Consider the following 57,671-nt stretch of genomic DNA (forward strand, 5'->3'; position numbering starts at 1 on the left):
GGCGTGTCGAATTGAAGAACGGCAAGTTCGCTGAGGCCGAACAAAACTTAAGAGCTGCGATCGAGATCATGACCACTTATCATCCCAACCCGGCATCGGGCGAGGCGCATTATTTCTGTGGATTAGCTTGCTCATTGCAAGGACGTAAAGACGAAGCTTACGGCTTGTTCTACAAATCAACCTGGAATTTTGAGTGGCGTGCAGCTGCCTATTATCAGCTAGCAACGTTGGATTGCCAGAAGGGTGACTACGAAACAGCATTAGAGCATTTGGAAGCTTCGTTGGATACCAATCGTCAGAACAATAAGACGTCTATTTTGAAAGCTGTTGTTCTGAAGCACCAGGGAAATAAAGAAGCTGCACAAGACGTGTTGACTGAGCTTTTCAAAACAGATGCGCTGGATCAATGGGCGAAATTTGAATTGGCCAATTTGTCGGGCAATTTCGATGACTTCATTCAATCATCCCGAAATGATGCCCAGACAATCCTGGATATTGCTTTTGACTATGCGGAAACAGGATTTTACGATGAAGCGATCGCCGTTATCGAATTGCATCACAAAAATGAAATTCCGGCATGTGCGGTGCCAAACCCAATGGCAGCGTCAATCATGACCGAGTTTGCCCTGGCTTGGTTGTACCAAATGAGTGGCGATCAAACCAAAGCTGCTGAATTGCTGAAATCGACAAAAACAGCTTCCTGCGACTATGTTTTCCCATCGCGCATCTACGAACAACTTGTGTTGGAATGGGCATTGCAGGTCGATCATGAAAATACGGTTGCCGCCTTCGGATTGGGTAACTATTACTTCAACCTGAAACGCCACAAAGATGCCATTCGCGTATGGGAATTGGCAGCAAATGCCGACAGCAGCTATGGAACATTGTACCGGAACTTAGGTATCGCTTACTGGAATACTTTTGAGGATGGAGACAAAGCCAGACAGGCTTTCCAAAAAGCTGTTGAATTGGTTCCGGATGATATGCGTGTTCGTTACGAATTTGACCAGTTACGCAAAAAATTGAACGATGATCCGAAAGATCGACTGGAAAGTTTACTGCCGATTTTGGATCAGATTACAAGCCGTGATGACTTTTCTGTTGAATTGGCAGCTCTATACAATTTCGAAGGAGAATATGAAAAAGCCTTGAACCTGATGGAGAACCGGAACTTCCATCCTTGGGAAGGTGGCGAAGGGCAGGTTTTGCGACAATACACCTATGCATGTTTGAAATTGGGCCAGATGGCGTTGAAAGCCGGGGATGCTAAGGTTGCTTTCGCATATTTCGAGAAGTCGATGAATACACCGGATAACCTGGGCGAAAAGTACCATCCATTGCAGGCAGTGGCACATATCAACTACTGGAAAGGAATGGCCTTGAAAGCCCTGGGCAAAATAGACGAAGCCAATACGCACTTCATTGCCAGCACCAACGAGGAGGGCGACTTTATTGATATGGCCGTTAGTGCTTACTCGGAGCTCTCGTACTATAAGGCACTTTCGTTGAAGGAACTGGGCAAAGCTAACGAGGCCGAAGACTTGCTGCAGAAGATAAAAGCTTTCGCTGAAGCCAAGTTGAAGGAGAAAGTTCAGATTGACTACTTTGCAACTTCATTGCCGCTGTTGCTGGTGTTCGAGGATAACATTCAGATGCGAAATACGGTCGACGCTAAATTCCTGATCGCACTTGCAGAAGTTGGGCTCGGTAACGGCAATGTGTCGGCAGAATTGGCCAAAGAAATATTGGAGCTTAATTCAATGCATGTTGGTATATCTGATCTAGTAAAAGAACTTGAATGCGTTTAACGAAATGTTTTAGGTCTATAAAAAGTTAAAACGCAATTTAACAAAGGGGAGATGGATTTGAACAATTCATCTCACCCTTACTAACTAACCTTTATTACCCGAAAAAAATAAGAATTTAATTATGAAAGTAATTGTGGCTGGAGGTCTGGTATTTATTGGTTATAATATAGTTGTGGAACTTTGGGATAGTGGTTTTGAACCAGTTATTGTAGATAATATAAGTAATTCAAATGAAAATGTGCTTTCTCAGTTGAATGAGCTAACAGTCTGGGGGAGGATATGAAATGATACTTGTTTAACGTCAAACCAATCGGGACATATCTCCATCACAATTTAATGAGTACTTTTTAATTACCAAATTGAATTTAAGAGACTTTTTTGTTTAGTCGTCTTCTGTGATTTAGAGTACTAATTTTTATTCGCTTTCGCTCTTTTAAAATCTGTGAACCGTAGTTGCGATACACTGATTCCGGCGTTAGATTCGATAATGATTCATGATACCGGTCATTGTTGTAATAATCTACAAAACCGTCGATTTCGTGCTGCAATGCTGACGGTAAATAGTAATGTTGCAGCTTAATCACGTTCTTCATAGATCTGTGCCAACGTTCGATCTTTCCCTGTGTTTGTGGATGCAATGGTTTCCCCCGAATATGGTCAACACCTAGATTCGATAAGTATTCATCCAACCCATTGGCGATATAGCAAGGACCATTATCCGAAAGCAACTTGGGGGCGTTCTGTTTGCTGATTCCTTCTTTTTGAAGCGCATGCTGAACGACTCGTTCCACATCACCTTTCTGCATCGTCTTACACAGCTCCCAATGAACAACATACCGGGAGTAATCATCCAGTATTGTTGCCAAATAATACCAGCCCCAGCCTTGCACTTTGAGGTACGTAAAATCAGTTTGCCACATTTGATTTGGCCGGCTTGTTTTATGCTTGTACTCATCCGAAGCCTGCATAACAATCCAGGCTGGGCTCGTAATCAATCCATGGCTTTTAAGTATTCTGTAAACGCTGCTTTCACTGATGTAGCGTTTCTTTTCATCAGTATACTTGAAGGCTAATTCCCGTGGTGAAAGATCTTCGTAATCCAGGGAATACTCCAGGATCTCTTGTCTTTCTTTTTCCGGTATTCTGTTCCAGTACTGGTTCCTGGTACTCTTTTGCGGGAGTAACCCATCGTAGCCGTATTCTTTGTAGGCAGCATACCAACGGTAAAAGTTACTGCGCGGTATTCCTAGTTCCTGCAGAGTCCGTTTCACGCCAATTTCGGAACGTTCCACCAGGTCAATGATGGTCTTCTTTTCATGTGCACTTCGTCTCATATAGGCCTTGTTTACGCTAGTCCAGTCAGATTTTTTTTGCCATCCAAAGATCGAGTGCCTGCTCCGCTAACAGCTGTTTTAAATCCCGGTTCTGTTGACGCAGATCCGCAACTTCACTACTATTTGCCTCTCTCTTAAAATCGCCGGATAAGCGTTTTTTACCCGCTTCCAGGAAATCCTTACTCCAGGTATAGTAAAGGTTGCTGTTGATGCCTTCTCGTCGGCATAGCTCAGCTATGGTGTCTTCTCCTCGCAAGCCTTCCAATACAATACGGATCTTTTCTTCCGCTGAATAAAGTTTCCGGGTACGACGCTTAATTTCTCTGATTGTTTGTTCGGCTGATAGAGCCCTTTTTTGATCGCTCATAACAATTTATTTCTTTAAAGTTAATGAATTATGCACTCATTAATTTCGAAGATAAATTGTCCCAATTCAGTTGAAGATGTACACTGAATTCGTATCTGATGTAATAGCACAGGTTGAAGCGGGGAATGACCTGATGATGCCGGGAACCGAAGAGCAAAAAAAAGTGCTGACACAAGCCATTGTTGATGGAAAGATTGATCCGGAAGCTGTAAATAGCAGTCTTCGTCGTATCCTTGAATACATTGCAGCTACCTCCACTGTTCAAAAATATGAATACAGTAATAAGCCTGATTTAAAAGGTCATGCTGAAGTCACCCGAAGTGCCGCAACCGAAGGGATGGTCTTGTTGAAAAATGATGCTGCAGTTTTGCCCTATAAAACAAAGACAGGCTCTGTTGCTGTATTTGGAGGTACTTCATACAGTTTTATTGCCGGAGGAACAGGCAGTGGTGACGTAAATGAAGCATATACTGTTTCGTTGATTGAAGGCTTGGAAAACGCCGGCTACAAGATCGATAAGGAGCTTCAGGGTAAGTATGTGCCTTTTGTGAAAGAGGCAGAAGCAAAAGAGATGCAGCGTCGTAAAGAGCATGGTGGCCTTTTGTCAGATGTTCAACGTCTTCCAGAAATGCCTTTAAGCCAGGATTTAGTCGCTAAAAAAGCAGAATCTTCTGATGTTGCTATCATTACTATTGGCCGAAATGCTGGAGAACAGCACGATAGAAAAATCAATAACGATTTCTATTTAGGGCTGGATGAAGTGAAAATGATCAACACCGTTTCGGATGCTTTTCATGCTGTCGGTAAAAGAGTCATCGTTATTCTGAATATTGGAGGAGTTATCGAAACTGCAAGCTGGAAAGATAAGGTTGATGCGATCCTGGTCGCATGGCAACCGGGGCAGGAAGGTGGAAACTCAGTAGCGGATGTGTTCTCAGGTAAAGCGAATCCTTCAGGTAAATTAACAATGACATTTCCTGTAGACTATAACAATATTCCTTCTGCAGCCGATTTTCCGGGAGTTCCTGCGAACGATCCCAAAGAAGTGTTCTATAAAGAAGGAATTTACATTGGTTATCGCTACTTCAACACCTTCAAAGTTCAACCATCATATGAATTTGGATACGGTAGCTCCTATACTACCTTCGACTATTCAGATCTGAAACTGAGTACAACCAATTTTAAAGATGAACTGGAAGTTTCAGTAACAGTAACTAACACAGGTAAAGTCGCAGGTAAAGAAGTGGTTCAATTATACGTTTCAGCTCCAGCCAAGATAGTCGATAAGCCATCTGAAGAGCTAAAAGCATTTGCAAAAACTAAAGTGTTGGATCCTGGTCAATCTCAAACATTGAAGTTTACATTGAATGCTTCAGATTTAGCATCGTTCATTGATGACGAAAGTGCTTGGATTGCTGAAAAAGGAGCTTATAAAGTTAAGGTTGGTGCTTCTTCATTAGATATTAAATTGAAGGAAGACTTCTCACTTGACAAAGATATCACTACTGAAAAGGTTCATAACACTTTTGATTTAGATGTGGACATGGACGATGTCCTAGAGAATAATTAGTTTGTTGTGATTTGTAAATTATTGTGATTCAGGCTTGATGTTGTATTCTATAATTTACTGTTGAAAGTGGGGAAGCGGTACCGTGTTTTACAGGCATATCACTTCTCCGCTTATTTTGTTGAAATAAACAAATGTTGAGCAACATTAAGCGTAGACTAAATACAAGTTCTATTTTTTAGTTCTGTACACTTTTATATGTTTGTATAATTACAAACCAATAAAATGAGGGAAGCGTTTAACCAGGAAAGAATAATTGTAGCATTGGCTGGCGATAGTCAGGCAGCCCTCGAAGAATTATTCAATTACTATTATCCCCGCCTTTTTAACTATTCGAAAGCTTTTTTGAAATTTGAAGATGGTGTTGACGATATACTGCAAGAGGTTTTCCTGAAAATCTGGAGAACCAGAAAGAATATAAAGGATAGTAGCACTTTTAACGCATACATTTATACCATTACTCACAATTTGCTGCTGAATGAGCTGCGAAGCCGGCTGAACAATCAAAAAATGAAGGACCGTTTAGCAAAAGCTTCGATTGCTCAGGAGTACTTCCTGTCTGAGAGTTATGAGTTCAACGAGTTGAAAGCCCGGATTGACCGGGCGGTAGAGGCGCTCCCCGAAAAGCAAAGAGAAATTTTCAGAAAAAGCCGTATCGAAGGATTATCGCATAAAGAAATTGCTGAAGAATTAAAAGTTTCTGTAAAAACGGTTGAATATCACATTGGCCAGTCAATCAAACTGATAAAAGGGAATTTGGGCAAAGAAGGCGAGCTAAGTTTGCTTTATTTTTACCTTTTTCTGTAATTTTTTCAGTTTTCGTTTAGGGATACTTCCGTTTGCTGTGTATAACAAGTGTAATTAAGACACAGCATGAAGACTATACTCAAAAAATATTTCAATTCAGTTTTATCACCGGACGAGTTCGAGCGATTCTGTGAATTTGTGAAGTCCACTAAAAATTCCAAACCACTATCGGAAATGATGAAATTGGAATGGAATTACTTCTACAATGATCAGGATGCTGACAAAAGCAATCCGGCACTTCTTGAAAGAATCAAACAACGCATATTGGTTGAAGATCGACAAAAATTAGCCAAGGTGCTAAGAATGTACTCCGTGGGAATTCGGGTCGCTGCCGTATTGGTCGTTGGCCTGATTATCACTTCTATTTGGCTATTCCAGAATCCTCGGCTGTCGACGCAGGCTGAGTTGATGCAGACAGTGGAAATTCCGTTGGGAGCCAGAACCCAAATGCAACTGCCCGACGGGTCTCAAGTTTGGCTAAACTCAGGTTCAACCTTGAGTTTTTCTAACGACTTTGCCAGAAGCCGGGAGGTTGATCTTGAGGGAGAAGCTTTTTTCGACGTTGTTAAGTCGAAAGTTCCTTTTGAAATTCATACGGATTACGGGGATGTAAAAGTGCTGGGAACAGCTTTCAACGTGGATGCTTATCCGGACGAGGAGTTTTCTACTACTTTGGAACGCGGAAAAATCGAGTTTTCAAGTAATACGGAAGAAAAGAAGATTTTAGAGCCTGGTGAGCAGGTGAGGATTGTAGGAGATAAAATTGTCTTGGAGAACGTGGATACGCAGATATTTACTTCCTGGAGGCAAGGACGTTTAATTTTCAAACGGGAACCTTTCCCTTCGATGATCAAAAAGTTGGAACGCTGGTATAATGTGCAAATCCAATATTCGGCGAGTGATTTCGACGGGCTTTGGTTTTCAGGAACGGTTGAGGGAGAATCAATATCCGAAGTGATGGAGATGGTTTGTAAATCAGCACCAGTAAAATACAACTACAATAGTCGTACTCGAACGATTCAAATCAAATAAATCTAACTTAAAACTTAACAAGAAACCAATTAAAAACTTAATCATTATGAAGAGCTAACCAAAAAAAGAAGCAAGAACTGACTCTTCCTGCTTCTTCTGAAAATTGATTTATTAAAACTAGTACTAAACCAATCATTGCAAAATTATGGAAATAAAACGAGGTTTTTATGGCCACAGGTCATCTATTTACCTAAACTTACTGAAAATGAAACTAACCTTCCTCATTGTACTGATTTCAGTTATGAGCTCCCTGGCTTCGCAAAGCTATTCGCAATCAACCCGGATTACGATGGAAGTCCGAGATACTCGAATTGAAGATTTTCTGCGGGATATTGAGAATCAAACCGAGTATCGCTTTTTTTACAGCGCAAAAATAGATGTGGATCAAAAAGTCTCAGGCGACTTCAAAGATCTGTCCATCCAAATGGTTTTGGATGAAATTCTCCAAAAGACCGGCATTGGATATGAGATCAACGGTCGGCAAATCATTCTATCGAATGCAACAACCGGAGCGAATGCACAGCAAGTAAAGTCTGTATCGGGAGAGATAACCGACACGGCAGGTAACTCATTACCGGGTGTTACGGTGGTTGTGAAAGGAACAACTAACGGAACAATTACGGATTACGAAGGTCGCTATACGATTTCGAATCTTCCGGCAGATGCCATCCTGGTATTCTCTTTCGTGGGAATGCGGTCACAAGAGATTACAGTAGGTACACAGTCTTTGTTAAATGTGACTTTAGAGGATGAAACGATCGGTTTAGAGGAAGTTGTTGCTGTAGGTTACGGTACACAGTCGAAGAGAACAGTAACCGGTTCTATTCAATCTGTTGATACCGACGAACTGTCAGATATGCCAGTGACAACAACAGCCCAAAAACTCCAGGGAAAGTTGTCAGGTGTGCAAATTAACCAAACAACCGGTAGGCCCGGAGAAGGCATGAAAATTCGTATTCGTGGTCAGGCTTCGTTGACCGCAGGTAACGATCCGCTATATGTTGTTGATGGCTTCCCAATTACCGGTGATATAAGCTCGTTGAACCCGAATGAGATTGAAAGTATCTCGGTATTGAAAGATGCGTCTTCTGCTGCATTGTACGGTTCCCGGGCTGCAAACGGTGTAATCCTGGTAACCACAAAACGAGGAAAGATTGGAAAGACTTCCATTTCAATTGCTTCAAATTACGGGTGGCAAACAGTACCTCAAAAAGGTCGTCCTGATGCAATGAATGCGACTGAATATGCCCAGTTCAAAAAAGAATCGCTGGAAGATTTGGGGCTGCCAGTTCCCGAGATGTGGCAAAACCCGTCGCAATATGGCGCAGGAACTAATTTTTATGACGAGCTGTTGCAGGTTGCCCCAATGCAGGATCACAGTATCAGCTTTAGTAGCAGCAATAACAACTTTGCAACAACTGCAGTGATTGGTTACACAGGACAAGATGGTGTAATCGAGAACTCGGATTACAAGCGGTATTCCATGCGCATCAACACGGATTACAACGTGTCTGAAAAAATCAAAACCGGTTTTAGCGTTGCGCCTACTTATTCAATAGCCAACTCGCCGAATACCGATGGGATCCTTTGGGGTGGCGGTTTGATCAACAACGCACTGACCATCTGGCCGATCTTCGACCCGATGAATGAAGACGGCACAATGGCTCAAAATTTCTTTGACCCTGTAAGTGGCAGTCGTTTCGAAAATGTTTTGTGGTCAGCTCAGGCGATCTCGAATGAAACCAAAAACATGCGCCTGCTCACCAACGCATTTGCGCAGTACGAACCAATTAGCGGATTGGTTATTAAGACAACCTTCAATTTTGAGTATTTCAATAGTAAATATAAAAATGTAACACCTTCGACTGTTGGTGCTGCAACACCTTCAGTAGCATCGGGACGCCTGATGAACAGAGGATACAATACCTGGTTGAATGAAAATACAATCACCTATAAAAAGTCTGTTGGCGATCACAACTTTGATTTGTTAGGTGGTATAACGATCCAAAGGTACCGGGAAGATATGACTAGGATTAGCTACAACGGCTTTGCCGACGACCGGGTTCCAACAATCGCTGCAGCACAGAATGTTGACCGTTCTCCTTATTGGTTAACCGGAGAGTTGGGAACATACAACGACATCCAGGAGTGGAGCATGATGTCTTACCTGGCCCGCATTAACTATAACTACAAAAATCGCTATTTGCTTTCGTTTGCGATTCGCGCCGACGGTTCTTCCCGTTTTGGCTCAGATAACCGCTGGGGGAGTTTCCCATCAGCATCAGCTGGCTGGATTGCTTCGGACGAAGAGTTTATGAAGGGATTTGAAAAGCTTTCTTTATTGAAATTGCGTGCGTCCTTTGGTGTTGTTGGTAACAACAATATTGGTAACTATACGCAATACGCGACAGTAAGCACGGGGTCAGCATCGAATAATGCTATTTTCGGATCTTCTGTTCACAGCGGAAGCGTAATGACTTCGTTACCAAACTCGGAATTAACCTGGGAAAAAACACAGGAGTATGACTTCGGATTTGATGCGGGATTCTTTAACAACCGGATCAACCTGAGTTACGATTATTACAACAGAAAGACGACCAGCTTGCTATATAGCGTCAACGTAGCTCAAGAGTCAGGTTTTAGCTCATTCATGTCAAACATTGGTGAGTTGAAATTTTGGGGTCATGAGATCATGTTGAATACGAAAAACCTTGTTGGTGAATTCAGTTGGGAAACTTCGTTCAACATTTCTTTTACAGACAATGAGGTTCTTTCTCTTGCAGGTGATATTGACCGTATTTACAGTGGTTTGTTCGATTCGAACATCACGAAAGTCGGCGACAAAATCGGTTTGTTATACGGTATGGTCTGGGATGGCGTTTATGACAACCAGGAAGAATTCGACAACAGCCCTAAAGCGGTTGCATCGGAAGTGGGAACAATTAAGTTCAAAGATGTAGGTGGTGGCGCAGATGGAGGTCCGGATGGTATAATTACCCACGGCGGCGATAATGATGACCGTACGGTTATCGGCGACCCGACACCCCAATTCACATATGGTATTACGAACACTTTTGCATACAAAAACTTTGATTTGTCAGTTGTGATGGCCGGTTCGTATGGTAACGACATTATTACCTGGATGGACCAGTCGTTAGCGAATCTCGATGGTAACTTCAATGTTTATAAAGATTTGAAAGACAGATGGCGTTCCGAAAGCAATCCGGGCGCTGGAAGATACGGTAAAACAACATCGGGTACTTCGAACGAACGCGACTGGGTAAGTTCCCGCTTTGTAAGCGATGGTAGCTACCTGACAATCAAAAATGTCACTCTAGGTTATACGGTACCAACCAAGAAGTTGAGTAACTTGCGGGTATTCATGAGTATCCAGCAGTTGTACACATTCACAAAGTACAGAGGTGCAAACCCGGAATCCAGTAACTCTTTCTATTCTGGTAACTCAACCAGTGCTCTTACACTTGGTAGTGATTTCGCAAGTTTCCCGGTTCCCAGAACAGTATCCTTTGGGATAAATATTGGTCTGTAAGAATCCATTGAATCATGATTATCAAACCGAAAAAAAAACAATTGTATGAGACATAAAATCATTTTATTAGGAATAGTTGGTGCGTTGTTGATGTCCTGTGCTGACGATTTTCTGACAATTCCTTCAGAAACAGCCTTGACAGATGACATTTACTATAAAACTCAGGCCGACATGGAGGCAGCCGTTAATGCAGTATATGCACCTTTTAGAGAATTATACTCCGGTAGTACAGCAACGAGCAACGGCGCCAATGCGGCTTATATTATGGGTGAAATGCATTCGGACAATGCACGCTACATTCTTAACCCTCAGTTCCGGGCTACTGAAAACCAGGAGCAGGTTGCAGACTTCATTCACCTGGCATCGAACAGCGTATCTACCTTTAAATACCAGCGTAACTACAGCGTAATTTCGGCCGCCAATAAAGTATTGGCCACAGCAGATGGTGCTGAGTTCGACGACGAATCTGCCAGAACGAACATCAAAGGACAGGCACTTTGTTTGAGAGCATTTTCATATTTCGATTTGGTACAGTATTTCGGTTCTGTTCCCTTGCACCTGGAGCCGGTGACTACTTTCGAGGGTACAGCACTTCCACTATCTACGGTTGAAGAAGTGTACGCACAGATTATCGCGGATTTGACCAGTGCGATTGAAATGCTTCCTGTAAAAAGTGGCCAGGCCGATTTGGGAAGAGTTACAAAAGGAACTGCGCAAACGATTCTGGCCAATGTTTACATGGTTCAGAAAAATTATGCAACAGCTGAAACTGTGCTCAAAGAGATCGTATCGTCAGGCCAGTACGCATTGATGGCAAATTACTCCGCCGTTTTTGATCCTGCCAATAAAAATAATTCGGAGTCAATTTTCGAAATTCAGTATCGTCAGGGCACAGATGGTTACAGCAGTACTTTCTGCTATGGTATGTTCCCGTACCCAATGGCTCAGGAGACTGTCGCTGAGTTGACAGGTGTAAGTGATCCAATGCCCTTGGTACAGGGGGAGGCTTTCAATGCTCCGTCACCGGATTTGATGGCCGTTTACGAGACAGGCGATTTGCGCTTTGATGCATGCATTGGCTACACGACAGATGCTCATGGTGAAGAATTTCCATTCTGTAGGAAATTCCTTCATCCGCACTTACAGCTTAACAATAGTGATGACAACTGGCCGGTTTATCGTTATGCGGAAGTATTGTTATTCCTGGCTGAAGCGATTAATGAGCAGGGCAAACCCGTTAGTGAAGCGTTATCCTACATTAATACAGCTGTCGGCAATAGTCCTGTAAGCATTCGCGAACGGGCAGGTTTGGGACCGATTACAGCGACTACCCAAGATCAGGTTCGCGAGGCAATTGCCCAGGAACGCCGTATTGAGTTAGCTTTTGAAAGCAAGCGCTGGCTCGACTTGGTTCGTACAGGTAAAGCAGTTGAGGTAATAACAGCTTATGGCGCACGCGTTAAAGCAGACCCGACAGCCTATTATTTCCCAACGGGATATCATGCTCCAGATGCGGCTTTCGGATCAATCGACTTGGTTTGGCCGTTGCCTGCTGCTGAAGCATTGTACAATCCTAATTTCTGATTTGACAGAAATATTTCTGGAAACTCATTCTAACTAAATAATGAAAAGACTGTTCCGAAATCCTCACAGTAAGGTCAGTAGGAACAGTCTATTCCAAAACAGCCGGAGCAGTTCCTGGCTATTGGTAACTTTCAATAAGCAACTGGAAGATTTTCAGTTGACTCTTGTCGCAATCATGATGTAACGAAAGAACGTACATAAAAATTCGAAATACTTCTGTAGATCATTCAGAAAGAGAAGACAATGTAATATTGCGAAGATTGATAGCAGCACGGAAGTTTCGGATATAATCACCCTTTTAATATGTTCTGAAATGAAACTGAAAACAGCCAAAATTAGATCAAAATATTCCCTCGTTTTACTCGTCGCAGCAGGTTTAATTTGGTCCTGCAGTAACCAACAGGCTGAAAAGGCCGGAATTGATGGTGCGCAACTTGAATCCGGTTTTGTAACACCACCGGATAGCGCGAAACCCCGCGTTTGGTGGCACTGGATGAACGGCAATATTACCAAGGAAGGTATTCGTGCCGATCTGGAATGGATGCATCGCGCCGGGATTGGGGGCTTCCAAAATTTCGATGCCGGCCTGAGCTCACCCCAGGTGGTTGATCAGCGACTAATTTATATGACTCCGGAATGGAAAGATGCCTTTGCATTCACCACAAGCCTGGCCGATTCGCTGGGGCTGGAAATGGCGATTGCAGGCTCACCGGGATGGAGCGAAAGTGGCGGTCCTTGGGTAAAACCGGAAGAGGCCATGAAAAAATATGTGTGGAGCCAGGTTCGACTGGAAGGCGGAAAAGCCTTCAACGGAAAACTACCACAACCTCCTTCAGTTGCCGGCCCGTTTCAAAACATTGGCATGGAACCCAGTCCGATGGGTCACGGGCCAGAACCATCGCCCGACTATTATGCCGATGCAGCCGTTATTGCGTATCGTTTGCCGGAAACCGATTTGGCAATGGCAGAGCTCAGTCCAACGGTTACTTCCAGCGGAGGTCAATTTTCATTAGCCGAATTGACAGATGGTGACTTGGCCACATCCAGCTTTTTGCCAGCAGGAAAAGAAGGACAAGCGTCCTGGATTCAATTTGAATTTGACGAGCCGGTAAGCATGCAGGCCTTGACCATCGTAGGGGGAGGAATGAACCGAATGTTTGGCCCACCGGAAGAAACCCGAGCACTGGAAAGCAGCATGGGTGGTCGTACCTTCGAAAAAGTGCTGGACATTCCGGCCAGCGGATTGAAAGAATTAAGCGTTTCGTTTCCTGCAACTACTGCTAAATATTTTCGTTTTGCATGGACAAAATTACCCAACCAGGGGCCACCGGCCATACCGGGTTTACCCATGATGAATCGTGGTCCGCAAGGGCCAGCCGGAACTCAGGTAGCCGAGCTTGTTTTGTCATCGGCGGGGCGGGTGCATCGTTTTGAGGATAAAGCTGCCTTTGAAGCTGCAACTGATTTGTACCAGGCTTTCACGCCTACTGTTGATGCAGCAACCGTAGTTCCGAAAACAGATGTAATTGATTTAACGGATAAAATGGAGGCTGACGGAAGCCTGAACTGGACGCCACCAGCCGGGAAGTGGATGGTGGTTCGCCTGGGATACTCGCTAACCGGCCACAAAAATGGCCCGGCATCGCCCGAGGCTACCGGCCTCGAAGTGGATAAACTTTCAGCCAAACATGTTAACGCTTATTTTACCAATTACCTGGACCAATACAAAGATGCTACGGGCGGTTTAATGGGGCAGCACGGACTTCAATTTGTGATAACCGACAGTTGGGAGGCTGGTACTCAAAACTGGACCGACGATATGATCTCTGAATTTAAGAAGCGCAGAGGTTACGATATGTTGCCCTGGTTTCCGGTTCTTACTGGTCAAATTGTGGAAAGTGCCGAGGCGAGTGATCGCTTTTTATGGGATTTCCGGAAAACACTGGCAGATTTGGTGACCGAAAACCACTACGATCAGCTGACTAAACTATTGGCCGAACGTGGCATGGGCCGCTATTCCGAGTCGCATGAGGCGCGCCGCGCTTTTATTGGCGACGGCATGGAGGCCAAACGCTCGGCAACGGTTCCAATGGGCGCCGGCTGGACACCTGGTGGTTTCGGTGGAAATGAAGGGGGCGTTGCTTCTTTCTACCAGGCCGATATTCGCGAGTCCGCGTCGGTGGCTCACTTGTACGGACAGGATTTTGTTGCCGCCGAATCTCTGACAGCGATGGGCTCGGACTATGCCTGGTCGCCGGAGCGCCTCAAGCCAATTGCCGATCATTTGATGGCCTGTGGCTTAAACCGCTTTGTGATTCACACATCGGTGCATCAGCCTTTGTTGGATCGCGTGCCGGGAATGAGCCTTGGCCCATTTGGCCAGTGGTTTACGCGCAACGAAACCTGGGCTGAGCAGGCAATTGCCTGGACGACTTATCTGTCGCGAAGCTGTTTCATGTTGCAGCAGGGCGAATTTGTTGCCGACATTGCTTATTACTATGGCGAGGACAATAACATTACAACGCTATTTAGCCGCTTGCGTGGTGGCGATCTGCCTACCATTCCCGAGGGCTACAACTACGATTTTATCAATGCTGATGCACTGGTGAATTTGTTGATGCTTGAAAATGGTTTGTTGACTACGCCAAGCGGAATGAGCTATCGGGTATTGGCATTGGATCCGAACAGCCAGTACATGACATTGACCGTGTTGCGGAAAGTAAAAGCCTTGGTTGAAGCCGGGGCCGTTGTTGCCGGTCCGAAGCCAATGATGACACCAAGCCTTTCGGACGACCCTGCCGAGTTTGAAGCCATCACTTCGCAATTATGGGCTAATGAAAGTGGAGTGAATGTTGTTGGAAAAGGCCGCGTTTATCCTGAATTGGCCTTGGCCGAAACGATGACAGCTGAGAATATCCAGCCCGACTTTGCTTACACCAAACCGGAAGAAGATTCAAATTTGTTTTACCTGCACCGAAAAGCGGGCGAAAACGATATTTATTGGGTGAATAATCGCAGCTCTCATGCGGAAGACTTGGAAGCTACCTTCCGGGTTTCTGGCAAAGAAGCTGAAATCTGGCATCCGGAGACAGGTAAAATTGAAAAAGTATCGTTCCAAATGGCCGGCGAGGCAACCACCGTTCCGTTGAAGCTGGAGCCGGAAGATGCTTATTTTGTGGTGTTCCGCACGACTACAACGGCGAAAGAATACAAGAAACCAGAGGTGACCGAAAACCAACTGGCAATGCTTGAAGGCCCCTGGACGGTGAATTTCCAGGCTGATCGTGGAGCTCCTTCCGAAGTAACTTTTGAGGCTTTATCCGATTGGACTGACAACGTGGACATGGGCATCAAATATTTCTCGGGTACGGCAAGCTATCACCAAACAATTTCGGTTCCGGCAGAGTGGCTAGTCGATGGCGCACAGCTTTGGATCGATTTGGGTCAGGTGAAAAACCTGGCGGAAGTTGTGGTGAATGGCGAATCGCAGGGAATTGTGTGGAAAACACCGTTCCGGCTCGAACTCAGCAAGGCCTTGAAAGAAGGGGAGAATCAACTCGAAATAAAAGTCACTAACCTTTGGGTAAACCGCCTGATTGGCGACCAGCAGCCGGGGGTAACCGAACCGGTTACCTGGAGCTCGAACCCATTCTACAAAGCCGATTCGCCTTTGTTCTCATCAGGCCTGCTTGGTCCGGTGTCGCTCATCAGTCGAAACTGACGCGCAAATCATTTCAACACCAATAGAACTAAATTGAAACTTCAAATTCAAACAATATGAAAAATATACTTCTTACGGCATTGCTGTTTCTTGGCATTGTATTCGGAAAACAGACGAGTGCCCAGCAATTAACGAATTCGAATATTGACGAGATTGTCAAAACCATGACACTGGAGGAAAAAGCCAAATTGTTGGTTGGTTTCCGTAACCAGGCGTTCGGTGGCGGAAGTGCCACGGTTGGCCATACCGAGGATTTGGTGCCCGGTGCAGCCGGCACAACGCAGGGCATCGAGCGCTTGGGAGTCACGCAGGCGGTGCTCACCGATGGTCCTGCGGGGGTGCGCATCAGCCCAACACGAGCAAATGACGAAGCCACTTACTATTGCACCGGTTTTCCGGTTGGTACCTGTTTGGCATCCAGCTGGAACACCGAGCTGGTGGAGCAAGTGGGAGAGGCCATCGGGAACGAAGTGTTGGAATATGGGGCCGATGTGTTGCTCGCACCGGGAATGAATATTCACCGCAATCCGCTTTGCGGGCGCAACTTTGAGTATTACTCGGAGGATCCTGTTTTAACCGGTAAAATTGCTGCGGCTTACGTCAATGGCGTGCAAAGCAACGGCGTTGGCACATCGGTAAAACACTATGCGGCCAACAACCAGGAAACAAACCGCACCGAAAATGACTCGCAGGTTTCTCAGCGGGCACTGCGTGAAATTTACCTGAAAGGATTTGAAATTGCGATCAAGGAATCCAATCCCTGGACGGTGATGTCATCCTACAATAAAATTAACGGCGAATATACGCAGCAGAGCTATGATTTGCTGACGACGATTCTTCGCGACGAATGGGGTTTTGATGGTATTGTGATGACCGACTGGACACGTCCTCGCGACATTACAGCGCAGATTAAAGCGGGTAACGACCTGATGGAACCCGGCATGCCGGAACAATCAGAAGACATTATTGCCAAAGTGAAAAGCGGTGAACTGGCCGAAGCAGCTGTTGATATTTGCGTGAAGCGTATGCTGGAGTTTGTGGTCAAAACGCCACGTTTCAAAGGCTATGATTATTCCAATAAACCGGATCTGAAAGCGCACGCAGCCGTAACACGCCAGTCGGCAACTGAAGGAATGGTGTTGCTGAAAAACGATAACGAAGCGTTGCCATTGGCTGAAAACGTGAAAAATATTGCGCTGTTCGGTGTTACCTCTTACGATTTCATTGCCGGCGGAACAGGATCGGGCGATGTCAACAAAGCCTACGTGGTTGATCTCATGCAGGGATTGAGCAGCGTAGGTTATACGGTGCAGGAAGATCTGAAAGATTTGTACGAAAAATACAAAGCCTATCAACGGGCAAAAATTGATAGCGAAACCGAATTTCACAGCTGGTTTAAAGGAAAACCCGTGCTGCCTGAGATGCCGGTTTCGAAGTTGTTTATTGGTAAGCGCGCCGAAGATTCGGACATTGCCGTGGTAACTATTGGCCGCAATGCCGGTGAAGGTGGTGACCGCAAAATTCCGAATGATTTTAACATCACAGTGGAGGAACGCGCGCTTCTGAATGATGTTTGCGATGCCTTCCACACAGCAGGCAAAAAAGTAGTGGTGATTTTGAACATTGGCGGAGTGATTGAAACCGCTTCGTGGAAAAATTTGCCTGATGCGATATTACTGTCTTGGCAACCAGGACAAGAAGGTGGAAATTCTGTGGCCGATGTGTTGAAAGGTGCTGCCAATCCATCCGGAAAATTAACTATGACCTTCCCGGTTGCAACCATGGATCATCCTTCGTCTAAAAACTTCCCTTACGACTATGAGGCTCCGCGTGTTGACTTGTTTTTTGGCAATTCATCCGCCGAAAAAAATGTGGCCTACACGGTTTACGAAGAGGGCATTTATGTGGGGTATCGCTATTTCACAACGGCTGAAAAGGCTGTTTCCTATCCCTTTGGTTATGGCTTGAGTTATACCACATTTGAATACAGTGATGCTGAGATTTCCAAAACAAGCAATGGATTCACTGCCACGGTAGCCGTCAAAAATACAGGTAAAGTGGCCGGCAAAGAAGTGGTGCAGCTTTACGTATCAGCTCCTGAAGGAAAACTGGAGAAACCTGTTCGAGAGTTGAAGGCTTTTGTAAAAACAAAAGAGCTGAAGCCAGGAGAAAGTCAGAAAGTGACGATGAAATTTACAAACTATGATCTAGCCTCATACGACGAGAAAAGCCAGTCATGGATAACAGAGGGAGGCCAGTATGTTGGCGGGTTTGGCGTTTCTGTGGATGATCTGTTCAGTCAGGTCTCGTTTTCTGCCGATGGCGCCATTTACAAAGCACACGACGCTTTGAAACCGGCTAAAGCAATTGAAGAGTTGTCCTTGAGAAAATAGCAAGCTTCAATTTTTAGCAAACTAGCCTAGCCAACTAAACCAATCTTAAAAAAGGAAACCTGCAGATGAAAATGAGAAGTTTAATTTTAATACTCGTGATAGGCTTGGGTACTTTTCAATGGGGTTTTGCCCAAGCACAAAAAGCCTCTCCCTTTCAGGTGGGAGCCGCAAAAATCGATATTACGCCAAACGAAAATGAATTGCCGGAAGGCTACTACAGTATCCGCGATCATTTGTTTTGCCGGGCCGTTGTTGTTCAAAATGAATCCACGTCGGCAGCTTTAATTGCTGTTGATCAGGGGATGGTGAACAGCGATTTATACACCAAGATCGCAGCACAAATTGAAGCTGAAACCGGAATTCCGGCACCGAATGTTTTTGTGTCGCCCTCGCATACACACAGCGCTCCATGGGGAATGGAGGCTGCCGTTGAAAAAGGGGTGTTGGCCGCGGTAAAGGAGGCTAAAGCGAATCTGCAGGATGCGACACTCAGCTATAAAACGGGCTTGTCGTATCTGAACATCAATCGCGATGTGATTGACGAACAAACGCGGCTTTGGAAGCAGGGACCAAACTACGACGGCCCATCGGACAAAACGGTTGCGGTGATCACCTTCCGCTCAACGGCTGGCGATCCGATTGCGGTGTATTACAACTACGCCATGCATGCCAACATGATGTTTATGGGCGGAACCATTAGTGCCGACTTTCCGGGTGAAACTTCAAAATACATTGAAGACTATTATGGCGATGGCGTGGTTGCTTTGTTCTCGAGCGGCGCAGCGGGCGACCAAAATCCGGTATCGGTGGAGCCGATGGTGGAGGTTGGCCACAAAAAAGTAGATGCTCTTTTAGCCAGTGGCAAAGCAAAAGATTTAGCCGAAGCAATTATGATGGCTGGATTTGGAGGCGGAGCCGAAGTGGAGCTGGAGCCGAAAGCGCTGGAGCGCCAGTCGCAAATGATTAGCTCGCTGGGCCAGATTTTAGGCGAAGAAGTGTTGCGGGTAACCCATTTGCCCCAAGCTTCCGATTCGCTGATTGCAATCTCCGGTTCCAAAGAAATCTTAACCTGCCCGGGGCGAACCCGAACCAATACGGGACGCGAAGGTGCTCCCGGCACTTACGAAGATGGTGAGCCGGTCAATATCCAGCTTAGCCTTCTGCGCCTGGGCGATATTGCCATTGCGGCTGTAAATGCGGAAGTGTACAATATCATCGCTCAGCGTTTAAAAGAGGAATCTCCCCTGACCAGAACGATATTTTCATCCATTACCAACGGGGCAGCCAATTCGGGCTATATCCCCAATGATGATGCCTTTCAGCGTTACACCTTCCAGGTGCTTAGTTCGCGATTGCAGCCCAATCATGCGGAGCGCGGCATAATCGATGGTTTGGTAGGGATGATCAAAGCGTCGGAACTATAGGGACCGATCAGAAACAAACAATTTAAAACACAACAAAATGAGCAATATTAGCAGAAGAAAGTTTGTATCGTGGATGGGCCTGTCGGCAGTTGCAACGGTTGCTCTGCCTCGCTTAGGCTACGGTATGTCCCAGCTTGGCGCAGAGCAGCTAAAATCGGGAAGCTATGTGGAAGCGGAAACCGTTTACGGAAAAATTAAGGGTGTTCGCTTCGATGGTGTCAATGTTTTCAAAGGCGTGCCTTATGGCGGGCGTATTTCGGGTGATCGGCGTTTTCGTCGTCCTGCTCCGCTTGAGCCCTGGGCAGGTGTGAGAGATGCGCTCGAATTGGGTGCTCCCGCGATTCAGAACCCAAGACGTGGAGAACCGGACCCGGCTGAAGATTGCTTGTTTTTGAATGTGTGGACGCCTGCGAATGACGGCAAAAAGCGGCCGGTCATGTTTTACAGCCATGGTGGTGGTTTTGTGGGCGGCTCTGGTGGTGCCGGCGGACAGGATGGCGCTAACCTGGCGCGTAATTTCGATGTGGTGGTGGTGGAAACCAACCACCGGTTGGGCCTCCTGGGCTTTCTTTACCTGGACGAACTAGCCGGATCGGACTACGCCGGATCGGGCAACATGGGCATTGCAGATATTGCGACCGGCCTGAAATGGGTGAACGATAACATTGCGCAGTTCGGCGGCGATCCCGACAATGTGATGATCTTTGGTGAATCGGGTGGTGGTGCCAAAACATCGTGCTTGTACGCTATGCCCGAGGCGGCACCGTTTTTCAACAAGGCGTCGATTGAAAGTGGTCCCGGTGTTCGGATGATGACCACCGATATGGCCGCCCAAACAACGGAGATGATCCTGAAGGAATTGAATATTTCGCCGCGCAACTGGAAAAAGATACTCGATGTGCCGGCAGCCGACTTGCTCGCTGTTCAGGCAAAAATTCCGTTTACCCCACCATTTCAACGGATAAAAGGCGGTATAACCGAACCATTTGCCGGAGGTCTGGGCCCGGTTGTGGATGGCGTTGTTTTACCCAATCACCCTTTTGATCCAACAGCACCGGAAATTTCGAAAAACAAACCCTTGATCACGGGCTGGAACGAGGATGAGTACACCTTTTTCGCCTGGGAACGGCACGATGCCGATTCGTTTAAAATTGGTTTCGACGAGTTGCCGGCAAAACTGGAACCCCAGTTCGGCAGCGACACTCCCAAAATTATCGAAGCCTACCGCACCGCGCGACCCCATGCTTCGGCTCCGGATATTTATGTGGCTGTGAACTCGATCACGCTGATGGGGCTTGGATCTATTGAAATTGCGGAGAAGAAGGCGAAGCAAAATGGAGCGCCGGTTTATCTGTACAATTTCGGTTACAAGTCCAACATGAAAATCCCCGGAACCGATTACGAAATGGGAACTCCGCATGCCATGGACATCACCTTCAAGTTTAATAACGAAGTACCTCCGAAAGAAGGCGAAGGGCCTCGCTGGAGCTTTGCCGGTGATAAGCCGGATCGTTATGTGGCTTCGCATAAAATGGCCGAGTTGTGGTCTACTTTTGCGCGAACCGGCAAACCCGCCGCCAAAGATGTGCCCGAATGGCCGGCTTACAACCTGAAGGACAGACCAACCATGCGTATTGATACCAATTGCGAGGTGATTAACGATCGCTTCAAAATTGAATTGGATATGTGGCGATCAATTGGTCGCTTATAAAACGAAACTGTTAAAACTGAATTTCAAAAAATACAAACCATGATACTAACCAAACAAACTCAATTATTCCTAACGGCGATTTTATTGCTTGGCCTGAATGCCTGCCAATCGGGTTCTGCCAACTCAACCGCTGCCGTTGAAGTGCGTGGTTCGCACCCGATGGTGGCCAATGCGGAGACCGCCCAAACAAGCACCGAGGCCGGTGATGTGATCGGTTATGTGCACGAGGGAGTTTTCAATTACAAGGGGATTCCTTACGCCAAAGCTGAACGTTTTATGCCTCCACAGAAACCCGATAAATGGGAGGGGGTACGGAGCTGCCGCTCGTACGGGCCGGTTTGCCCCATCAATGTGGAGTCAATGATTCTGTTTGATGAGATGGAGTTCGCCCAGCAGCATAACTTCTGGTACATGAAAGAAGATGCCTGTCAAAATCTGAATGTATGGTCGCCAGCTATCAATGATGGAAAAAAACGCCCGGTCATGGTTTGGCTGCATGGTGGCGGCTACACGGCTGGTTCGTCCTGTGAGCTGCCCAGTTACGATGGCGAAAACCTGAGCCGAACAGGTGATGTGGTGGTCGTTTCCATCAATCACCGTTTGAATGTATTGGGATTTTTGGATCTCTCGGCAGTGGATGAAAAGTATGCCCAATCGGCCAACGTTGGTATGATGGATGTGGTTGCCGCCTTGGATTGGGTTCACAACAATATTGCCAATTTTGGTGGCGATCCCGGCAATGTAACCATCTTCGGTCAGTCGGGTGGTGGCGGCAAAGTTGCGACTATGTTGTACACACCCTCAGCCCAAGGTTTGTTTCACAAAGCCATCATGCAAAGTGGTGCGCTTGGAAAGTTTTCGAGCAAGGAAGCGACGCAACGGGTTGGCCTGGCTATTCTGGACGAGCTGGGGCTGAAAAAATCGGAGGTGGACAAGTTGAAAGATGTGCCTTACGATGAATTGCTGGCTGCCGGTAATCGTGCCTTTGCCAAAGCAGGGCAGGGGCTCGGTCGCTTAGGCTGGGCGCCATCCTGCGATGGTGAATTTATTCCGCTGCAGCCGGGAGCACCGGGCGCTGAAGATTTGGCCAAAGATATTCCATTAATCGCTGGATCGAACCAGGTTGAATTCGGTTCGTTTGGTGGTGGCGCCGACTTGTTGCACGCCGGCGAAGCAGCCATTGTCAACTTCCTGCACGAGCGCTATGGCGACAAAACCGAGGCTTATGTGGCTGCCTACAAAGAAGCTTATCCGAATACAAAAATGCCATCGGACATGAAGGATGTGGATTTGATGTTCCGTCCGATGCTGCTGGATTTCATCAAGCTGAAATCGTCCGTTCCCGGTGGAGCTCCGGTTTACAACTATGTGTTTGAATGGAATGCGCCGCATTTGGATGGCATGCTGAAATCGAGCCATTGCATGGAGATTGCTTTCGTATTCAACAACATTGCGCGCACCGAAGAATACAACAGTGGTTCGCCTGAAGCTTACGCTTTGGCCGACAAGCTGAGCAAAACCTGGGCGACCTTTGCGTGGACTGGAAATCCGAATACTGATGCGCTGCCCGAGTGGGAACCTTTCACACCGGATGGTGGCGCAACCATGTTGTTCGACAACCAATCCAGCCTGGTTCATAAACACGATCAGAAGCTGTTGGAAATAGCCGCTTCTGTTGGTCAACCAAGTATGTTTTAATCAATTTTCATTCAAAAAACTGAAAACAAAATGAAAAGAATTTCACTGATAGCTATCCTGACAATCGCGGTTCAGCTGGCCGTGCTTGCGCAACCGCAATTCAATATTCAGGGCGAGGAAGTTTATAAAGGCGATGACGTTGTTTTTCATCAAATTGATGAACATACCTGGGTGGGAACCGGGCACATCATGTTTAACGAAAGCCTTTACTTGGTTGAAGGAGATGAAAAGGCCGTACTGATTGATGCCGGGACGAACATTAAAGATTTGGACAAAATTGTGGCGTCAATCACTGACAAACCGGTGATGTTGGTTGCCACACACGTGCATCCGGATCACACGGGGGCTTCAATCGATTATTTCCCCGAATTGTATATCAATCCGGCTGATACGGTAGGAATTCCGCAGTTTATGCCCAACTACAAGGGCGACGTGAAATACCTGAAAGATGGCGAGCTCATTGATCTTGGCGGGCGTCAGTTGGAGGTTGTGTTTACACCCGGGCACACGCCGGGCTCAACAACTTTCGTAGATAAGGCGGCACATTATGGTTTCAGTGGCGACTCCTTTGGTTCGGGTAATTTATTGCTGACAACCAACTTTTCAACCTTGCTGGCAACTTGCGAAAAAACGAGCAAGCTGATGGCTGACCAGGGAATTGAAAAGCTTTATCCGGGGCACTTTTTCGGTCCGAATGAAGAGACTCCCCAACGCGTTGACGATTTGGAAAAAATTGCCAAAGGTGCTTTGTCGGGCGACATTGCCGGGGAAACAAATCCGGGAGCAATGCTCGGCCTCGATTTGTTTATCAACCAATACGGTGTGCGGGTAAACTATAATGAAAAAGCGCTGAAATAAACCTTTAGCGATCGTTGAATTAAATTCCAGATGATGAAAAAGCTGATACCTTTCCTAATGATATTCCTGTCTCTCCATGTTTCGGCACAGTTTGGCGCGCCGGATCCGAATTGGGATGCCAGTTGGATTTATGTGGCCGATGCCGGTGAAAATGATCCGGGACTCTATTTATTCCGGAAGCAGTTTTCAATGGATGTGGTGCCCGAAACATTTGAAGTGCGCGTTTCGGCCGATAACCGTTACAAGCTGTTTGTGAACGAACAGTTGGTTTCGCTCGGGCCGGTAATTGGCGACATCAAACACTGGAATTATGCAACAGTGGATTTGGCGCCTTATCTGAAGGCTGGCGAGAACCTGCTTGCTGCCATGGTTTGGAACGAAGGCGAGCTGAAACCTGTTTTTCAGTATTCGAAGCGGACGGCATTGTTGGTGCAGGGAACCAGCGACGAGACCAAAGCGGTGAATACCAACGCGAGCTGGAAATGTATTGAAGATCATAGCTATGCTCCGATTAGTCAAAAAGTACGCGGATACTACGCAGCCGGAGCAGGTGATAAGGTTGACATGAATGACAAAGTTCAGGGATGGAACAAAGCTGATTTTGACGATAGTGGCTGGTCGCAGCCCGAAGGATTTGTAGATCGCGCCTTTGTGGGCTTTGGATTCAATACCAGAAGTGGCTGGACATTGACACCTGCCATGATTCCTGCCATGGAATTGACTACGCAGCGTTTGACGACTACCTGCAAAGCCGATGGTGTTGACGTTCCTGCAACATTTCCACAGGAAAAAGCGACGATCACCGTTCCGGCAAACAGCACGGCGCACATCTTGCTGGACCAATCGTTTTTAACCAATGCCTATCCGACTTTGCAATTTAGTGGCGGTAAAAATGCGACCATCGTATTGACTTATGCTGAAGCGCTCTATGATGAAAAAGGCGCCAAAAATAACCGGAATGAGATTGAAGGAAAGCGTATTTCGGGCCGGCAGGATACGATAATTTCGAGTGGTGTGGAAAACCAGGAGTTCACATCCTTGAGCTGGCGGACCTATCGCTATGTTGAAATTGCGGTGACAACCAACGATCAACCGTTGAGCATTGATGATTTTTACGGCACGTTTACCGCTTACCCGTTTGAAATGAATGCCAAATTGGAGGTGGATGATGAGCTGCTGAGCCAAATTTTAGAAATTGGCTGGCGAACTGCTCGCCTGTGCGCGGTTGAAACCTATATGGATTGCCCCTATTACGAGCGGCTGCAATACATTGGCGATGCACGCATCCAGATGATGATTTCGTATTACAACAGCGGCGACGATCGCCTGGCAAAATACGCGCTGAGCCTGTGGGACTATTCGCGCCAGGCGGACGGTTATACGCTCAGTCGTTATCCGGATACGCAGGGGCAGGTCATTCCGCCATACTCCTTGTGGCATGTCAGCGCTTTGTACGATTACATGATGATGGGCAACGATCGCGAGTTTGTGAAAAGCAAGTTGCTCGGAACCCGGCAAATTTTGAATTATTTCATAACACATGTTGCGGACGATGGATCGCTGAAAAATGTGCCGGGATGGAACTTTACCGACTGGGTGCCCGAGTGGGAGATGGGTGTTGCCCCGATGATGGAAGATGGAACGTCGGCCCTGCTGGATTTACAATTGCTCTTGGCCCTGCAGTCGGGGCAGGCGCTGGAAGAAACGGAAGGCTCGGTGGATTATGCTGAATTGTACGCCAAGCTGAGCGAAAAGCTGGCGACCACAATCACCGAAAAATACTGGGACGAATCTCGCGGAATGTTTGCCGATACGCCCCAAAAAGATTTATTCTCGCAACATGCCAACTCGCTGGCAATTCTCGCCGGATTAGTTGATGGACAGCGAGCTCACGCAATCGCTGAAACGATGCTGGCAGATACCACTTTGGCGCAGGCTTCAATCTACTTTAAGTATTATCTCCACCTGGCCCTGGCACAAGCTGGTTTGGGTGACAACTACCTGGATTGGCTGGATATTTGGCACAAGAATATCGACCTCGGTCTGACAACCTGGGGCGAAACGTCGGAGGTCGAAACAACCCGTTCCGACTGCCATGCCTGGGGATCCAGCCCCAATATTGAGCTTTATCGCACGGTGCTCGGAATTGAAAGCGCTGCTCCTTATTTCGCCAAGGTGAAAATTGAGCCTCATTTGGGTTCTATTTCAAAAATTGCCGGTGAAATGCCACATCCACAGGGGGCTATTTCCGTAGCCTACAACAAAACAAACAAAGGGCTGGAAGCGGAAATCAGCTTGCCGGATGGGGTAACCGGAACGTTTATTTGGGACGGTGCAACTTATAAACTTCAGTCCGGAGATAATAAAATTACCTGTAAATCGAAAAACTAACGCAAAACCAGCAATAAGCTAAACGACACGATCTGAGCTGACTTATTGCTTCGCTGCCTTCCACATAAGGTAGAACGACTAACAACCTGATTAACTTATGAAATATGGATCGATACACAAAACATACCATTGAGAATGGAATTTCCCGACGTGGTTTCTTGTCGCGAGCGACCGTGGCCTCACTGGCTGCGGGCTTTGTTGGGCTGAATGCTTGTAAGCCGAATAGCCCGCAGCAGAAGCTTTTTGACGAGAATTTGGTTTACGGGACCAGTGCCGACGAAAGCGCGATGTTGTCCTTTCTGACCAAGCCGGAGCCAATTTTGGAATCGGCAATTTTCAAAACAGTAACTGTTGATGTAGTCGTGGTTGGCGCTGGTGCGTCCGGTGTGCCGGCAGCCTTGTCGGCCCTGGAAAGTGGCGCGTCGGTTGCGGTTTTGCAGAAAGAGAATATAGCAATTTCTCAAGGAAATTCCGGTGCCGGAATCGACCTGGAGAACAGTGACCGGGCAGGAGTGGAGGCGCTTGTTTCAACCTTGATGAAGGAAAATGCTCATCGCTGCAGCCCGACACTTTTGCGCGAGTGGGCCTACAATTCAGGAGAAGCGGTCACTTGGGTGATCGATCGGGCGAAGAAAGCGGGAGCCAGTGTTTTTGATCAGGGCAATTTACAACAGGTGAAGATTGTCAACATAAACGGTTATAAGCTGAGTTACAATACGGCCTATTTCGGTCCGAAACCCTTCAATAATGGAGATGGCATGAAAGCTTTGGCCCAATATTCGGAAAAAGCAGGGGTGAAGTATTTCTACAGTACACCGGCGGTTCAGCTGCTGAAAAATGAATCGGGCGAAGTGACTGGCGTAATTGGAAAAAATGGCGAAGGCCAATTTATTCGTTTTGTGGCCAATAAAGGAGTGATTTTGGCAACGGGCGATTACCAGAATAATAAGGCCATGTGTGACTATTTTATTCCGGATGCGAAGAATTTTGGCCGCAAACAATCGAATAAAACCGGCGACGGGTTTCAAATGGGCCATTGGGCCGGCGGTGTTATTGAGCCGATCGGCCATACGAAAATGCTGCACGATTTTGATGCCGGCCCGGCTTCGATGTGCGATATGCCGTTTTTGGCCGTTGACCACGCCGGTAACCGATTTGTGAATGAAAATGTGGAAATGTCCCTGCTGAATAACTACCTGAGGCATTCGGACAAAGCCGGGCAGTATTCGCAGATTTTCGATTCAAACTACATGACACAGGCTGCGAACTGGCCCGGAGTATTGGTCCCTCCCGACAAGTTAAAGGAATACATGCCCGAGGAACCAGGGCCGCACGACCATGTTTCAGCCCCGTTTATAAATACGCATCAAGCTAACACCATTGAAGAGTTGGCTGTGAAGCTGGAAGCCGATCCGGCAACTCTGGTAGCCACCGTAAAACGCTACAACGAGTTGGCAAAACAGGGAATGGACAGCGATTTTGGAAAGCCGGCACATCAGCTTTTCCCAATTGAACAACCACCTTTTTATGGTATTCATCGCACCTTGCGATTATCGGCGGTTTGTTCCGGCTTGCTGGTCAACGAAAATCATCAATGTCTGGATGGCGATGGAAATCCGATCAGAGGCTTGTATGCCGTGGGTAATCTTGGTGGCGGGTTTTACGGTGGTGTCGATTATCCGCTAATCGTTTATGGCTTATCGCTGGGGCGCTGCTACACCTTTGGCTACCTGGTGGGTAAACACGTGGCAAGCCTGAATGCTTGAGACGGATTCAACATTGTAAAACTGGAGGAACAATCATGAAACTAATTGACTTATTCAAAAACAAAAAGTATAGCACGAGACGGAAGAAATGGTTGTTGGTTATCGTGCCATTGGGCGTGATTCTCTCGTTATCCGGGCTGGTAACAGGGGGCGTGATTTGGCACGAGCAGCCGGGTTTTTGTACATCCTGCCACACGCCCATGGGCAATTACGTCGACAATTACTTTCCGGGTGATTCCACTCTATTAATTACCAAACACGCATCCTGCGACAGCTTGCCCATGAGATGCCTCGATTGTCACGAATCGGTGCTGACCGAACAGCTTCGGGAAGGCGTGCATTGGGTTAGTGGAAATTACACCTATCCGTTGGAGAAGCGCAATTTTGGAACTCGCAGCTTTTGTCTGACGGAAGGTTGCCACATTGAGGCCAAGATTATAGAAGCGACAAAGGACCACGAAAACTCCTTGTTTGCCTACAATCAGCATGATCCGCGTCATGGTAAGTTGGAGTGTAATACCTGCCACTCCATGCATGGCGAATCGGTTTTTTCCTGTAATCAATGTCATAAATTCGAACTGCCAGCTGGATGGATTGCACCGCAGCCGAACGGAGTTATAGCCGGCAGGAACTAGCTTGCAAAAGAGTTGGTGTGATAAGCAGGATAAGTTACTTTTTTTTTTACTAATTCGAACCAAATGGATTGATATTTAGAGGATTGGGATGTAAGCAAAGTTTTTAAACTTGACTTTTCCATCGCCAATGGCGCACAACCCGATTCGCAAGCTGAGGAATCCTCCGAGGACGTTATGATGGAAGCCGGAAACTTCGAGAGAATTCTCGGTTTGGGTCCAGTTTTCGCCGTCTAAACTGTAAAACATGTTCACGACGTTGTCGACATTCTTAATGCGTAGGATATGCATTTCTGATTTACGCATTTTCTGCCGTTGTACTTGTTTTGGTACCATTGACGATGTATGAGCCCAAATCGGTATTGGAGCGACCCAAATCCCAACCGGGAGATTCCGACTCAGTGCCGCCAATTGTCTGGCTGGCGTTCGTTAGTGCTTTTATCACAACGGTGAGCTTTTACGTCATTCCCGTGCAACTGCCTTTCTTCCTGCAACGGTTGGAAGGGGTGAGTGGCAACAAAGTCGGTTTGGCACTTGGTAGTCTTCCGTTTGCGCAAGCAATCGCTTCATTCTTCTATAAGCAAGTTAAAATGAAACTCGATTTCATAAGCATCTACATGTTGGGCTTTATTCCCATGGCAGTCGGCTTTTGCATTATCGGTTTTAGCGCGCTTTATTGGCAGGTTATCGTTGGGGTGATGGCCTGCGGACTGGGAGTAGGACTGTTGATTCCGAACGGCAACCTGTGGGTCATTTCCCTGGTTCCTGTTCATGTGCGAGGCAAGTACATCGGCCTGTTAACGACAGCAACATTTTTACGCATGTTTTTCTCGCCAATGATTATCCAGCCAATTCAGAAAATAGTTGGTATGAATACGAGCTTCTACGTGTTGGGAATTGCTTTGGCTTCATTAACGGTCTTGTACTTTTTGACCCGCAGACAGACGCTGCGGATTGCAACCAATTAATCAAACAAAAACGAATACAATGAAACAGATACTAATCGCCGGAATTATTGGCGCAGTAATGGGCTTTGTCATGAGCTTCCTGATGAATTACTTAATGATTCCTGTTCCCAAAACCGTCGTCGACCATGCTTTAGCACACGGCACAACCGGCGCAATCAGTGGCTTTATGGGAGGCTTTATGGGAGGCTTTATGGGCGTTTATAGCTTTTTGTCGCAACAAAAGAAGAAACAGAATTTGAAGCTGAATGATACGAAGTAATCTTTGTTATAGATTAGTGTTATAGTAACACTTCAATTGGTCACCGAAGGAAACTTTGGGGATTTTTTTGTCGTTGATTCAGTCGTTTTGTGCACGATCACTGTTCGGACAGCGGATGTATTAGATTTGCTATGGATCAAAGTATATAATCGACCGGGTCGTCTGCTCAGCTTCGTCACCGTAAAAACCGATTACTGATCGCTTGCTTGAGCCAGTTTGCTGTGGAAGTTTTTTTGAAAAATAAAAAAGAAGAAGTAACATTGCTCCGAAGTGAAACATCCGGTAATGCCTTTAACTAAACAAGTAAATGAAGACGATAATACTCGTTGGAAAGATTTCCAAAAGGGAAATGATCGCTTGTTTGACTATTTTTTTGATAAATATTATCAGGGGCTCTGTGTGTATGCCTACAAAATTCTGAATTCACACGATAAGGCCGAGGACGTTGTCCAGGAGTTCTTTGTGAAGATCTGGGATAAGCGCGAAAGCCTGATGATTTCATCCAGTGTGAAGTCATATTTCATCCGCTCGGTGCATAACATTTGTCTCGACCATATTGCCCGGCAGGATTCACGCGATTCGTATAAGTCCTACCAGTTAACACATACTTCAATCCAAGATCTGGTTGATTATCCTTTGCTCGATTTCGAATTAGAGCAATTATTGAATAAAACAATCGATTCGTTACCCGACAAAATTAAGGAGACTTTTATTTTAAGCCGGATTGATGGTTTAACCTACCCGCAAATAGCAGAACAACAGGGGATTTCGGTGAAAACTGTCGAATATCGTATCGGGAAAGCATTGCTGATTTTACGAACTGAATTGAGTGATTACTTACCGGCTGCACTGCTGTTTTACCTGTTTCGTTAAATTTTTTTAACTTTTTTTTAGGGGGGAGTGAATGTTGCCCGTCTTTATTAGTGAAAAGCGACCTAATGAAGAATTTGGAAAACATACCATCTTATATATTGTCTAGTATTGCCGGAGTGGCAAGCGAGGACGAAAAAAAACAGCTCAGTCAATGGCTGGAAATGCCGGGTAATGCAAAAGCCTATGAACAACTGAAACAGGTAAATGAGATCAGTTCCGACTTGACCTTGTATAAATCATTCGACCGACGTAAGGCACTGCAACAAGTCAAGGGTGCTATTCGCGTAAATAAACGACGAAGACTGTTTGGGCATCTTCAGCGAATTGCGGCCTTCCTGTTTATTCCTTTGCTTATTGGTAGCCTGTTCATGTTGCGTCAGTATTTTAATTTTCAGGAGGGGGTTAATAACGGCCCCCTTGTACAGGAAATTAGTTCGCCACCGGGAACAAGAACCCACTTCTTTTTACCCGATAGCAGTGAAGTGTGGTTGAATGCCTCCAGCACCATCAAGTTTCCATCGGCTTTTCGCGGTAACACAAGACTGGTTGAGCTGGATGGTGAAGGTTATTTCAAGGTCTATAAAAATAAGAACAAACCATTCATAGTAAAGAACGAAAATGTAGCGGTAACGGCACTCGGAACGGCGTTCAACTTTTGCGGTTATGCCGACGACAACAGCTCATTGGTGACCCTGCAAGAAGGAAAAATCAACGTGCAGAACAATCACACCAAAGAAGCGCTTATTGCGTTGCCGGGAGAGCAGATCCAGTTTTCCAAATCAGATGGAGATTTCACAAAGTTAGCGGTCAATGTCGATGATTTTACAGCATGGAGAGACGGCCGTTTAGTATTTAATAAAACTCCATTGTCCCGCGTAGTTAGCAACTTAGGGCGGTCGTATAACGTTGATGTTGAGTTAGTAGGGGCTGGAGTTAGTAATTACCGTTACACGGCAACTTTCACCGACGAAAGTATTTACCAGGTCCTGGAACTACTCAAATTAACTGCACCAATTGATTATTCTATAACAAGCCGGGAAAGTATCGGAGATGGAACCCAATTTTCAAAACAAAAAATTAAAATATGGAAAACTTCAAAAAATAGTCAGCCTATGTAAATGATTGCGTGATGGTAAAAAAAAAGGACAGTTCCCCAACTGTCCTCTGTTAACCGAAAAAAATCGGTTGTAAAGTTTATTAAAAATAAAGCATTCAAACTTATGAAAAAAAATTGTGAAATTTTCAAAAGGAGGGAAGATTATGCTCTTTTGAAAAAACTCTTAATCACTATGAAACTAACATTGTTTCTCTGTTTATTCGTTGTTGCCCAGTCTTTTGCGATTGAAGGGTATTCGCAACGCACGAAGCTGGATCTCAGTTTAACGAATGTGTCCGTCAAAGAAGCCCTGCGAAATATCGAAGATGCTTCAAACTTCTTCTTTTTATACAACGACGATTTGATTGACGTCACCAGAAAGGTCAATATTGATGTTCAGGGTGAAAATATCGAGGATATTTTGGAACTAATATTTAAAGGTACCGGGGTGTCTTATACCGTTAAAGACCGGCAAATTGTACTCACACCAGATCAATCTGAATTGGTTGAAAATCAGCAACAGACCACGAAGTTGTCCGGAGTTGTAACCGACACATCCGGTGGACCACTTCCCGGTGTAACAGTGGTTGTTAAAGGCACCAGCAATGGTGTTGTGACGGATATGGATGGTAAATATAACCTGGCTGATGTTCCGGCAGATGCCGTGTTGGTTTTCTCGTTTGTTGGTATGAAAACCCAGGAAATCGCTCTGAACGGAAAATCAGAGATTGATGTGACCCTGGCTGAAGAATCAATCGGTTTGGATGAGGTTGTCGCTGTGGGCTATGGTGTACAGAAAAAAGCAACGCTTTCGGGCTCGATAACCAACGTAAAAGGAGATGATTTGATCAAAACTCCGGTAACCAACGTCAGCCAGAGTGTTGCCGGACGTATGCCTGGGGTTGTCGCGATCTCCAATGGTGGCGAGCCCGGTTATGATGGTGCTACCTTGCGTATTCGTGGTGTCAACACCTTCGGTAATTCAGCTCCGCTGATTGTTGTTGATGGTGTTCCCGGACGTTCGCTGGATCGTATCGACCCGAGTACCATTGAGAGTATGTCAGTCATGAAAGATGCCTCGGCTGCTATTTACGGAGCGCAGGCAGCCAACGGGGTGATCCTTATCACAACCAAACGCGGAACCGTTGGTAAACCGACTGTTAAAGTATCGTTTAACCAGGGCTTCTCTAAACCTACCGTTTTGCCGGAAATGGCGAATGCTGCTGAGTACGCGACATTGCTGAATGAAATTGACCAGTACGACAACCGGCCAAACCGCTATACAGATGATCAAATTCAGCAATATCGGGATGGATCTGATCCATGGCGCTATCCGAATACCGATTGGTTTCATGAAACACTGAAGCCTTGGTCTAACCAGAATTACGGAAACGTGTCGATTGACGGTGGTACCGAGAATATGAAATATTTTGTGAGTATTTCTCAAAAATCACAAGATGGTTTTTACCGCCACAGTGCCACAAAATATAACCAGTACGATATGAAATCGAATCTGGATTTGAAAATCAACAAATACCTGGATCTTTATATCAATACAACCGGCCGTATGGAAGATCGTAATTTCCCGACCCGTTCCGGCGAAAATATTTTCCGCATGCTGATGCGTTCGAAGCCAAACTCTCCCGCTTACTGGCCGAATGGGTTGCCGGGACCGGATATCGAATATGGTGACAATCCTGTAGTTATTGTAACTGATGCTACCGGCTACAACCATGATAAACGCTATATTTTGAATTCCGACTTTGGTTTGAACCTGAAAGTACCCGGTGTTGAAGGCTTGACTTTCAAAGCGAATGCCTCATTGGATAAAACCTTCCGTTTCCAAAAGCAATGGAGTACGCCATGGTACCTGTATTCATGGCCAAATCAAGAGGTGGATGAAAACGGTGAACCGATTCTAGTTGAAGGTAAGAAAGGCTTCGATGATCCCCGGTTATCAGAATCGATGGAAGACAACCAGGGCATTCTTGTCAGTGGCCTCTTAAACTATACCCGCACATTTGACGACATACATACGGTTAATTTGTTGGCAGGTGTTGAAAGAATCACCAATAAAGGAGACTCCTTTTCCGCTTTCAGAAGATATTTCCTTTCTTCGGCAATCGATCAATTGTTTGCCGGTGGTCAGGATGAAATTAATAACGACGGTACTGGCTATGAACAAGCCCGCTTAAACTACTTTGGTCGTGTAAACTACAGCTTTAAAGACAAGTACCTGGCTGAGTTTGTATGGAGATACCAGGGATCGTATATCTTTGAAGAATCAAGCCGTTTTGGATTTTTTCCGGGAGTTTCTCTGGGTTATGTAATGTCTGAAGAAAACTTCTTTAAGGAAAACGTTCCCTTCATCAATTTCCTAAAAATCCGTGCTTCATGGGGGCAAACAGGTAATGACTTGATTGATCCGTATCAATATCTGGCCTCCTACCGGTTCAATAACCTCATGTTTATATCCAATGGAGGTAATTCTCAAAGTCAGGCTTTATACGAAGGTGTTATCCCGAATGACGGTGTAACCTGGGAAAGTGCAACACAACAAAACGTTGGTTTCGATTTGCATATTCTCAATGGTGACATCGCCATCACTGCCGACTATTTCCTCAATAAACGGGACGATATTTTATGGCAGCGGAACGCTTCGATTCCAAACACAGCAGGGCTGACGCTTCCTCGTGAGAATATCGGTAAAGTGAAAAACCAGGGAGTTGACTTCAGCATCGACTACCGCAAGCGATTTAACGATTTTACTCTTGGTGTTGGCATCAATGGAGTCTACTCGAAGAACAAAATCTTATTCTGGGATGAAACCGCAGGTGCTCCGGATTACCAACAATCAACCGGACGCCCGATTGATTCTGATCTGTACTATAATGCAATTGGTATCTTCCAAACACAAGAAGAGATTGATGCCTATCCACACTGGAATGGTGCTCGTCCCGGAGATGTTATTTTTGAAGATTACAATGGCGACGAGGTGCTTGATGCCAAAGACCGTGTTCGCTATGACAAAAGCAGAACGCCGGTATATACCGGAGGTTTGAATGTTGACATGGGATATAAGAATTTCGATTTGTCACTTCTGTTCCAGGGGGCATTCGGCGGTATCTTTTACGAAACAACCGAATCAGGTGATTTTGGTAACTATCTGAAGAGCTTTTACGACAGTCGCTGGACAGAAGAAAACCCAAGCACAACAGATCCGAGAACATACAACCGTTCTGATGAATATTGGGTGAACCAGCGAAATACCTACTGGGTACATAAATCCAATTACGTCCGCTTAAAATCAATTGAATTGGGATACACCATACCTAAGTCCTTAACTCAGCGTTTTCTGGTTAACGATCTACGGATGTATGTAAGTGCCTTCAACTTGTTCACAATTAGCCCGGATATGGACGACTATGATCCGGAGAATACCAGCGGTTCCGGTTATAACTATCCTTTGAATAAGGTGATCAACGTTGGTTTAAGTGTTACTTTTTAAATTGAAACGTCATGAATAAAATAAAAATATTTATCCTACTCACAGTCGTTTTGTTTACGGCATCCTGTAACGAGGATTTTCTGGAGGTGGCTCCTCTGGACCGCTATTCTGATGCTGCCGTATGGACAGATCCAGCCTTAGCCTCGGCATTTGTCAACAATATCTATATGGGGCAGCAATATGGGTTCCAGTTGGAAATGCTGGCTTCTCTTAGCGATATTTCAATGACTAAGAGGGCTGAAGTGAATGCTATTCTGAATAGCCAGATTAGTGATAGTTATGTGAGCATTCTGGATCCGAACCACTGGTTGGATAGCTACCGGAATGTTACCTGGAACACACTTTACAAGAATATTCGTGCTTGTAATGTGTTTTTTGAGAATATCCGGAACTCTTCGCTGGAAGGTGAAGAAATCGATCGTATGGTTGGTGAAGTTCATTTCATGAGAGCTTATTTCTATTATTGGTTAATGAGTTTTTGGGGTGGCGTTCCTTTGATTGATCAACCATTCTCGTTGGACGATGACTTCGCTGTTGCGCGGAACAGTTTTGAGGAAACCGTTAATTTCATTGTTGCCGATTGTGATTCTGCGACCAGCTTATTGCCGCTGGAAGGTGATAAAGCGCGTGCGACGAAAGGTGCATCGATGACTTTAAAATCAAGAGTGCTTCTTTTTGCCGCTAGTGATTTGTTTAACTCGGGTGGCACATGGGCTTCCGATTATTCAAAACCTGAGTTGGTTAGCTATATCGGAGGCGACAGGGATGCCCGATGGAGAGCTGCTCAAAGTGCAGCCAAAGCTGTGATAGACCTGGGCATTTACAGTCTGTACGGCGGAACCAATCCCGGATCACCTGAACAAGCGAGAGATAATTACATCAACCTGTTCCTGAACAACGGTAATGACGAAGACATTCTGTTGACTTTTTACGACAACGTAAACCGGACTGACTGGATGTCGCCTAATCCTGGTTTGTTCTACGGTCCCAGTGGTTACCATAACTGGGGGAACCATACACCAACACAGCAGCTGGTGGATTCGTACGAAATGCTTGATGGTACAATGTTCGACTGGAATGATCCGGTTGAAAAGGCAGTACCGTACGAAAATCGCGATCCTCGCTTCTATGCAAGTGTTTTGTATGACGGAGCAAAGTGGAGACAGCGCCCTGACGATATTCTTGGAGCGGATCCGGATGGCATTCTTCAAACCGGTTACTATGAAAAAGAAGATGGTACTTTCCGGGGCGGATTGGATACACGCCAGGGGATTGACGATTGGAACGGAACTTACACCGGTTACTACCTGCGTAAATTCATCGATCCGGCGCTCGATCACCAGTTCGAAAAGCAGAAATTACCATGGCGCCAGATGCGTTATGCCGAAGTGTTGTTAAATTACGCTGAAGCATGTATTGAGCTGGGCGATGAAGACGAAGCTAAAAACTACCTGGATATGATTCGTAACCGTGTTGATATGCCTGATATCCCGGCATCGGAAACCGGCGAAGCCTTGAAAGCCCGGTACCGCAACGAGCGGAAAGTTGAGTTGGCGTATGAGCAAAATCGCTATTTCGACATCAGACGCTGGATGATTGCTCCCGATGTAATCGAGAATGTGCAGGGCATTCGGGTGGAATATCCTTACAGTGGTGATGCACCAACCTACCAGGTAATAGAGGTGCAGGATCGCGGATGGTTGGATAAATCGTACTTCCTGCCTATCTTGCTGGATGAAATGAACAGAAACAATTTGTTGATTCAAAATCCGGGCTACTAATAAACTAAAATAAACAACTTCCCCACAGTTCTCGGATCATGTATCCGATTGCCTGTGGGGAAGTTCTCTTTATATAGCAATGTGAAATAATTAGATCAGAAGCAGTAAAACAATGAAACTAAAAAGACTACTCTTATTGATTGCAATCTCCATTAGTGCATTCTTCGAGGGATTTTCTCAACCGACTGAGCTGGTGTACCTGTCAGGTAAAGATGCCGACCATACGGTCGACTGGGATTTCTTTTGCACCGATGGGCGAAACAGTGGTGAATGGACAAAAATCGCCGTTCCGTCCAATTGGGAATTGCAGGGATTTGGAACCTACAATTACGGCCACGACTGGGCAAACGACAAAATTAAATTAGGCAAAGAACATGGTCTGTATAAGCACGAGTTTGACGTGCCGGCCAGCTGGAAAGGAAAAACCATCCAACTTGTTTTTGACGGCTCCATGACGGATACGAAAGTAAAAGTGAACGGAAAATCAGCCGGTGCCATGCACCAGGGCGGTTTTTATCGCTTTAAATACGTTGTCAGTAAGTTATTAAAATACGGGCAGTCGAATCTGCTGGAGGTCGATGTGGCCAAACATCCCGAAAACGAGTCGATCCAACGGGCTGAGCGACAAGCTGACTTCTGGATCTTTGGTGGCATTTTCCGCCCGGTATTTTTAGAGGTTTTGCCCGAAGTGCATATGAATCGGGTAGCAATCGATCCTAAAATGGATGGTTCGTTCAAGCTGTTGATTGAAATGAATGAATCAAAAGCCAATTACACGGCATCGGTCGAACTGTTCGACCTGGCCGGAAACGAGGTTGGCTCACCGGTTGATGCTGCCACTGAAAAAGGGGAAAAGCAGGCTTGGGTGTCCGGCAAATTCGACGGTGTGAAAGCCTGGAATCCCGAATGGCCAACGCTCTACGATATGAAGGTGTCGCTCAAAAAAGGCAATACCGTTTTGCACGAAGTAACAGAGCGAATCGGCTTTCGGACTGTTGAACTGCGCAAGCACGACGGCTTTTATATCAACAACGAAAAGGTGGTGTTTAAAGGAGCTAACCGCCACTCCTTCAGGCCCGAAACCGGCCGCGCACTCAGCGACAGAGATCATATCCTCGACATTGAGTTGATGAAGGAGATGAACATGAATGCGGTGCGAAGCTCACATTATCCTCCCGATCAGCGATTCCTGGCACTTTGCGATTCGATGGGCCTCTTTGTGTTGGACGAAGTAACCGGTTGGCAGCAAGGATACGACACCATTGTCGGCCCCAAACTGATTCAGGAGACCATCCTGAAAGATGAAAATCATCCCAGTGTTGTCATTTTCGATCATGGGAACGAAGGGGGATGGGATTTCCGGAATGAAAAGACTTTCCCAATATACGATATTCAACACCGGCCGATTATTTATCCCTGGTTGATACGTAACGGGGTGGATACACACCACTACCCGGAGTTTGAGTATGCGATTGGCCGGAATATTTTCGGGAACGATCCGTTTATGCCGACCGAATTTATGCACGCTCTCTACGATGGCGGAGCCGGAGCCGGTTTGGAAGACTATTGGCGAAACTACCAAACTTCAGCCTTGCATGCCGGTGGTTTCATTTGGGCCTTGGTCGACGAAGCGGTTTTACGCACCGACAAGCCGGGAACGGTGTACGATGGCGATGGCAACCACGCTCCCGATGGCATCCTGGGGCCACACCGCGAGAAGGAGGGGAGTTTTTATACCATCAAAGAAATTTGGTCGCCGGTACAGGTTGAACCGGTCGTGATCAATAAAAGCTGGAACGGGAGACTATTCCTGACCAATAAATACATGTATACCAACCTCAATCAGTGTGCGTTTAAGTGGGAAGCGGTTAAAACCGGCTTTGGGGCCCTGAAAGAACAACAGCTTGCTGCAGGTACGGCTACCGGTCCGGATGCCGTGCCCGGAGAAACCGCGAAGCTGACAATCGATTACGGCAGTTCATTGCAGAACGCCGATTTATTCCGCTTTACAGCGATCGATCCACACGGAAAAGAATTGTATACCTGGAGCTGGCCGGTTATTCAACCCAAAGAGAAAGCAGCCGAGCTGTTGGCCGAGTTGGACAAAGGAAACTCAACGATTTCCGTGGCAGAAAGCGATATGGTCGTTAAAGCCTCTGTTTCGGACATGGAGTTCGAGTTCAGCAAAGAAAACGGAACATTGGTATCGGTTAAAAACAGTAAAGGGAATATCTCGTTTACCGGCGGACCGGTTGTTGCCGGTGCTGAGAGCGAAGTAACCGGAACCAAGTGGGAAAAGGACGCGGATGGCAACTTCAGCTTTGAGATTACAACCAAAGGCTACCCCCGGAAAATGGTCTGGATATTGGTGTCCAGTGGTTTGCTGAAGCTGGAAGCCGATCCGCTGCGTGATCATATCACGGATGTTGATTTTGTGGGGATTTCATTTAATTATCCCGAGGAAAAATGTACCGGTGTTCAGTATATGGGAGCCGGACCGTACCGGGTTTGGAAAAACCGACTGAAAGGCGCCGAAATTGGTGTTTGGGAGAAAGCCTACAACAATACCATTACCGGCGAAACCTTCAACAATCTGGAGTATCCCGAGTTTAAAGGCTACCATGCTAATTTATTCTGGGCTACGCTCGAAACAACCGAAAGCCCGGTGACGATTATCTCCGAAACACCGAACCTGTTTTTCCAGTTGTTTAAACCCGGAAAACCACAACAGGTGGCCGGTGGTACTTATCCGCCGTTTCCCGATGGTGATATCTCATTTTTGTACGAGATTCCGGCCATTGGAACCAAGTTCTTCCAGATCGATCATTTGGGACCGACTGCTAAGAAAGGAATGTACTTCGAACGATGGGGAGACGACAGCTACCCAATCAAACTGTGGTTCGACTTTCGGGGAACGAACTAAACGTTGACAGGTAGTTGGCCAATCATATATTGATGATTTTCCCGAACAATCAACAATATCCTGTTTGAGGGGGATTTTAGGAGAAGGAATTGAAAAAGAGGCTGTCCGATTTTACTTTTGGACAGCCTCTTTCTTTAGGCGTTTTAAGTGCTGTATTCAAAGGGAACGATGAAGATAAATCAACCGCTTGAGTTGAAATCTATCATTTCCGCTTTACCATATGCGAACTGCAAAAAGTAGTGAAATCGTCATCATCCCTGTTTTAGCCATTGTTTACCGCTAAAGATTTACCTAAAAAATATAAAACAGGTTTATACCAAATTTCCCGATTTTGGTTATTAGGTGAAGTTAGCGATTCGCGCGGTAAGAGGGATTGGGGTAAATTGACAGATGATTGGGGGCAAAATGCTAAAAGATATAAATAGAGCGGATTGCGTCACGTTCTCGTCAAAATAAAAATGAATCTTTGGGAAGATATGTGTTATTCCCGCGATGCAAACTGGAGGGAATGAACGAAAAAACAGAAAGCTTAACGATAAAACATCAACGAATTTATGAATTTACAAAGCATGAGAACGATTCTGTCTCTAGTTGTTTTGGCATTGGCATTGGCATTGGCTGTTCCAAATACGGTTAGTGCCAAAAACGATACGAAAGTGAATGGAACAACCGGTACGCCACTCGGAGGTTTTGGCGCGGGGGGAGTGAAATTTAATGGTAATGAAGGAACCTTTGCTATCATGACCCGGCCGCCGGCTGACGCTTACGATTTTAAAGAGGTCGACGGAGCAGCATTCCAGTTTTTCGCTAAAAGAGGACAGGCGACAGAGACGGTCGATCAAATGAAAACAGTCGTTATTGACGGACGTCCCGATGACGACGCTATCTGGCCGTTACACCGGATAAATTTCGGGACTATCAATGATGTTCATGTTGCAATGACAGGTTTTTCTCCATTGGACAATGAAGACTACGATAACATGTCGTTGCCGTACGCTTTTTACGAGGTAACCTTAACGAATACAAAAACCTCAAATGTTGCTGTCTCAATCGGCCTTCAATGGAATTCGGAAAACGAGCCTTTTCAATTCGTTCCAGGTAAGGGAATTACCAATAGCACAAGAACCGTTTTTGCTTCAGCAAAAGGGAAAGTCAATATTACCGGCGGTAATGCCGCTGACCCCGGTTTCCTTGCGAATGGCGTTTGTAATAATGCTGTTAATCAAAACCAAGCTAAAGTTGCGTTGGCATTGGACCTGAAAGCCAATGAAACGCGCGTAGTTAAGTTTGTCATTTCATGGTACGAGACTGTTGATCCGGACTTGGCTTATTATTTCAATTTATACGATAACTCAGAGACGATTGCTGTCCACGGACTGAAGCAGTTCGATCACTTTTTTTGTTCCATAAGTGCAGTTTTATCGAAATCTGGGACATCGTATTTGTTGCAATCTGTCGGCATACTTCGCAAAAAATACAAAAAAAAAGAATTCTGACGTACCAGGTTTTCTTGTCTATGTGCTATAGTATTGGCGAACTACGAAGTAAAAAGATTATACGATTCTGGAAAAATACCATTTTGATATCATAGCCTAATGGCAGAATCATTAGTCGGTCAATTGCCGGAGCAAGAACAAAATGTTCTTGAGCGTTGGTCGTACGAGTCAGAAGAAAGTCAGGAATGGTTTCGCTGGATTTCTGCTGCCTCATTTATAGAGCAAAATTTGAATATTTAAAGCAGATTGTTTCCCGAGAGATTCGGTTAGATCGTCTCAAAGAGAGTAGGCATTTAAACAGACTAATAAATATTTAAAAGGATGAAGAATTTTTCAGTGATTTGTTTGGGTATGTTCTTGCTGACGTTGATGAGTTGCAGCAAAGGTTATGTTATTCAAGGAGAGCTTGAAGGTGCCAGCGATGGTACGAAAATAGCTTTGCTCCCTTTTGCCAAGTACGACACAAAGCCGGAGCAGGAGACGACAATAGAGAACGGACAATTTAGCTTTAGTGGCGAAGTACCAGAGCCAAGATTGTACTACTTGATGTGGGGCAATAATCAAGCCAATTACCGCATCATGGTTGAGAACAGCAAGATTAGTTTCCATGGCAATTTGAATGAAAAAAAGAATGGTGAGCGGTTAGATTATTCTTTCGATAATGTTAGTGTCATTGGTTCAGCCAGTAACGACTATTTTCATGAGCAAATGAAGGTAAAGGATGAATTGTCTAAGCTTTTTGAGGAAAAAAATCGGCGTTTTGGTGATATTCAGGTGCTCTATGCTAAGGCTCGCACAGCAAAAGATCAGTCAATGATGGATTCTGTTAAGGCTCTTCCTCGTTATGCGGAATATGTAGATGCTGAAAAAGCATTTTTTACTGAAGTTGAGAAGCGCTACAATGAAGTATTTGAGGCCAATAAGGATACCTATTGGGGACCGTTGATGATGCTTAATTTGTACGCGTATATGACTCCGGATACTCGCCCTGTATTCGAGGGAATGTCAGATGAAGCAAAGGAAAGCTACTATGGTAAAATGGTGGCTGAAGACTTATATCCTGCCAACCGTACAGGCGAAAGAGTTCCTGATTTTACTACAGCTGATGAGAATGGGACGCAACACACCTTGAATGAGTTAATCAAGGATAAGAAAGTGGTTTTGATTGACTTTTGGGCATCTTGGTGTGTACCTTGCCGGAAGGAACTTCCGAATGTGAAAGCAAACTATGAGAAGTTTGCTTCTAAAGGATTCGATGTGATTAGCATTTCAATTGACAAAAATGCGGAAGCCTGGAAGAAGGCTGTTGCAGAAGAAGGCTTGGAATGGCCCAATTTCAATGATTTGGATGTTGCTTCGCTTTACAAGGTACAAGCAGTGCCAACAACTTATTTAATTGACAACGAAGGTCACTTGCTAGCAGAAAATGTTCGGGGCGAGGACTTGGGTAAAAAGTTGGAAGAAATACTCGGGAACTAGATCTCTTGGATAAAAAGTGTGTACCCGGCTGACAGTATTCTTCATTTTTATTTTAGGATCTGTCGGCTGGGGCTTTTTTGTGCTCGTTTGAAAGGGGATCTAAGTTTAGTTTTAGGAAAAGATTATCAATTATATGACCATGAAAAGAACAACAAAGGTAAAGTTTCTTGCAGTTTATCTGTTTTTTTGCGGACTCGTTACTATAGGAGAAGAGGTGCGCGCTCAGACCTATCCAAATCAATGGAATGATTGGGAGAAACCGTTGACAGAGCATGCTGATTCAATAATAAGGGCCGGAACCAGTATTAGTCAGGAGGAAGCTCGTAAACAGGTTGAAAGCAACTCAGGGCCTGTTGCCGTAAATTTAATAGAACCTTCGGGAAAGAGTCTTACAAAGTCGGAGCTTTATGAAAAAGTTTCAAGTGCTACAGTGATTCTAACAGACGCCTGTTTGTGCGATAATTGCGATAATCTGCATATTTTCCCGGCCACTGGTTATCTGATTTCGAAAGACGGTATTTGCGTGACGAATTTTCACGTTGTAAACTTTTATCTGAATCGCAATAGCCGTTATACACCTAAGGCCTTTGTGGCGCATTTGCATGATGGTCGCACAATGGCCGTTAAGGAAATTTTACTGGCTTCCCCGGAATACGATTTAGCGATTTTGAAGTTGGATAATCCTAGCGGTGAACTTCCATGTCTAGCTTTAGGAGACGAACGTGAAATTGGTGATAATGTATTTATCGTGAGCCATCCGCAAGGCATGTACTATACTTTGTCTGAGGGGATTGTGACAGGAAAAATGAACGAGGCATTTCCGGCATTCGATGGTAAAAGTACAGTTCATCGAGACGTGATGACCATATCCGCCGATTTCGCAACCGGCTCGAGTGGCGCAGCCATAATAGATTCTATCGGGAATGTGATTGGGACGGTCTCGGCTACACGGACCTTGTTTCACACCGGCTTACCCGATAAGCCAGTACAAATGGTTGTAAAAACAGCGATTCCTGTTGCTTCTTTAAAACATCTCATCAAATAGAGATTGATAACTATGGTACTTGAAAATACATCGGAATTACTTGATTTACTTCACCGGGAAGTAGTCCCGGCAATCGGGTGTACCGAGCCGGTTACAGTTCTGTCGTTGCTGTTTGATCCGCAAGATGGTTGATTGCAAGCAGTAGAATTGATTAATTATTTGCATATTTGAGGCTAATATTATTTGCGCAATACTTCTGTTTCCATTTTGAACAGAGCAAAACTTTTTTTCTTAGGTAAAGTGTTGCAGTCATTTAGATATTTCTATACGCGAAACCAGTTTTGATATATTTTAAATGAAACACCATCAAAATATAGTCAGGGACGAGCAGGCGCTATGGAATAGATTCCTTGAAGGAGATAATGAGGCTCTAGCGTCACTTTTCAGTGAATATTTCTCTGATTTATTTTCATATGGAATGAAACTTGTCCCGCAAGAAGCGATGGTCAGGGATTTAATTCAGGACTTGTTTGTGCGTTTTTGGGAAAAAAGAGGGAATCTGAAACAGGTAAAAAACGTCAAGGTTTATATGCTTATCAGTTTGAAGAACGACCTCCTTCAAATGTATAGACACAACAATAATGTGATTCTCGATGCTGAAGAGGTAGATAATCAGTTTGAGATTTCGGTGGAAGATATCTGGATTGAATCCGAAAAGACAAAGGCATTAAGCGAAAAAATTGTAACCTGTTTAAATAGTTTAACTAGCCGACAACGAGAAATAATTTACCTCCGATTTTATTTAAATCTCGATTTTTCGAATTTATCAGAGATGTTGGGCATGAATATTCAATCTGTTCGCAACTTGCTATTTCGAGCACTGGAGAAGATAAGAAGCGAGATAGCGTCGGATGATATCGAGTTGTCTAATGTTGAAGTATTCCTGTTTGTGCTATTTTCTAAAAATAGGATGAATTCTAGTCCGAAATAAATTTTTTTGAAAAAAAGCGAAGAATCGGTGAGTATAAAAATCCGATTACGTCATCTTCTAAATATAAACGAAGAAGATGAAACAACTAAATCCCCAAATATTCGAAGATTTAATCGCGGATGATCGATTCATCAGATGGGCACAGGGGCTAGATCGGTCAGATGATCTATACTGGGCTAACTGGACCAAAAGTAAGCCAGAATTTGCAGCCGAATTTGCAGAAGCCAAACGTACTGCCAAAATCTTAAAGTTTAGATCAGAAGAGATTACAGACCAAAAGATAAATGAATATTGGCTGGAAGCTAAGAAGAAAATGAATGTCAGGAGTATACCTGCTCCAAAAGCAAAAAAATTATATCTGAATTTTTATCAACGAGTAGCCGGTGTTTTAGTGTTGCCTCTGCTTCTTTTATCTGCCTGGCTATATTTTAGTCAGCTGGATCTTAAATCAGAATACAATAGAATTAGTGAACTATCTTATAGTAAGTCGGTTAAGTTGAAATCACCGATTGGTGGTCAACTACAGGTTGAGTTGCCAGATGGCTCACAAGCATGGTTAAATTCAGATTCTAAGATAGCATATCCAGCCATTTTTGGTGACAATAAGAGAGAAGTTGAAATCACTGGAGAGGTATACTTTAAGGTGAAAAAAGATAAAACACAGTTTGTTGTGAAAACTCCCGGTCCCAGCATTGTTGTGCATGGAACAGAATTTAATGTTCATGCTTATGCCAATGAGAAATTGATCAGTGTGGCATTGGTCGAAGGAAAAGTATCCTTGGAAAAAGAAAGTCAGGGACAGGGTATCAATCCGATGGTAATGGCTCCGGGGGAGATCGCCTTTTTTGACAAGGTTGATGGAACATTAGAGAAGAAAAACGGCGACGTATATCTCTATACCAGTTGGAAGGAAGGCAAGTATGTGTTTAGAGGAACCCCGTTAGCTGATATTGTAAAAGTATTGGAACGGAAATATGATGTTGAATTTGAAATTATGGATTCTAAAGTGGGAAATTATAAATACGAAGCAACCTTCACGAATCAACCGATTACACAAATTCTTGAACTTTTGAGTTTTTCATCACCATTTCATTATGAATATATAAAACCAATAAAACAGGAAGATGGGAGCTTTTCAAAAGCTAAAGTTAAAATATGGAAATAAAATAATAACTAAAAACCAGATGCTTATGATGTAAAAAAAAGATGCGACGAGTGCTACCAACACCCCCGCATCCGTGGATTTATTAATAACCGTACTAACAAATCTTTACAAACTTATGAAAAAAATGAATGTTGTGTCACCAACAATCGGTGTTGGTGTGCAAAAGATTTTAAGAATTATGAAATTAACGCTATTTCTAACTCTGTTCGTTGTTTCAAGTGTTTTCGCGAATAACACTTTCTCTCAAAACCGCCTTTTGTCACTGGAAGTGAAGAATATGGCCGTCGAGAAGGTCCTTCTTAGTATTGAAGAACAAAGTCGTTTTGTCTTTATCTATAACAAAGATATGATTGACGTTAACCGGCGAGTTGATGTTAACATGGATAATGCAAGTGTCGACCAAATACTAGATGTTGTATTTGAAAACGCAGGTGTGAAATATAAGATTATCAATAACCAGATTGCTCTTAGTCCTGATTACAGCAATGTTATTCAGTCTACTAGTGTGAAAGGTCAAATCACTGATGCTGACGGCAATCCGCTTCCTGGAGTAACGATAGTTATTAAGGGAACAACTCAAGGTACAATTACCGACTCTGAGGGGAACTATCATTTAGATAATATTCCTTCGGATGCTGTTCTTTCTGTGTCTTTTGTCGGTATGGTGACCCAGGAAATACCTGTTGCAGGTAAGAGCGTGATTGATTTGAGTATGGCCGAAGAGGCAATTGGGATAGACGAAGTGGTCGCTGTTGGATACGGTTCAACGATTAAGAAGAATGTTACAACATCGATTGCAAAAGTCGACCCAACAAAGCTGACGACAGCTGCAGCTTCAGGTGTTGGAGATTTACTGTTTGGAAAGGCTGCGGGAGTTCAAGTTCGGCAATTTAGTTCGCAGCCAGGAGGAAAGGTAGATTTGTCTATTAGGGGTAGAGGGGCACCACTTTTGGTAATCGATGGTGTTGTTGTACCAACAAATAGTTTAGAGTCAGGGTCAGCTGTTTCAGAGTCGAATACAGTTGCACGTGGTAATTTGGCTGGATTAAATCCCAATGATATTGAATCGATCGAGATTTTGAAGGATGCAAGTGCTGCTATTTATGGTGTGAATGCTGGCAATGGTGTTATGCTTATTACGACCAAAAAAGGTAAGGAAGGAACTTTGAACATTAATTATAGTGGAAATACATCGTACCTCAAGAATTATCCCTATCTGAAGCCACTGGAGGGTAGAGAGTTTATGCAATATTACAACCAGTTTGAGAAGGATATGTATTTAGCGGAGAATGGGATGCAACCGTTTGGTGATGCAACTCCCAATTATGTTCCTAAATACAGTCAATCTGAGATTGACAATGCAATTAATACAGATTGGGTTGGGGAGATTCTTCAGACTGGAACAATTCAAAATCACAATTTGAATATCAGTGGTGGAAGTCAAAAAGTATCTTATTATGTTTCAGGTGGATTCTTTGATCAAGTAGGAACTATTGTCAATTCAAAAATGAAGAAGTACAATGGATTATTTGACATTACGGTTCGACCAAGTAAATATTTTTCAATCAATGCAAGTGTCAATGGAAACCGTTCATTTTTCGATAATTCAGTGGCTGGTTGGCAATCCGGTGGAGGAGGAGGTAATGCCTATACGGCACTGCAGGCGGCCTTAGCATACCCGACTTATTTGCCCATCAAAGATGAGAATGATCAATATACGCAGTGGGGGGTGATTGGGAACCCTGTAGCATTGTTGAATATCAAAGACCGATCGTCTAATAGTTCTTTGTTTGTTAAAACGTCGGTGGATGTCAATATTATTCCCGAAGTTTTAACCGCTAGGGTTTTGTATGGAAATAATTATGAAGAATCACTTCGCGAGTACTACATTCCTTCCGATGTTAACTGGTTTGATGATTATCGCTCAAGAGGATCTATTCAACAAAGTAACCGCCAATCGCAGACAATTGAAACTTATCTAACATTTAAGCATAATTTCAATGACATCGTAAATCTTGACTTACTTGCGGGATTTGGCGAGTATATCTATGATGGATACAGCTTTACCAACCAGTTTTTTGATATCAATGATCTTTTCGGGACAGATAAAATAGATGGGGCAACTACCAATGGATTTTCAAATCGCTATAAAAACAAACAACGATCCTATTTTGGTCGTGCAACAGTAGATTTGTTTGATAAATATTTGGTTACTGGATCGTTACGATACGATGGTGTTGACCAGTTCTATCCCGGTGAAAAGTATGCAGCATTCCCGAGTGTGTCTGTTGGCTGGAAAATTACGAATGAATCTTTCATGCAAGGGCAATCGATTTTCGACTTGATTAAGTTGAGAGCGAGTTATGGTACGACCGGTCAAAACTTGCCAAGTGGAGCGGCTTACGGACTGTTCTCGAGTGGAGCAGATTTGATTCCTTTTAATGATGGACAGACAATGTATATCCCGTATTTGTTGGTTTCTGTTGATGTTCCATCTTTGACCTGGCAAAAGACCATAATGCAAAACGTAGGTCTCGATTTTGAAGCATTTAAAAGTCGGGTGTCAGGGAATGTGGAATGGTTTCGCGATGATGTTACAAATTATCTGCGCTGGGTTCCTTCAAAACAATTATCAATGGTGCCTACGATGCCTGTAAATGGTGGACATACAAGACGAACTGGATTTGATGCGGCTATTGAAGGTGATGTTATTCGTTCTAAGGGTTTTTTGTGGAATATGGCAATAAACTTATCTCATTATAAACACAGGTGGGTTGAACGATTTGAAACAGAATTGAAAACATATTATTTGAGAGAGGATGACCCTGTTTCCGCAATGTATACATTTGAGACAAACGGTATACTTCAAGTTGGGCAAGAGGTTCCGGCATGGCAACCTTCTACAGCTCAGACTCCTGGATCACCCTTGTTCGTAGATAAAAACGGCGATTCAAAGTTGGATTCAGCAGACGTTCGGATTTATGATCAGGCACCAAAATTGATCTTTGGGTTTAATAACACTTTTAAATATAAGAACTTCGATTTGGCTATATATATCTATGGACAGTTGGGCTCCTACAAACAAAATTATGGTTTGAATTGGGCTAATGCCCGGAATTTTGTAGCTGGAAGTACGGGAGGCGCTCAAAATGCGACTCAAGAGATCAAAGATGCATGGAGTACTGCTAATCCTAACGGCACTTTGCCTGGAGCAACGTATAATGAATATACCCTTGGAAATATCGGGAATACTGTTGGTTGGGGATCTGACAACACGATATCTAAAGCTGATTTTTTACGTGTCAGAAACATCACTCTGGGATACAATTTTAACTCTCCAGCTCTTCAAAAGTATTTTAAAAACGCGCGAGTATATGTTGACGTTCAAAATGCTTTCGTTATCACCAAATATAAAGGTGCAGATCCGGAGGTTGAGACGCCTGCTGTAAAAGGTGCTGCAGCTCCATATCCGATGTCTCGGACATACTCACTTGGTGTGAATATTAACTTCTAAAACCGAACAAAATGAAACGAACAATAAAATATATAGTAGCGATTGTTTTCTTGTTTTCTTTTTCCGGCTGTGAGAAAGGACTTGATCCGACATTCTATGGATCGCTCAATCCAACTGTTTTTCCTTCAACCGAAAGTGAATTTGAAGCATACATGCTGGAATCTTACATTCCTTTCACATTTCGTTGGGGATATGAGCAAAACGGCAATTGGTATTACACTTTTTTCAGTCCGGAGGAAGGCGTTGTGCCACTTTTTGATTTTCCGACGGACTTATTGTCTGTATTTACTGCATGGGGTGACGGTGGCACTTATTGGGAATCGAAAAGTAGAGGGAATTTTATTCCTCTCACTGGCCAAAGTGTAAGTACTACGCACTTTGAAAAGGTCCGTTTTGTTACACGTATTACAAAAACAATTGAAGATCTTGAAAAAACGGATATAATTCAAGACGAGGATTTTCGGAAACAGCTCATAAGTGAAGCTAAGGTTGCACGTGGTTGGACGATGTTATTTCTTTTGCAATTGTACGGTCCTGTGCCCGTAATTGTAGATCCTGAACAAGTTGGAAACCCTGATGCTGAAGGAGATCTGACACGCCCGGATCGAAGTGACTTTGTTAGTTGGATCGTTGCTGATTTGGAGTATGCTGCTGAAAATATTGCCGAAGTAGCCCCTGATTATGGTCGATTTAATAAAGGCTTAGTTCGAACGTTATTAATGCGTCTCTACATGAACGAAAAGGATTTTGTAAAAGCAGAGGAGGTGGGAAGAGAAATAACAAGTATGGGGTATAGTCTGGTTGATGATTACGCAAGTTTGTTTAGGGAAGCAACAGAACGGAATTCAGAAACCATCTTTGCAATCTCTTGTGATCCAGAATCTCAGGGTAGAGGAACAGACGGGAATTTTAATTCATTTAGTTGGAATGTTTACCCTGACGGTAGAAGTTGGGCACAGATATATGGCGCTTCGTGGAAGTTTTATGATTCATTTGATCCGAGCGATAAAAGAAGAGAATTATTGATGGGTGTATATACTTCTGCAGATGGCACTGTGTACGATCGCACGAATATGATTGGCGCGGTAATCAATAAGTTTCCACCAGAAGGTCCTAATGCTTACCAAGGTAATGATTTTCCAGTGGCACGTTATGCTGATGTGCTGTTATTGTTGGCAGAAGCTATAAGTGAAAACAACAATGGACCAACCCAGGAAGCAATTGATTTGGTTGATATGGTAAGAGAACGTGCAGGTATAGCAGATTTAACAGACTCCGATACGGGATCAAAACAAGCATTTAATGATGCAATATTGCGTGAACGAGGATGGGAATTATATTTTGAAGGCCAGAGATTACCAGACTTGAGAAGACACGAAAAATGGCCTTCAGCTTTGGATGGAATTCCGGGCAAAAACCCTGGACCATCATACTTTCCATTACCTCAATACGCTGTTTTAGAAGGATTAGTACAAAATGAAGGGTATTAGTCAAATTTGATACCTCTTTTCAAATTGATCAAAAATGAAATCAGCTTAAGAGTGTGATAAGGAGATGCAGGTTGTTTGCCAGGATCGCTGGCAAACAGCCTGTCTTCTAGCATTCGAGTTTTGTGATTTGTCTTATAATATTGGGTTCTAAGCATTGAAAAACGAATCGACTCATTGCTAATTGAGCAATTTCAAACACGAAATTCGGATCATATTATGGTTAGTATTGATGTGTTGCATTTTTCATTGAATATATAAAACAAGAAATAAATTAATGATCACTCATTGAATTGAGAATTTCGTGAATAATTATTAATTTTTGAGTTGTTTTGAAATCTGAATACTGATTTATTTTAAAGTAATATGTGTTGGAATTAAAACAGCGTAATTTACATGAATTGTTTTTTTTTTTTTGTCTTTCAGTGGTAGGCCTGACGGCAGATAACTAATTGTTCTAAATCATGGTAAAATGGAGTTGAAACAAAACTTGAATTGATGAATAGACTTTACTTTTTAACGATATTGATAGCACTCTGCTCTTGTGCAGATAAGTTTGAAACAAAAATTGACTTGAGTGGAGAATGGCAGTTTCGGATCGATTCTCTAGATATAGGAGAAAAGGAACGGTGGTTTTCTCAGGATTTTGAAGATCAGGTTATTCTGCCGGGATCTATGGCGGAAAATGGTAAAGGGAACGAGATTTCTATTCATACGAAATGGACAGGAGGCGTTCAGGATACTGCTTGGTATAAAGATCCTAACTATGCACCTTTTTATGATCCTGATAATATTCGGTTCCCATTTTGGCTGCAGCCGGTAAAAAAATACACCGGTGCAGCTTGGTATAGGAAGACGGTTGCGATCCCCTCCAATTGGAAAAGTGGGAATGTTTTTCTCTTTCTAGAAAGGCCACACTGGCAGTCTGCAGTTTGGATAAATGGACAAAAAGTGGGAATGGAAAATAGTTTGGCGACACCCCATCAGTTCAATATTAGTTCTTTTCTCAAGGCAGGAAAAAATGAAATAGCGGTATGCATAGACAATCGTACCGATAAGATTGATGTAGGTGAAAATTCCCATAGTATTTCGGATCATACACAGACTAATTGGAATGGAATTGTTGGTGATATGTCTTTACGCTATGCTGCTCCAGTCTATTTAAAAAATGTAAAGCTTTTTCCGGATCGAAAAACAAATTCAATTCAGATAAAAGCAGTTGTTGTCAATAGTAAGCAGGAAGATACAGACGTAGAAATTGACGCAAATTCCTATTTGAAAGGAAAGCAAGCTCACGTTGGCCGAAGTCATTTTAGTTTTTCTGTTCCGAAAGGAGAGACTGTGCTATCCATGACAATGCAGATGGAAGTAGATGTGAGGTTGTGGGATGAATTCAATCCCAATGTGTATCAGATCAAGTTGGATTTAAAGTGTGAGGATGGAGTAGATACACAGTTGGTCGATTTTGGCTTTCGTGATTTTACGGCTGATAGTGCAGGGCTGAAGATTAATGATAGGCCAGTATTTTTGAGGGGAACATTAGAATGTGCGATTTTTCCACTTACTGGTTACCCGCCTACAGGTAAAATGGAATGGGAAAAGGTGTTTAAAACAGTAAAAAAATTTGGATTGAATCATGTTCGTTTCCATTCATGGTGTCCTCCGGAAGTAGCATTTGTTGTAGCAGATGAGATGGGAGTTTATCTTCAGTTAGAATGTTCATCATGGGCTAACCAAAGTACTGAAATCGGAAGTGGTTTCCCTGTTGATGATTACGTATATGAAGAAAGTGATCGTATTGTTGATACCTATGGAAATCATCCTTCTTTTGTAATGATGGCGTATGGTAATGAGCCTGGAGGAATGAAGCACGTTGATTATTTGAGAGGTTTTGTGACTTATTGGAAAGCCAAAGACGATCGACGGTTGTACACCTCTGGATCCGGTTGGCCATTGATTGAAGAGAATGATTACCATGTAACACATAATGGTGTGCGAATACAGGGCTGGGGGGAAGGTCTGAATAGCATTATAAACAGCAAGCCACCAACGACGGATTATGATTGGACGAGAGGAATTCAAGGACTGAAAAGTCCAATGGTAAGTCATGAGATAGGTCAGTGGTGCGCGTATCCAAATTTTAACGAGATAGAGAAATATACAGGAGTTCTTAAACCAAAAAACTTTGAGCTGTTTAAAGAGAGTCTTGCAGCTCACAATATGGAGCAATTGGCTGATAGCTTTTTGCTGGCATCTGGTAAATTACAGGCTCTTTGTTACAAAGCAGATATCGAGGCAGCTTTGAGGACACCAACTTTTGGTGGATTTCAGTTGCTTGACTTGCATGATTTTCCAGGACAGGGCACCGCTTTGGTTGGAGTGCTTGATGCGTTCTGGGATGAGAAAGGATATATTACAGCCGAGGAATACAAACATTTTTGTAACTCAGTTGTCCCATTGGCCAGATTGGATAAGCGAGTTTTTCGTGAGGGTGAGACATTGCTTGCCGACATTGAGATCGCTAATTTCGGAGCAACTTCCTTGATTGACGTTGTCCCTCTCTGGAGAATATATGAAGGCAATACTATGGTAGTTCAAGGTGATTTGGGGAAACAAGACATTCTTCAGGGAAATGGAATTAAGCTGGGGGCGGTTGTCTATGAGCTAAAGACAGAAGAAAGGCCGAGAAAGTTAACCTTGGAGGTCACAGTTGGTGCCTATCAAAATTCATGGGATCTATGGGTGTATCCCAGTTATCCTGAGTTCAAAGATAAAGATGTGCTGGTAGTCGAGAAGCTAGATAATTCTAGTATTCAATTCCTGGAAGAAGGTGGTAAAGTCTTGCTGAGCTTGGGGAAAGGAAAGGTGGCAACAGGTAGGGGCGGCGAAGTAGGTGTTGGATTTTCTAGTATTTTTTGGAACACTGCCTGGACTGGAGGACAAAAGCCTCATACGCTCGGAATTCTATGTGATCCAAAGCATTCCGCACTGGATCTTTTTCCGACTGAATATCATTCTAATTGGCAATGGTGGGATGCTATGAGTCATTCTGATGCTATCCTATTGGAATCTTTTGGTTCGGAAATAAAACCTATAGTTCGAATCATAGACGATTGGGTGACAAATAAAAGTTTGGCACTTCTTTTTGAGGCAAAAGTAGGTAGCGGTAGAATTTTGGTAAGTGGTACTGATTTGGTCAATGGACTAGAATCCAGGCCAGAAGCAGTTCAGCTTAAACATAGCCTGCTTAATTATATGAGCGGTAATGAATTTTATCCAAAAGCAGAAATTAAGTTTGATGAGTTAGAGGCATTGCTGAAGACAGAGTGAAGCATATCAAAAAAAGATTATAAAAATAGATTTGTCTATCAGTTGATCATTAGTGGTTTTGTTAGGTTTAGTTAGAAAGAGTCTTCACTTGATGAAGACGATTCCCGGGACGATGGCTTTGTTGCCCGGGAATATTTTTATGTTCTAGAGTCAAAAGGCTTTCCTATCAAACGGTGCTAGAGCCTTAAGTTGATTATAATTTGTCATTGTACCTCTTTCTGTATTCTTTCGGAGATATACCCATTTCGCTGTTAAAGGCTTTTGAAAAATGAAATTGATCGTAGTATTTTAATCTAAATGCAATCTCCTTGATTTTCAGTTCCGAAAATTGCAAATACGAGCAGGCCCGTTGTATTTTTAGTTGATTGTAATATTCAATGGGCGAGAAGGATGTTCTTTCTGTGAATAGTGAATTTAGGTGAGAGGGGGAGTATCCTAAGTATTGAGCTATTTCTTTAAGTGAAATCTTATTCTCAAGATTATCTTTCATATACAGTATGCTTTTTTTTATGAAGTCGTTTTCTCTAATTTTTTTGACTTCCTGGTATTGAGGAACGTATTTGATTGATGCCAGAAAATGCATTAGGCAGAAAGTGATATACTCTAAGTTTTCGGGATTGTATCCCATCTCAAGATTGTGAAAAATTTCCTCAAATAATTGTATTCTGTCTCCAAGACGACTTTTGTCGCTAATCTCAAAACGCATGACTTTCCCAAAAATTGATTCAAACATTGGCGTGTTTTCTCCTTTGAAGTGAATCCAATAAATGCTCCATGGATCTTTTTCATCTGCGCCATATGAATGCTTTGTGTTGGCTGGTATAATGAATAGCTGATTTTCCATGATACCAAAATGTTGATCATTGCTGCTTATCCATCCCTTTCCTTTGTCACAATAAATGAGAATGTTTTCGTTGGCGCCGATTTGTCGCTGTCGATAATGATAATCTGCATTTGGATAATATCCAATGTGGGTTACGTGGAGTTGTTTGGTGATCACGTTTTTTGCTTGGTAATTTCTTACAGTATAGGGCGTAATTATTGCTTTTTCGCCTTTGAAGCCTTCTTGTATCGCATGTTTCATATTCTTGACTTTACTGAATCCATTTTTGTGGATTGTAAAATAGTTATAATTTACATGTATTGGACGAATTCTTACATTTTTTTTAACAGTAATCTCAGGTATTTTTGTGAATAGAATCTGAGGCAAGAAAATACTTAGGTGAAGTTGTTTAATTAGTTTTCGAAGATAATATTTCTTGTATTTAGATAAATAGTATAGTTTTTTCTTTACGAATAAGGGCTTTGACGTGATATTTATTCACCACCACTCGACTTAGTTCGACTTTAAATAATGGGGCTATTCTTTGATTTGAAGTTTGATTGAAGATGGTTTAAGGTCATCTGAGATAATGTTGAGAGTTGATTTATACAGACCAAATACTATTAACAGAACCTAATGTGTTAATTATGAATATCAAATCTTTTTATTTTTTTACTCTTCTATTCGGAGTTTTTTTGCTTTCCGGATGTAGCAATAAAGGATCTAAAGGAGATAATCCTATTGATCCCCCATTAATAGAGAATGGTATCGACAATCCCAGTTTTGAGAACGACAAAATTGTTGTTGGTTCAGTTTCAGGCTGGTTTATCGAAGGGGATGCTGATGCAGTGCAAATTAAAGCTGGTGGAACAGAAGGCAAGTATTCACTCTTGTATACTTCAAGTAACGATTACATTGTTGAAACATCTCAAGTTATTTCAGGCTTGGAGGATGGGATCTACAATTTGGAGTTTTATTTCCAGAATAGCGGTGGTCAGGATTATTGTTATGTATCTGCCGGTTCCAATCCTGATGCAACGAAAATGACATCACTTTTTGTGTCATCACATAAATGGAAAACATCTGTTGTTCGGGGAGTCGAAGTATCAGGAGGCATTTGTAAAATTGCAATCTCAGCAAGTGCAAAATCTGGAAATTGGTGCAAATTAGATGCATTTTCATTAGAGAAGGTCGAAGATGATTATGATTTCTTGAAGGGGGGAGATGTTTCCCAGCTTTCCTACATTGAACAAATGGGAGGGAAGTTTTATGACAATGGAGTCGAGAAGGACTGCTTTGAGATATTGAAAGATAAAGGTTTCAATATCGTTCGGTTACGACTGTATAATGACCCAGGTAATCCAGGTTATGTACCCTCGAATCGACTTCCTGCAGGAATTCAGAATCCGGAAGATATTTTGAGCCTAGCAAGACGTGCGAAGCAAGCAGGAATGAAAATACAACTAACATTTCATTATAGTGACTATTGGACAAATGCAGAGTTGAGAAATAAACCTCATGATTGGGTTGGTCTTGGCTACTCCGAATTACGCGAAGCTGTTTACGATTTCACATCAGATTTTATGTTGCGGATGAAGAATCAAGGAACAACTCCTGAGTTTGTGTCTCTAGGGAATGAAACGGGCGGAGGGATCTTGTTCCCGGATGGAAGCAGCGATAACATGATGCAGCTGGCAGATTTGTTTAATCAGGGGTATGATGCAGTGAAGGCAGTTTCTCCATCGACTAAGGTTATTATACACTTGGACGATGCGGGTAATTTGGATAAATATTTTTGGTATTTCGATGAATTGGTGCGCTATGGTGCAAGTTTCGACGTGATTGGTGCATCGTATTATCCATTTTGGACCAAAAAGACTGTTGACGAAGTGCGGTCATGGTCAGAGCAGGTGGTTTCCAAATATGGCAAGGAAATACTTATTATGGAAACAGGTTATAACTGGAATCCTACACTTCCCAATGGATATGCCGGTCAGCTAAAAGACAATGGCCCTTATCAGAATATCTATCCTTCCTCACCTCAAGGCCAACGTGATTTCCTGTTGGAATTATTCTCTGGAGTGAAGTCTGCAGCCAATGGCAAATTATTAGGCTGTTTATACTGGGATCCTGTATTCATTGCTGTCCCTGGCGTTGGCTGGGAGCTTGGAGGTCCAAATGTAGTTGCTAACACCACACTCTTCGACTTTGGTGGAAATTCATTGGTGTCATTAGATGCGTTTAAATACAACAACTAAACATAAAACTATGATTAAAACATCGCTAAAGTTAATTAGCAGCATATATTTGTTGCTACTTATAGTAAGTTTCTTCACTGGGTGTGAGGACG

The 57,671-nt window shown here is 44.0% G+C and carries 37 protein-coding genes (1 of these 37 running past the window's edge); 34 read left to right on the forward strand and 3 right to left on the reverse strand.

Annotated elements, in window-relative coordinates:
* Nucleotides 1-1,808, forward strand: a 1,808-nt coding sequence (locus GJV22_RS21635) for a tetratricopeptide repeat protein (RefSeq protein ID WP_163718641.1), incomplete at its 5' end; no start/stop codon positions are given.
* Between the two features lie 121 nt (nucleotides 1,809-1,929).
* Nucleotides 1,930-2,091, forward strand: a complete 162-nt coding sequence (locus tag GJV22_RS21640) for a hypothetical protein (protein ID WP_163718642.1) — start codon at nucleotides 1,930-1,932, stop codon at nucleotides 2,089-2,091.
* An 82-nt stretch (nucleotides 2,092-2,173) separates the two neighbouring features.
* Here GJV22_RS21640 and GJV22_RS21645 read toward each other — a convergent pair.
* Nucleotides 2,174-3,509 (reverse strand): IS3 family transposase gene (locus GJV22_RS21645; protein WP_394367559.1). Its coding sequence is split into 2 segments (ribosomal slippage): nucleotides 2,174-3,182 and nucleotides 3,181-3,509, totalling 1,338 coding nucleotides; the frame shifts between segments, so codons are not numbered across the junction.
* Between the two features lie 76 nt (nucleotides 3,510-3,585).
* Here GJV22_RS21645 and GJV22_RS21650 point away from each other — a divergent pair.
* The 14 genes from GJV22_RS21650 (at nucleotide 3,586) to GJV22_RS21715 (ending at nucleotide 28,646) form a co-directional block, all read left to right on the forward strand.
* Nucleotides 3,586-5,079, forward strand: coding sequence for a glycoside hydrolase family 3 C-terminal domain-containing protein (locus GJV22_RS21650; protein WP_163718643.1), 1,494 nt, complete (start codon nucleotides 3,586-3,588; stop codon nucleotides 5,077-5,079).
* A 222-nt stretch (nucleotides 5,080-5,301) separates the two neighbouring features.
* Nucleotides 5,302-5,883 (forward strand): RNA polymerase sigma-70 factor, encoded by a 582-nt coding sequence (locus GJV22_RS21655; protein WP_163718645.1) that lies wholly within the window; start codon nucleotides 5,302-5,304, stop codon nucleotides 5,881-5,883.
* A gap of 66 nt (nucleotides 5,884-5,949) precedes the next feature.
* On the forward strand, nucleotides 5,950-6,915 hold the full coding sequence (locus GJV22_RS21660; RefSeq protein WP_163718647.1) for a FecR family protein: 966 nt from the start codon (nucleotides 5,950-5,952) through the stop codon (nucleotides 6,913-6,915).
* Nucleotides 6,916-7,120: 205 nt separating this feature from the next.
* Entirely contained in the window at nucleotides 7,121-10,465 is a 3,345-nt protein-coding gene (locus tag GJV22_RS21665; protein ID WP_205462001.1) for a SusC/RagA family TonB-linked outer membrane protein, read from the forward strand.
* Between the two features lie 45 nt (nucleotides 10,466-10,510).
* Entirely contained in the window at nucleotides 10,511-12,049 is a 1,539-nt protein-coding gene (locus GJV22_RS21670; RefSeq protein WP_163718649.1) for a RagB/SusD family nutrient uptake outer membrane protein, read from the forward strand.
* 313 nt (nucleotides 12,050-12,362) lie between these two features.
* Nucleotides 12,363-15,770 carry a glycosyl hydrolase gene (locus GJV22_RS21675; RefSeq protein ID WP_163718651.1) on the forward strand — a complete coding sequence of 1,136 codons (3,408 nt, stop codon included), beginning with the start codon at nucleotides 12,363-12,365 and terminating at the stop codon, nucleotides 15,768-15,770.
* Nucleotides 15,771-15,826: 56 nt separating this feature from the next.
* Entirely contained in the window at nucleotides 15,827-18,163 is a 2,337-nt protein-coding gene (locus GJV22_RS21680; protein ID WP_163718653.1) for a glycoside hydrolase family 3 C-terminal domain-containing protein, read from the forward strand.
* A 71-nt stretch (nucleotides 18,164-18,234) separates the two neighbouring features.
* Entirely contained in the window at nucleotides 18,235-19,587 is a 1,353-nt protein-coding gene (locus GJV22_RS21685; RefSeq protein WP_163718654.1) for a neutral/alkaline non-lysosomal ceramidase N-terminal domain-containing protein, read from the forward strand.
* 37 nt (nucleotides 19,588-19,624) lie between these two features.
* Complete coding sequence (locus tag GJV22_RS21690) at nucleotides 19,625-21,298, forward strand: carboxylesterase/lipase family protein (protein WP_163718656.1); 1,674 nt, start codon at nucleotides 19,625-19,627, stop codon at nucleotides 21,296-21,298.
* Nucleotides 21,299-21,337: 39 nt separating this feature from the next.
* Nucleotides 21,338-22,996, forward strand: a complete 1,659-nt coding sequence (locus GJV22_RS21695) for a carboxylesterase/lipase family protein (protein WP_163718658.1) — start codon at nucleotides 21,338-21,340, stop codon at nucleotides 22,994-22,996.
* Nucleotides 22,997-23,026: 30 nt separating this feature from the next.
* Complete coding sequence (locus GJV22_RS21700; protein ID WP_163718660.1) at nucleotides 23,027-23,854, forward strand: MBL fold metallo-hydrolase; 828 nt, start codon at nucleotides 23,027-23,029, stop codon at nucleotides 23,852-23,854.
* A gap of 33 nt (nucleotides 23,855-23,887) precedes the next feature.
* Nucleotides 23,888-26,245: an alpha-L-rhamnosidase-related protein gene (locus tag GJV22_RS21705; protein WP_205462002.1), complete on the forward strand. Its 2,358-nt coding sequence runs from the start codon at nucleotides 23,888-23,890 to the stop codon at nucleotides 26,243-26,245.
* A gap of 104 nt (nucleotides 26,246-26,349) precedes the next feature.
* Nucleotides 26,350-28,011, forward strand: coding sequence for an FAD-dependent oxidoreductase (locus tag GJV22_RS21710; protein WP_163718662.1), 1,662 nt, complete (start codon nucleotides 26,350-26,352; stop codon nucleotides 28,009-28,011).
* A 35-nt stretch (nucleotides 28,012-28,046) separates the two neighbouring features.
* Nucleotides 28,047-28,646 carry a cytochrome c3 family protein gene (locus GJV22_RS21715; RefSeq protein WP_163718664.1) on the forward strand — a complete coding sequence of 200 codons (600 nt, stop codon included), beginning with the start codon at nucleotides 28,047-28,049 and terminating at the stop codon, nucleotides 28,644-28,646.
* A gap of 75 nt (nucleotides 28,647-28,721) precedes the next feature.
* Here GJV22_RS21715 and GJV22_RS21720 read toward each other — a convergent pair whose 3' ends face one another.
* On the reverse strand, nucleotides 28,722-28,979 hold the full coding sequence (locus GJV22_RS21720; protein ID WP_163718666.1) for a beta-xylosidase family glycoside hydrolase: 258 nt from the start codon (nucleotides 28,977-28,979) through the stop codon (nucleotides 28,722-28,724).
* A gap of 5 nt (nucleotides 28,980-28,984) precedes the next feature.
* Here GJV22_RS21720 and GJV22_RS21725 point away from each other — a divergent pair, with 5 nt between their 5' ends.
* The 16 genes from GJV22_RS21725 (at nucleotide 28,985) to GJV22_RS21800 (ending at nucleotide 54,498) form a co-directional block, all read left to right on the forward strand.
* A complete protein-coding gene (locus GJV22_RS21725; protein ID WP_163718668.1) occupies nucleotides 28,985-29,611 on the forward strand; it encodes an MFS transporter in 627 nt (208 codons plus the stop codon).
* Nucleotides 29,612-29,630: 19 nt separating this feature from the next.
* Entirely contained in the window at nucleotides 29,631-29,870 is a 240-nt protein-coding gene (locus GJV22_RS21730; protein WP_163718670.1) for a hypothetical protein, read from the forward strand.
* A gap of 285 nt (nucleotides 29,871-30,155) precedes the next feature.
* The gene (locus tag GJV22_RS21735) at nucleotides 30,156-30,743 is read left to right on the forward strand and encodes an RNA polymerase sigma-70 factor (protein ID WP_163718672.1); all 588 of its coding nucleotides are present in this window, start codon (nucleotides 30,156-30,158) and stop codon (nucleotides 30,741-30,743) included.
* A 65-nt stretch (nucleotides 30,744-30,808) separates the two neighbouring features.
* Nucleotides 30,809-31,861, forward strand: coding sequence for a FecR family protein (locus tag GJV22_RS21740; RefSeq protein ID WP_163718674.1), 1,053 nt, complete (start codon nucleotides 30,809-30,811; stop codon nucleotides 31,859-31,861).
* 171 nt (nucleotides 31,862-32,032) lie between these two features.
* Nucleotides 32,033-35,347, forward strand: coding sequence for a TonB-dependent receptor (locus GJV22_RS21745; protein WP_205462004.1), 3,315 nt, complete (start codon nucleotides 32,033-32,035; stop codon nucleotides 35,345-35,347).
* Between the two features lie 11 nt (nucleotides 35,348-35,358).
* Nucleotides 35,359-37,128, forward strand: a complete 1,770-nt coding sequence (locus tag GJV22_RS21750; protein WP_163718676.1) for a RagB/SusD family nutrient uptake outer membrane protein — start codon at nucleotides 35,359-35,361, stop codon at nucleotides 37,126-37,128.
* Between the two features lie 112 nt (nucleotides 37,129-37,240).
* Nucleotides 37,241-40,051, forward strand: coding sequence for a glycoside hydrolase family 2 protein (locus tag GJV22_RS21755; protein ID WP_163718679.1), 2,811 nt, complete (start codon nucleotides 37,241-37,243; stop codon nucleotides 40,049-40,051).
* A gap of 569 nt (nucleotides 40,052-40,620) precedes the next feature.
* Nucleotides 40,621-41,547: a GH116 family glycosyl-hydrolase gene (locus GJV22_RS21760; protein WP_163718681.1), complete on the forward strand. Its 927-nt coding sequence runs from the start codon at nucleotides 40,621-40,623 to the stop codon at nucleotides 41,545-41,547.
* Nucleotides 41,548-41,646: 99 nt separating this feature from the next.
* Nucleotides 41,647-41,787 (forward strand): hypothetical protein, encoded by a 141-nt coding sequence (locus tag GJV22_RS21765; protein ID WP_163718683.1) that lies wholly within the window; start codon nucleotides 41,647-41,649, stop codon nucleotides 41,785-41,787.
* 81 nt (nucleotides 41,788-41,868) lie between these two features.
* Nucleotides 41,869-43,026 carry a TlpA disulfide reductase family protein gene (locus tag GJV22_RS21770; RefSeq protein ID WP_163718685.1) on the forward strand — a complete coding sequence of 386 codons (1,158 nt, stop codon included), beginning with the start codon at nucleotides 41,869-41,871 and terminating at the stop codon, nucleotides 43,024-43,026.
* A 139-nt stretch (nucleotides 43,027-43,165) separates the two neighbouring features.
* Complete coding sequence (locus tag GJV22_RS21775) at nucleotides 43,166-44,071, forward strand: S1 family peptidase (RefSeq protein WP_163718687.1); 906 nt, start codon at nucleotides 43,166-43,168, stop codon at nucleotides 44,069-44,071.
* Between the two features lie 295 nt (nucleotides 44,072-44,366).
* Nucleotides 44,367-45,002 carry an RNA polymerase sigma factor gene (locus tag GJV22_RS21780; RefSeq protein ID WP_163718689.1) on the forward strand — a complete coding sequence of 212 codons (636 nt, stop codon included), beginning with the start codon at nucleotides 44,367-44,369 and terminating at the stop codon, nucleotides 45,000-45,002.
* A 76-nt stretch (nucleotides 45,003-45,078) separates the two neighbouring features.
* Complete coding sequence (locus GJV22_RS21785) at nucleotides 45,079-46,167, forward strand: FecR family protein (RefSeq protein WP_163718691.1); 1,089 nt, start codon at nucleotides 45,079-45,081, stop codon at nucleotides 46,165-46,167.
* A gap of 115 nt (nucleotides 46,168-46,282) precedes the next feature.
* Nucleotides 46,283-49,681, forward strand: coding sequence for a SusC/RagA family TonB-linked outer membrane protein (locus GJV22_RS21790; protein ID WP_163718693.1), 3,399 nt, complete (start codon nucleotides 46,283-46,285; stop codon nucleotides 49,679-49,681).
* A gap of 11 nt (nucleotides 49,682-49,692) precedes the next feature.
* Complete coding sequence (locus GJV22_RS21795; protein WP_163718695.1) at nucleotides 49,693-51,171, forward strand: RagB/SusD family nutrient uptake outer membrane protein; 1,479 nt, start codon at nucleotides 49,693-49,695, stop codon at nucleotides 51,169-51,171.
* 495 nt (nucleotides 51,172-51,666) lie between these two features.
* The gene (locus GJV22_RS21800) at nucleotides 51,667-54,498 is read left to right on the forward strand and encodes a sugar-binding domain-containing protein (protein ID WP_163718697.1); all 2,832 of its coding nucleotides are present in this window, start codon (nucleotides 51,667-51,669) and stop codon (nucleotides 54,496-54,498) included.
* Between the two features lie 193 nt (nucleotides 54,499-54,691).
* Here GJV22_RS21800 and GJV22_RS21805 read toward each other — a convergent pair whose 3' ends face one another.
* Nucleotides 54,692-55,582 carry an AraC family transcriptional regulator gene (locus GJV22_RS21805; RefSeq protein ID WP_163718699.1) on the reverse strand — a complete coding sequence of 297 codons (891 nt, stop codon included), beginning with the start codon at nucleotides 55,580-55,582 and terminating at the stop codon, nucleotides 54,692-54,694.
* 386 nt (nucleotides 55,583-55,968) lie between these two features.
* Here GJV22_RS21805 and GJV22_RS21810 point away from each other — a divergent pair, with 386 nt between their 5' ends.
* Together GJV22_RS21810 and GJV22_RS21815 are read left to right on the forward strand one after the other, a co-directional pair.
* Complete coding sequence (locus GJV22_RS21810; protein WP_163718701.1) at nucleotides 55,969-57,579, forward strand: glycosyl hydrolase 53 family protein; 1,611 nt, start codon at nucleotides 55,969-55,971, stop codon at nucleotides 57,577-57,579.
* Nucleotides 57,580-57,589: 10 nt separating this feature from the next.
* On the forward strand, nucleotides 57,590-57,671 hold the beginning of the coding sequence (locus GJV22_RS21815; protein WP_163718703.1) for a hypothetical protein. The gene runs 1,280 nt beyond the window's last position; the window shows 82 of its 1,362 coding nt (coding positions 1-82); its start codon is at nucleotides 57,590-57,592; its stop codon lies beyond the right edge, outside the window.

The organism is Mangrovibacterium lignilyticum, assembly GCF_010882175.1.
In the GTDB taxonomy this organism is placed as follows: Bacteria; Bacteroidota; Bacteroidia; order Bacteroidales; family Prolixibacteraceae; genus Mangrovibacterium; species Mangrovibacterium lignilyticum.

Coding starts and splice junctions, on each gene's coding strand:
- GJV22_RS21700 (WP_163718660.1), top strand. CDS start 23,027: ATGAAAAGAATTTCACTGATAGCTATCCTGACAATCGCGGTTCAGCTG.
- GJV22_RS21805 (WP_163718699.1), bottom strand. CDS start 55,582: ATGAAACATGCGATACAAGAAGGCTTCAAAGGCGAAAAAGCAATAATT.
- GJV22_RS21725 (WP_163718668.1), top strand. CDS start 28,985: ATGTATGAGCCCAAATCGGTATTGGAGCGACCCAAATCCCAACCGGGA.
- GJV22_RS21785 (WP_163718691.1), top strand. CDS start 45,079: ATGAAACAACTAAATCCCCAAATATTCGAAGATTTAATCGCGGATGAT.
- GJV22_RS21795 (WP_163718695.1), top strand. CDS start 49,693: ATGAAACGAACAATAAAATATATAGTAGCGATTGTTTTCTTGTTTTCT.
- GJV22_RS21695 (WP_163718658.1), top strand. CDS start 21,338: ATGATACTAACCAAACAAACTCAATTATTCCTAACGGCGATTTTATTG.
- GJV22_RS21650 (WP_163718643.1), top strand. CDS start 3,586: ATGTACACTGAATTCGTATCTGATGTAATAGCACAGGTTGAAGCGGGG.
- GJV22_RS21810 (WP_163718701.1), top strand. CDS start 55,969: ATGAATATCAAATCTTTTTATTTTTTTACTCTTCTATTCGGAGTTTTT.
- GJV22_RS21735 (WP_163718672.1), top strand. CDS start 30,156: ATGCCTTTAACTAAACAAGTAAATGAAGACGATAATACTCGTTGGAAA.
- GJV22_RS21745 (WP_205462004.1), top strand. CDS start 32,033: ATGAAACTAACATTGTTTCTCTGTTTATTCGTTGTTGCCCAGTCTTTT.
- GJV22_RS21670 (WP_163718649.1), top strand. CDS start 10,511: ATGAGACATAAAATCATTTTATTAGGAATAGTTGGTGCGTTGTTGATG.
- GJV22_RS21640 (WP_163718642.1), top strand. CDS start 1,930: ATGAAAGTAATTGTGGCTGGAGGTCTGGTATTTATTGGTTATAATATA.
- GJV22_RS21770 (WP_163718685.1), top strand. CDS start 41,869: ATGAAGAATTTTTCAGTGATTTGTTTGGGTATGTTCTTGCTGACGTTG.
- GJV22_RS21715 (WP_163718664.1), top strand. CDS start 28,047: ATGAAACTAATTGACTTATTCAAAAACAAAAAGTATAGCACGAGACGG.
- GJV22_RS21665 (WP_205462001.1), top strand. CDS start 7,121: ATGAAACTAACCTTCCTCATTGTACTGATTTCAGTTATGAGCTCCCTG.
- GJV22_RS21775 (WP_163718687.1), top strand. CDS start 43,166: ATGAAAAGAACAACAAAGGTAAAGTTTCTTGCAGTTTATCTGTTTTTT.
- GJV22_RS21780 (WP_163718689.1), top strand. CDS start 44,367: ATGAAACACCATCAAAATATAGTCAGGGACGAGCAGGCGCTATGGAAT.
- GJV22_RS21680 (WP_163718653.1), top strand. CDS start 15,827: ATGAAAAATATACTTCTTACGGCATTGCTGTTTCTTGGCATTGTATTC.
- GJV22_RS21660 (WP_163718647.1), top strand. CDS start 5,950: ATGAAGACTATACTCAAAAAATATTTCAATTCAGTTTTATCACCGGAC.
- GJV22_RS21655 (WP_163718645.1), top strand. CDS start 5,302: ATGAGGGAAGCGTTTAACCAGGAAAGAATAATTGTAGCATTGGCTGGC.
- GJV22_RS21710 (WP_163718662.1), top strand. CDS start 26,350: ATGGATCGATACACAAAACATACCATTGAGAATGGAATTTCCCGACGT.
- GJV22_RS21720 (WP_163718666.1), bottom strand. CDS start 28,979: ATGGTACCAAAACAAGTACAACGGCAGAAAATGCGTAAATCAGAAATG.
- GJV22_RS21675 (WP_163718651.1), top strand. CDS start 12,363: ATGAAACTGAAAACAGCCAAAATTAGATCAAAATATTCCCTCGTTTTA.
- GJV22_RS21740 (WP_163718674.1), top strand. CDS start 30,809: ATGAAGAATTTGGAAAACATACCATCTTATATATTGTCTAGTATTGCC.
- GJV22_RS21690 (WP_163718656.1), top strand. CDS start 19,625: ATGAGCAATATTAGCAGAAGAAAGTTTGTATCGTGGATGGGCCTGTCG.
- GJV22_RS21685 (WP_163718654.1), top strand. CDS start 18,235: ATGAGAAGTTTAATTTTAATACTCGTGATAGGCTTGGGTACTTTTCAA.
- GJV22_RS21800 (WP_163718697.1), top strand. CDS start 51,667: ATGAATAGACTTTACTTTTTAACGATATTGATAGCACTCTGCTCTTGT.
- GJV22_RS21765 (WP_163718683.1), top strand. CDS start 41,647: ATGGCAGAATCATTAGTCGGTCAATTGCCGGAGCAAGAACAAAATGTT.
- GJV22_RS21790 (WP_163718693.1), top strand. CDS start 46,283: ATGAAAAAAATGAATGTTGTGTCACCAACAATCGGTGTTGGTGTGCAA.
- GJV22_RS21705 (WP_205462002.1), top strand. CDS start 23,888: ATGAAAAAGCTGATACCTTTCCTAATGATATTCCTGTCTCTCCATGTT.
- GJV22_RS21750 (WP_163718676.1), top strand. CDS start 35,359: ATGAATAAAATAAAAATATTTATCCTACTCACAGTCGTTTTGTTTACG.
- GJV22_RS21730 (WP_163718670.1), top strand. CDS start 29,631: ATGAAACAGATACTAATCGCCGGAATTATTGGCGCAGTAATGGGCTTT.
- GJV22_RS21760 (WP_163718681.1), top strand. CDS start 40,621: ATGAGAACGATTCTGTCTCTAGTTGTTTTGGCATTGGCATTGGCATTG.
- GJV22_RS21755 (WP_163718679.1), top strand. CDS start 37,241: ATGAAACTAAAAAGACTACTCTTATTGATTGCAATCTCCATTAGTGCA.